This window comes from Lachnospiraceae bacterium GAM79, from assembly GCA_020735665.1.
In the GTDB taxonomy this organism is placed as follows: Bacteria; Bacillota; Clostridia; order Lachnospirales; family Lachnospiraceae; genus Coprococcus.
The window spans coordinates 1,722,501-1,780,171 of the sequence record CP085928.1; the positions used below are offsets into that span (position 1 = coordinate 1,722,501).

A 57,671-nucleotide genomic window follows, 5' to 3' on the forward strand; every position below is an offset into this window, starting at 1 on the left:
GCCGCAAGATAATCCGGTACTGTTGTTCCATCCACCTTTACATAACTGGTAAATAACTTCTGCCCATCGTCCGATACGGCAATATCAAGCGGATAACCACTATTTTCTATAGATGTCTTCATCTCGTAGATCTCTTTACTGTCTTTATCATATGCATTGATATAATTCTCATTTTCGCCTGACAGGATCACAACATATACTCCCTGTGAGGCAATATCAATATTTGTAATATCATAATTCAGTGTCTGATTACTGACCTTTCCTGATTTATTAAATACATATACATCTCGTCCGTTCATATCGGCCACAGCCGCATAATCTCCATTTACAACAGCTTGAGGCATCTTCATTGCATAGCTACAGTCCCAGACGGTATTTCCGGTGGCATCAATATATGCCACACCATCTTTGGTCACTTTTAATACATTATCACTGAACATGATGTAATCTGCAATATTATCTCCATTCGTTTCTACAGACGACACTACATTATATCCCTGATATTCTCTTGTGTTAATATATCTTCTCACAGATACAATCACAACCGCTGCAATTAAGATCACCAATATCACAATAAGGACTTTTACCCTTGCGGAAATTCCCGGTGTTACCTCTATTACATTGCTGTTCTCATCATCTATCTGTTCTCTCTTCGCCGTCCGTTTTGTCTTTACATGTGCGAAAAACTTTCTGCGGTTCTTTTTTTCTTCTATTTCCTTTGCCATATGTTACCTCTGTCACTTTATGGAATTTTCTTTCGTGGATAGTATAACATCTTTAGTTTACAGATGGAATAGCTATTTTTTCTCCCGGATAGATAGTATCTCCTTCTTTTATTCCGTTGGCATTCATCAATGCATCTACATAATTGGGAGACTTGTACATTTTTAATGATATACTCATAAGCGTATCTCCTTCTTCAATTGTATAATACTCAACGGCTTCATTGGACATTGTTTCCTGTGTAGATACCTCTTCTGTTCCTGCACTCGTGGTTTCTACGGTATTCTGCCCCATTTCCTCATTCTTCGTTCCACTACTGTCTTTTTCTGTATTTTCATCTTTTGTCTCGATTTCAGAAGATACTGTCGAAGCAGCTTCTCTTCCATCTTCGGCATTCTCCTGCCCGACATCTTTTGTATAGACTGTCTGTTCCGTATTGCTGTTTGAAAATACCTGTACATCTGAATCATCATTTTGCAATTCCATCTTTCGTATCGTTGACTCTATATCTTTCATCTTATCATAGTTCCCCGATACAACAACTCCCATCGATAATGCAAATACAGCTGCAAAAGACGCAACTGCATATTTTACATAAGACTTACTTTTCTGATTTTTTTCTTTCTTTTGGGATTCGCCTCGCATTGTCTGAAAATTCTTTACAAGCTCTGCATCTTTTCGCAGTGTCGCCTGATCCTTGTCCTCCGTCGTCATGTTTTTGCGGCTGATAATATAATTCTGCATAGCTTCATTTCGAACATAATATATATAATATCCCCGTTGCCGCATCAAGTGATTTTTCTCACACACATAAAAAGCATCATCACATTCTAAGGAATCCATGACAAACAACACCTTATCCCTTCCCCTGAAATTCTCCAGATGCAGTCTTGTGATTTTTTCATTGATATCTGTGGAAAATCCCATGCGCGAAAGAAACCATCCGACAACTGACAGATTTTCAAAATATTTGTTGATCTCCGCATAAAGCCCGCTCCAAATATGATCATCAAATTTGATCTGATCCACATCAAATTCCAGATTCTGTGCCTCTACCGCTCCACTGATAAATAACGTCTCCGTATCACCATCTTTAAAGTACTCTCCAAGCAGGATAGCTCCCCGAGAGGTCGTATTACCCGGCTCTGCGATCTTACGCAGGAATGTCATTACATAATCTTCTATGTATATTTTCTTCTTATCCGGAGCATTTCCTATCTGTCTGATATTTTTCGGCATTTTGTAATGTATTTCATTTTTTCCGTTTTTCTCCGCTGTAGTCTTGTCATACACGATCTCTATCATGATTACACTCCCCCATAATTATTATTGGCTCCGGCCCATTCCGAAAGCACTCTTTTTAGATTTGTTCTGATAATAGCATTTGGGAAAGTCTGTACTTATCAAATTTTGTCAACATATATGGCAATCTATATTTTTTCTTTTTGAGTATTTCGACATTTTATTTTTCGGTTTTGTGTAAACTTTATCAATCCGGGTAATACTTTATAGTAAGATATACTTTTGGGAAGGTGTTTATGAATATCAGTAAGAAAGTAAAAAAACGGAAAACCGAATACTTCAATCCGGCCCGAAGCCATACCTGTCACGAGCTAGGTAACCGGATCGTAGAATTAATCCATGATATGGAAGGTTATGGCAAGGATATAATCGTAATCTGCATCGGAACAGACCGCGCTACCGGAGATGCACTCGGTCCTCTGGTCGGCGACTACATCCTTGCGCACGATACCGCCTATCAGGTTGCGGGAACACTGGAATATCCGGTTCATGCACTTAATATCCGTGATACGATCGACCATATCTACGAAGATTTTGACGATCCTTTTGTAATCGCCGTAGATGCATCTCTTGGCATGTCCAAAGATATGGGAATGGTTACGATCACGAACTCCCACCTGTTTCCGGGAAAAGGTGTAAACAAAAAACTTCCGGCAATAGGCGATATGTCTATTACCGGAATCGTTAATCTCTCCGGGAATGCCGGAGCAAGTCTACTCCAGAATACCCGATTATATACAGTTAAACAGATGGCCGAATACATTGGAAGAGCACTCGTCTATGCCGATCATCATCTGTCATCTCCTTTATAAACTTTGATAGCCTCAGCTACTGTACTTGCTGATCCTTCTTCCATGATTGAGATCAGATCAGATAATTTTTCTTCTGTACAAAAGTCCTTTCCGAGATATGTTTCATATTTGTTCGTGATCATAAGCTCATATTCGGATATCTTCTTCTGCGTATCACCGAAATCATTTTCCAGTGTATCACGTTCGGATTTCAATCGATCCATTTTCTCTTTTCTGCGTCCGGTGATCTCATCCGTAATCAATTGTTTGGTTTCTTTCTCGAAGGTACGAAGCGCATCCAGTTTTTCATCACTGATCACTCCACCCGCATCTTCTAACTCCTGAATCTTTTTATCATATTTACCCAGTCTGTAAATGCTCTCATCCTTATCCTTTGCAATTGAATTCTTGATTGCTTTTACAGCCTTCTCATTGGCTATGATCTTATCGCGGGTTCTTCTTCCCTCCCGGATCAAATCTCTATGTTTCACCTTTGTCAGGTTAAATACAATGAAATAAATAATAAACTCAGTAATTATGATCAGTGCTGCAATCAGCACGCACATTGCAGTATGGTTTCCTGTCTTGAACTTTGTATTCATTAAAATCGCAATCACTGCCGCCGGAATTCCTCCGCATGCAACCAAAAGGATTACAAGCAACTCAAGAAATTCACTCATGCCTTTGGGGGAAAACAGGCAATAATACATCTTCGTATTACAAAAGGCCGGAACATGATTCTTTTTGAATAAAGTCTTGATAGCCGCATTCAGCTGACGATTCTCCTCCCGGATATCTGCCGTCTCCTTATTGATCCGATCTTCCATTCTCTGGCTTTTCTTTTTATCCTTCTTCGTCTGCACCTGACGGATCTTAGAATTATTTACATCGATCTGTCTGTCATAGCTTGCAGCGATCTGTTCTTTTCTTTTTTTTAATGTGGCACTGATCTCATCACCGGTTGCCCGTTCTTCCCGGACGATAGCCCGTTTATTCTTCTTCTGGAGCAGCTTGATCTCCTCCAGCTTATCTTTTAAATCTTCTAATTCGGAGATTGTATCACGCGCTTCGATCAGGTATTCCTGGTCTTCATCATATACGTTATCCGCAGCCATAGCTTTCCTCCTGTCTGTAAATGTGCGCACAAAAGCCTACACTTATATTTATTTTAACAAATAACACCTTATTAAACAACCCGAAGTTTTTTTCTATGTTTTTTCTGAAATCTGTCACACTTTTTTCAAACAAAATTAAGAGAATGTAAATTGCAAACCCTGTCGACATCTTCTATAATAGATACAGGCACGAATAATAAACCATTGCCGCTGATCACCAATAATACAAAGTTATATTTTACATAAAGGAGGATTTTCCCTGACCTATGAATATTTTATTTTTTCTGACTCCTAAGAGCGAGGTTGCATTTATAGAAAGCACATTTACTTTAAGACAGATTCTTGAAAAGATGGAGATCCATCGATATTCAGCAATCCCGATTCTGTCGGGTAACGGCGAATATGTCGGAACAATCACCGAGGGTGATATCCTCTGGTTCTGCAAGAAAAACGGATTGAACCATCTGTCCGAATCCGAAGATATCCGTTTGTCCGACATTCCGAAAAAATTCGAATATGCTTCCGTATCAATCAACTCAAATATGGAAGATCTGATCGCCCGTGCGATGGCACAGAACTTCGTTCCTGTAGTAGACGACCACAACAAATTCATCGGTATCGTAACCCGAAAAGATATCATCGGCTACTGCTATAAAAAGCTGAGCCAAACTTCATAATTTTTTCAAAAGCACTAAAATAAAAAGCCATCCAACCGATACTATTATTGTACCGGCTGAATGGCTTTTTATTTATTATAACACGCCTGTTCTGTTGATTGCTGAGATTAAAGCATATACAGATGCATCAATAATATCATCCTTAATGCCTGCACCCCAGGTAACTGTTCCGTCTTTTCCTTCCAGACCTACATAAGCGACTGCCTGTGAGTTAGAGCCTACCTGTAATGCATGCTCCTCATAGCAGATGATCTTGAAGTCAATGTCAAAATGCTTCTTAATTGCATTACTGACAGCATCCAGACGACCATTTCCTTTACCATGATATACTTTCTTTTCGCCATATTTCATGATCGTGATCTCAGTTGAGATTCCATCTCCCTGAACGAAATGACACTCCAACATCCGAACAGGATTTTCTATATTGACATATGTACTCTGGAAAATATCCAAAACTTCGGTAGCGGATAATTCCTTATGTGCCTTATCAGATACATCTTTAACTGTATAACCAAGATCCTCACGGAATTTTGGTGGAAGGTCAAAACCGTACTTGGACTGGAGAATATAACCGATACCTCCCTTTCCTGACTGGCTGTTGATACGGATAACATCTCCATCATATTTTCTTCCGATATCCTCCGGATTCAGTGGAAGATATGGTACTGTCCACATACCATCTCCCTGATCCTTTCTGTACTTCATACCCTTTGCTATCGCATCCTGATGAGAACCTGAAAATGCTGCAAAGACTAATTTTCCCGTATACGGAGAACGCTCATATACATGCATATTTGTTACGCGTTCATATAATTCTGTCAGCTTTGGAATATCAGACAGATCAAGTTCAGGATCTACTCCATGTGTGAACATATTCATCGCAAGTGTGATGATATCTACATTACCGGTTCTCTCACCATTTCCAAATAAAGTTCCTTCGATTCTGTCTGCACCTGCAAGAATACCAAGCTCTGCATCTGCTACGCCACATCCACGGTCATTATGCGGATGTAAGGACAGGATAACATTTTCTCTGTCAATCAAATGTTCACTCATGTACTCAATCTGGCTTGCATACACATGCGGAAGTGACATTTCTACAGTTGCAGGAAGGTTAATAATAACCTTACGATCCGGAGTAGGCTTCCATTCTTTGATAACTGCATTACATACGTCCAATGCATAGTCAATCTCTGTTCCGGTAAAGCTCTCCGGTGAATACTCAAACGGATAATTTACTCCGTGCTCTTCTGCCATCTGGTTCAACAATTTTGCCCCATCAACCGCAAGCTGTAAGATCTCTTCTTTTGATTTCTTAAATACCTGTGTTCTCTGTGCATAGGATGTCGAATTATACAGGTGAACGATCGCATGCTTTGCGCCGTCAATTGCTTCAAATGTTTTCTTAATGATATGCGGTCTTGCCTGGGTCAGCACCTGAATGGTTACATCATCCGGTATCATATTCTTCTCAATCAAGGTACGGCAGAACTCATATTCTGTTTCCGATGCTGCAGGGAAACCAATCTCGATCTCTTTGAAACCGATCCGTACAAGTTCTTTGAAGAACTCCAGTTTCTCATCCAGATTCATTGGAACGATCAGTGCCTGATTACCATCTCTTAAATCTACACTACACCAGATCGGTGCCTTATCAATATACTCTTTTTCTACCCATTTTACAGACTTTTCCGGTGGCATATAATAGCCTCTTTTGTAATGCTCAAAATTCTTCATGTTTAACCTCCTGTTTCTGTTTTCTGTATAAGCTCCTGTAACGGCTTTTGTTCTTCTATTCATATATTACATAAAATATGGCAATAAAAAAACCTACATCTCATCACCTATAGAGACGTAAGTTATACGCGATACCACTCTATTTCATACATGTTGTATGCTCTCGTTACAGATACAGATATGAATCTCTTATATCCTCCTGCTATAATGGTCAGGCTCCATCCCATCCTACTTCCTTTCAGCGGGCTACTCTGAGGCGAGTTCAAATCTGTTCCACTGCTGTCTTACACCAACCGACAACTCTCTGAATGCTTCATAGATTCTACTATTCCTCTTCATCGTATTATCTGTATCGACTTTAACACAGTGTCTCGCTGTCTGTCAACCCCATTTTTGCAGAAAAAATATGCACGCGGTAACTGTTCTTCCTGTACCCGCGTGCAAAGGATTGTCATTCCTACCATACAATATGACGTTTGTTCTTCAAGAGACAACCGCCCGATGCGATCATCAATATACCGGATGCAAGTCCAAGCACCAGAACGACTACGCCTAATGCAATATTTATTGCGCCTGAAGTTTTCATTGTCTTATATGCTTTCTCCATTTTCAGCACCCCTTCTGCAAAAATTTCATTTGAAAAGATGATACCACAAAGTCTCTCACCTGACAATGTTTCAGAGTAAAATTACGCCTTAAAATTTACATTAAATATTGTTTATGTTACACTGTTTTTAAACGAACACATAGGACGCTCTTTTCATTTTCAAAATGCACCATGTCGTCCCGAAATGAAAAACGTATCCTTTACACTATAGATAAGGAGTCTGAATTATGCCAGCTATTTCAAATGACTGGGCTCCGGAACTGAAGCCCGAATATAAAAAAGAATATTATAAAGAACTGTTTAATTTTGTCGGACATGAATATGCCACAAGAGAAATCTTTCCACCTGCCGATGATATATTCAATGCATTTCATCTGACGCCATTGTCAAAAGTCAAATGTGTCATTATCGGTCAGGATCCCTACCATAATGTAGGTCAGGCGCATGGCCTGAGCTTCAGTGTAAAGCCGGGAGTCGATATCCCGCCTTCTCTTGCCAATATTTATCAGGAGCTTCACGATGACCTTGGCTGCTATATTCCAAATAATGGTTATCTCGTTAAATGGGCGGAGCAGGGTGTCCTTATGTTAAATGCTGTTCTGACCGTACGGGCACATCAGGCGAATTCTCATCAAGGACATGGCTGGGAACAATTTACAGACGCCTGCATGGAGATCTTAAACCGTCAGGATCGCCCGATCGTATTCATCTTGTGGGGCTCGTATGCGCAAAGAAAAGCTTCGATGTTAAACAATCCGAACCATCTGATCTTAAAGGCTCCGCATCCAAGTCCGTTATCGGTCTATCGTGGATTCTGGGGAAGCAAGCCCTTCAGCAAAACAAACGACTTCCTGATCGAGCACGGTGTTGAACCGATCGACTGGCAGATTGAAAACATATGACAATAAATCTGCCAAGCAAATAAGCAACGTGTCTGTATAAAGACAACGTTGCTTATTTATTTGGCAGATAAACAGATATGAGTAAGAAGGTCGAATAGCCCGGAGTGCGAATAGCTGTACGATTTCGAAAGTCCGACGGACGGAAAAATCGGTATTATTGAATTGTCTCCCGCTTCTTATCCAGTTCTGCCTGAACAACAGCAAGCTGTTCGATAATTTTATCTTTTAACATAGATATCTCGGTAGCATAGTCCTCTCCGAGATTGTCTTTTACCTGCTCTAACCGGTCAAGGATATCGGTATAAGTCTGATTTACTTTTCTCTGGATCCATTTGCGATTGGATACAAAAAGGATAGTTCTTAGATTATGCAGTCTGTCTGCAAGCTTGATCATGACCACCTGTGCCGGAGCGTGGTCAAATAGACGTTTTGAATAGTCGGAGAAGGTCTCTCCTTCGAGTTTACTTAATAAATATACATGATCCCTGATATCCGTACCAAAGATCTGTTCAATATCTTCAAATGTACAGTCCGTATCTTCTACCGTATCATGCAGTAATGCAGCTACAAGTACAGTTTCATCCTCTACATGACATTCGTCTCTTAATATATGATAAACGCCAAGAATATGTTCATCATAATACGGCACTTTGCCATCTCTGCCAAGGCGCGTCTGTCCCTGATGACATCGCTTCGCAAATGCCATCGCAGTCTCAACACGATCTGCCTGACAACTGCCATCTTCTATATAAGAAACTGTTTCATCTCTGTCTGCTGTATTTGTAAAACCCTGCATGTTCTGCTCCATTCCATACCCTCGGGGCATTTTTTAGATATAACCGGACATGTACACCCGCACCTTGTGTCTGTTTCAGTATAACACAGCCGCACATATCTTTCCAGCGAATCTGTCATTTTATAGATACTTCATTTTTACATCTGCTGCGTTTTTCTGTTTTGTACTTTTCCATAATTTGTCTGTCTCCATGCTTGAATCCTACCAAAATTTCGCATATACTAGATTCTGCTTTACCGTAATATGCAACTATACAATGTTCCAACCTGTCTGTACAGGTTGCAGCAAGCGGACTCGAACGCACAATATATGTCATTGCACTATATTCGGTTGTTCTCGTATCACCAGATTCGCATCAGAACACACATTATATACATGGCATTGCCTGTTACGGTGAATGATACAAATTAAGAAAGAGGTTTCACGATTATGGATATTATTTTGAAGATCAGTCAGGAACTTATGTGCCGGCAGGAGCAGGTAGCCGCTGCCGTTAAACTGATAGATGAGGGAAACACTATCCCTTTTATTGCACGATACAGAAAAGAAGCTACCGGTTCTTTAAACGATGAGCAGCTTCGTACTCTGGATGAACGTCTTACTTATCTCAGAGGACTGGAAGAACGAAAAGAAAAGGTCATTGCTACGATTGAAGAACAAGGCATGCTGACCGACGAACTGAAGCAGTCCATTCTGGCTGCCGAAACTCTGGTAGCTGTCGAGGATCTGTACCGCCCATATAAGCCAAAGAGAAAAACTCGTGCCACGATCGCACAGAGCAAGGGACTTACAGGGCTTGCAAATATCATCTCCCTGCAAATGACAAATAAGCCGATCACGGAAGAAGCCCTCGCCTATGTATCAGAAGAAAAAGAAGTTCACTCCCCTGAAGAAGCAATTGCAGGAGCTATGGACATTATCGCAGAATCCATTTCGGATAATGCAGAATATCGAACCGAGATACGAAACCGAACAATGGATAAGGGAGTTCTTATAACTACCGCAAAAGATCCGGAAGCAGAATCCGTATATGAAATGTATTATGATTTCAGCACTCCCGTCCGCAAGATGACCGGATATCGTACACTCGCCATTAATCGTGGTGAAAAGGAAAAATTTCTCTCCGTTAAGATCGACGCACCGGTCGACGAGATCATCGGTTATCTGATCCGTGAAGTGGTTGTACGGGATAATCCGAATACAAATGACATCTTAAAAGACGCGATTGCCGACAGCTACGAACGTCTGATCGCTCCATCCATTGAACGTGATATCCGAAGCAGTCTGACCGAAGCTGCCGAAGATGGTGCGATCAAAGTATTCGGCAGTAATTTAAAACAGCTCTTAATGCAGCCACCGATCAACGGCCATGTCGTACTTGGCTGGGATCCTGCATTCCGTACCGGATGTAAGCTGGCAGTCGTTGATGCAACGGGAAAGGTACTCACTACGAAAGTCATCTACCCGACTGCTCCTCAGAATAAGGTGGAAGAATCAAAGAAGATCTTAAAGGATCTGATCAAAAAATATAACATCTCACTGATCTCTGTCGGGAACGGAACCGCTTCCCGTGAGTCCGAGGCGATCATTGCCGATCTTATCCATGAGCTGGATACAAAGGTTCAGTATGTAATCGTAAATGAAGCCGGAGCATCCGTCTACTCGGCAAGCAAGCTTGCAACAGAAGAATTTCCAAGCTTTGATGTCGGTCAGCGTAGCGCCGCTTCAATCGCAAGAAGACTTCAGGATCCGCTTGCCGAGCTGGTCAAGATCGATCCGAAAGCGATCGGTGTCGGTCAGTACCAGCACGATATGAACCAGAAGAAGCTGACAGAAGCGTTAGACGCTGTTGTCGAAGATTCTGTAAACCAGGTCGGCGTTGATTTAAACACAGCTTCTGCCCCTCTGATGGAGCATATCTCGGGTATTACAAAAACACTGGCAAAGAATATCATAGAATACCGTGAAGCAAACGGTCGCTTTACAAATAGAAAAGAACTGTTAAAGGTTGCAAAGCTTGGTCCGAAAGCCTTTGAACAGTGTGCCGGATTTATGAGGATCTCAGGTGGTACAAATCCGCTTGATGCTACCTCTGTCCATCCGGAAAGCTACGAGATTGCCGAAACACTGATCCGGCATCTCGGATATTCCATGGATGATCTTGCATCCGGTCAGTTAAAGGGTATCACAAAAGCCGCAGGCGATATCAAAGCACTCGCAAAAGAACTGGGCGTCGGAACCGTAACAGTTACCGACCTTGTAAAAGAGCTGGAAAAACCTGCAAGAGATCCTCGAAGTGAAATGCCACAGCCGATCCTGCGTGGGGACATCCTTGAAATGAAGGACTTAAAGGAAGGCATGATCTTAAAGGGCACAGTCCGTAATGTAATCGACTTCGGTGCATTTGTAGATATCGGTGTTCATCAGGACGGTCTGGTTCATATCTCTCAGATGTCGGATAAATTCATCAAGCACCCATTGGATGTTGTAAGTGTCGGTGATATCGTAACAGTTAAGGTTATGGGCGTGGATCTTGCAAAGAAACGAATCCAGCTCACTATGAAAGGGATTGAAGGGTAAGTCGTTTTATCAAACAGCAACTCTCTCTGAATGAATTTTTATATCTTTAACAATTCTATTTTTATATCAACATGCCGCAATTCATCAGCAAGCTTCATCATAGAATCTTGCCGGAATATGCGGCATGTTTAATGCATCCGCATTACGTATAATCCCTTAGGTTTTTCGTCATTTTGACGATAATCTTTCAGTACCGAAACAGCATATGTATATGGTATAATTTATATAAGCACATCAAGCGAATGATGTGTCGGAATTTAGGGTTATGGAGACCGTGTATACAGGTATAAAGTTTATCTTTTATATTCAGCCTTTAACCGGTGGACTACATCTTGTAAATGACACACTTCATTTTCTATTCGATGCATATGTCTTTTTCGTAAATACTCCTGTGCCAACTCGCCTTCGGCTCAAACAGGCACCCGTATTTACTGACAATATGCATCTCATTACGAAAGCCTCGTGTATGTCATATTACAAGATATAGTCCACCAGTCACAGGCTGAACATAAAAATAAATCAAATATAAACTGTGTATATCGGACAAAGAAAGGAGTTGAAGGTTATGAACAAAAAGATTATCAGTCTCATACTCATGTTTGTTATGATCGGGGAGCTCATGTTTACAAGCATGCCGGCAGCAAAAGCCAGTGGCTATCTTGAAATAAAGGCAACCGCTACATCGATGACCTCGGTAAAAATAACATGGAAAGCACAAAAAGGAGTTACTCAGTATAAAATCTATCGTGCCACAGAAAACAAAAACGGAAATGTCGGCAAATATAAGGTGGTAGCAACCATATCCGGCAAGAAAAAAAGTTACACCGACAAGAAATTAAAAACAGAGAAAACTTACAGCTACATGGTTCGTGGCTATAAGAATAAAAAATGTGTAATTAAAACCGGAGTTCCGGAATCTGCCTATACCGGACTGACATGTTCATTTGACGAATACCAGTTTGCAGAAGCCCCAAGAAGCCCAAAGTCGATCACGCTGAAATTATACAGTTCAGGTGGCGTACTTCCAACCGGATATGAAATCTACCGGAAAGAAATGGGAATCTCAGGTTACAAAAAAATCGCAACAACCAAAAAAAGTGTAACCAGCCTGAGCTATAAAGACAAAACCGTAAAAGCGGGTAAGACATATCGCTACAAGGTCAGAACTTATCTTAAGGTCGGCAAGAAGAAATATTACAGTGCTTTTACGGACTACGAACAGATATCTGCAACAAACCGAAGTGGTAAATATACGTTCAAATTTGACAACAGTGTAAAATGTGCTGATAACGAAACAGTATATAAGATTACCAGCAAAGCCTATAATGACACATTAAAATTATATGACAATGCTGTACTGACGATTGAGTTGGACGATGGTTCGACCATTGAAACAGGTGTTGATATCATTTCCTATCGCAAGGGTGATGGCACATGGAAGAAATACAAAAGCAACCAGAGTCTGACCCTTAAGGCAAACGAAACACTCCGGCTCAAGGTTCGGGCTACACAAGATGTAAAGATTAAGAATCTCAAAAATGTAGAGTCCTATGAACTGAATATGGATGTTACTTATGGAGGAATAAGCAGCTTCCTCTGGGCTTACCCTTATGCCGGTACAGCTAAGACTGTTATGAATTCAGAAGCGATCCATTAAATAACCGCATAATATAAAGTACCTCTGCTCCATGGTGGTTATATGATACAAGACAGAATTTCTGAAATGTATTGCATATGAAACTACTATGGAGTGGAGGTGTTTTTTTGCCGACATTTATGTTGATATTTTCTTGTTCAGTTCGATAAAATTATATGCTATACTTATTTCGTTCTGGTTAAACGAGGTGATCATGAGAAATATATTTTTTGTAGATAGTGAGAATGTCGGTGATTCCTGGATACAACTATTTGATTATCTGAATGACGATGACTGTATCCTTGTATTCTACACCGATAAATCTCCTAACATGTCCTATGCAAATGTTGTCGCATTGAAACAGTCCCCTTTTGAACCTGAGTTCATCCTCTGTGAAAACGGAACTGATAATGCCTTAGATTTTCAACTTGTAACCTACCTTGGTTCGTATACAGTTAAAAATCCGGACGACAACCTCATCATTGTTTCAAAAGATAAAGGTTTTGACAGCGTGGTACATTTCTGGACGGAACGCGGATACCATGTATGTCGCAAGGCTCCCTCCATTTTCCACACACTGGCAAATGAACTATCTGTGCAAAAGCCACTTCTTCCTGCAATTCCAGCTTTTGCTGCAGTACCGGAAAGTATTGATGATTCAGTAATAAAGGCAGAAAATCTAAAGCCGGACGTGATCGTAGAAGCCACTCCCGCTGCGAATCCTGTCAAAATTGCTGTTTCTGCTAAGATTGATAAACAGGCTGCTATTCCAGAAGCTGTATCTACGCCGCTGTATGATAAGGAACAGGTCGATACATTACTTTCCTGTGTCGGGAAAAGTAATCTATCCGCCATCCACAACATACTTATATCAATCTACGGTCAGGAAAAAGGAAGTTATATTTATGGTATAGTAAAAAGTTCATCCTACGAGATACCAAAGGTCAACTGGCAAAAGAAAACAAAATACCGAAAATTCTTATCGATTGTTTACTCTAATGCCGGTATTGCTCTCATTGATGATTTCTATAAAAAACTATACCCGCATAAAGCAAACCTTCGGGAAATTCACAACCTCTTCGTGACCAAGTATGGTCAGGAAAAGGGTACCGAATACTATCGCTACTATAAATCGCATGCAGAATTTCTGCAGAAGACATTCTAGCATGTAATAAAAAGGAACCAGAACAAAGCTCTCCCCACCACAGAAGCTGAATCGCATATAGGGGATGTGGTAAGTAAGGCTGTGGTGGGGGGGAGGATGTACATGTGCCACTTTTCGGTCTCAATGTTACATTTATATTTGTATCTATATGGTCTTATTAAATTCTCATATAATTTATAACTGCATATATCTATATAGCTTACTTCTTGTTCTTTTATGGTTGTATAGCAAATCAGTCTGGGATTCTCCTTTATATAGCACTGCTTCTCAAAATCCCATTCACATATAAACACCTTTTCAAATGGTGATTTCTCTATAACCCTAAGAAAATAATCCGTAACACCGTTTCTTTCTTTTGTTTTTAACAGATGTTCCATACAATCAAATTCATCATCTAAAACAAATATAAACAAGTCCGTATCCCCTTTAGGATGTAATTTTTCCTTTTTCTTTATTCCCGCAATAATATTATCTATATCAGCTTCTATCACTGGTATATCCGATTTAAATTCTGAGGGCTGCCCATCTTTGTAATTAAAACTTTTCGCAAGAAGTCGTTTATCTTTATCGAATTGACATTTTCCTTCTTCTGTAAATGAACCATCGATATTTCTTTCATAATCCAATGCAATAAAACGCATTTGCGCTTCACTTATTTCCTGTAATTTCTCCGTTTTCTCTCTAATAGATAATCTATCAAATTGTGTTGGAGATTTTGCTATTTTATTATTATGTTGCGTATGTGTTACTTCTAAATAATTCCCTCCTTGAAATTTTAGATCAGGCATACTCTTACTTGAATTATCATCATAATATTGATTGTCAAATATATAGCCTTTTAATTGTAAAATCTCCTTCGCTTCCTGTTCTCCTTGTTTCATTTTATTTTTTCCCCTTTTATGTTAATTATATTTTCTTTGTTATCATTCCACACTATGTATCTATTAAAACTGATAATTGTTATTGTATTTACAGCTACGTTATAAATTCACATTCCACCATGTATCTATTAAAACCAGATTCGTTACCGCCCATAAATTCGTTTACAGAAAAAATTCACATTCCACCATGTATCTATTAAAACGGTATAAGTAAGAGTGCACTTAATAATATCGAAAAATTCACATTCCACCATGTATCTATTAAAACGGGAAAAGCTATCTGAAATATACAGAAATAAAGATAATTCACATTCCACCATGTATCTATTAAAACTATAAGATCGTTACAACCGTTTATAGTATCTTCAACATTCACATTCCACCATGTATCTATTAAAACGCTCACCGTTTTCATCGGTTCTGTATACCCATGTTCATTCACATTCCACCATGTATCTATTAAAACCCGAAGCAGAATACTTCAAGAACCTTCCATTCGGCATTCACATTCCACCATGTATCTATTAAAACTGTACTCTTTCACGTCTTCGCGTGCCAATAATTTGTATTCACATTCCACCATGTATCTATTAAAACCCATCGGAAAAAGCTTTACGGTTGCCAGAAACACATATTCACATTCCACCATGTATCTATTAAAACCACACCAACGCCGATCCACTAAAAAGGAGCAACGTATTCACATTCCACCATGTATCTATTAAAACTTAAGTGTATCCCGGCGGTATGTAAAAGCATTATCTAATTCACATTCCACCATGTATCTATTAAAACCAGATACAAGGTATCTGTGCGAACTGTGTGTAATATTCACATTCCACCATGTATCTATTAAAACTGCAAGACAGACGACAGTTACAGAAGTACGAATGCATTCACATTCCACCATGTATCTATTAAAACTTTTTATTCGATATAATCATAGATAAATAAACGAAATTCACATTCCACCATGTATCTATTAAAACCAGTGCTTTCCACCTGTCCGGTATTCGCAAGCGCATATTCACATTCCACCATGTATCTATTAAAACCCGACACTTTGAATTGAATCGAACATATAATGCAGCAATTCACATTCCACCATGTATCTATTAAAACCATATGGATAGATGTATGACATGTATATATATCTTATTCACATTCCACCATGTATCTATTAAAACAAGTTTTCTACCTGACAAGTCAATTTTAAATTCACATTCACATTCCACCATGTATCTATTAAAACCATAAACTCACTTGCCGTCTGTCCGATCAATGCCTTATTCACATTCCACCATGTATCTATTAAAACAAAGAGATCACCGGCGACAGAAATTTCATAATCTTGATTCACATTCCACCATGTATCTATTAAAACAAAAATGAGTGCATAGATGTAATGCTTGCAATGTTATTCACATTCCACCATGTATCTATTAAAACGGGATGAAAGAAAATATAGATAAATATAATTAAAAATTCACATTCCACCATGTATCTATTAAAACGGCTGTTCTACATTCATAAGCTGACGAGACGTCACAAAATTCACATTCCACCATGTATCTATTAAAACAATCGTTGCATTGATAACGTCAGGGATAACGCTGGTATTCACATTCCACCATGTATCTATTAAAACTCAAACGCTTCTTTTCTACACACTAATCGGTCATAATTCACATTCCACCATGTATCTATTAAAACAATTACTGTCTTTGCAAGTACTGTCAATTCATTGTAAATTCACATTCCACCATGTATCTATTAAAACGAATTACAACCGACGAAGAAGCCGGAGATTATTTGAATTCACATTCCACCATGTATCTATTAAAACCAATTCATTTAAGGTTTTGAATCCGCTGTCTTTTAAATTCACATTCCACCATGTATCTATTAAAACTATTGTCAACAAACGCTAAATAATAGGAGGTGCACAAATTCACATTCCACCATGTATCTATTAAAACGTTTCGCTCCGTTCCGCTTTAGTTGAATAACTGGAAACATTCACATTCCACCATGTATCTATTAAAACTGGAAAGCTGGGAACTGGTAACTGATTTACTGAAAGATTCACATTCCACCATGTATCTATTAAAACTGAACAGCTTCAGGAATGCGGCTATATCTGTAGCCTTATTCACATTCCACCATGTATCTATTAAAACTAAAATTCGGTGATTTTGTGTTAGATAATTTTGTTATTCACATTCCACCATGTATCTATTAAAACGCTAATTTCTGCATCGTGTCGGTGAGAATAAGAGTGATTCACATTCCACCATGTATCTATTAAAACGGGGTATGGCTTGGATCAACTTATCAATGATTCAGAAATTCACATTCCACCATGTATCTATTAAAACAAATATTTGTTATCCATGTTTCCCCCTTTACTTGAAATTCACATTCCACCATGTATCTATTAAAACGCTGTAGGCTTATTTTTCACATTTAAAAATCCTTAATTCACATTCCACCATGTATCTATTAAAACAGGTCAGAATTTTATGTGATTTTATTGCTAGTATTTTATTCACATTCCACCATGTATCTATTAAAACCCAATCTTGTATATACATAACATCATTATCACAATACATTCACATTCCACCATGTATCTATTAAAACAATGTCTGTGTAATCTCATAGTTTACTTTCTTTGTAATTCACATTCCACCATGTATCTATTAAAACACCATCGGCTGTTCCGGATCTAATTGAATCATATTATTCACATTCCACCATGTATCTATTAAAACGAGTTTAAACTTTATCCCGCCGCGTTAAAAATTCAATTCACATTCCACCATGTATCTATTAAAACCGGTCGCCGATTCACTTTCCGAACCTGTTCGCGTGTATTCACATTCCACCATGTATCTATTAAAACGACATCAAACGTATAGTATCTGACCGGTTTTGAAAATTCACATTCCACCATGTATCTATTAAAACTTGACTTGAAACAGTGCTGGGGGCTTGCCTTTGCGCATTCACATTCCACCATGTATCTATTAAAACGCGGATATTCATTAAATACCCAGTCAGTTCCATCAAATTCACATTCCACCATGTATCTATTAAAACCAAAATCTCCGATAACTGCTGAGCGGTTAGAATTGATTCACATTCCACCATGTATCTATTAAAACACTATCCGATGTGTGACTTGTACCAAATCCGCCATTATTCACATTCCACCATGTATCTATTAAAACCGTGTGTTTGTTCGACGAATGTTAGAATCATAATTGATTCACATTCCACCATGTATCTATTAAAACTCTGATCAAAGCGGATTTATTAGAAAAACAATAACGGATTCACATTCCACCATGTATCTATTAAAACATACTACAAAGATAAACGCTGCACAACAATAAATTATTCACATTCCACCATGTATCTATTAAAACCGGTGAATAACTACAACACAGCGCCAGAGGTAACAGCATTCACATTCCACCATGTATCTATTAAAACCGCACTATAAAAAAGCAATATTTTACAATGCTTTCACATCCTCTTTTTGTCGACCTTGCTTCAATAATCGGACTACACATTCTATTTTTAAATAGTATATTCCTTTTTTCTATATTTTTTCCCATTGTCGACCGGCGGCAGATTTTACAATATTTATGGTCGACAATTTCAAATAAAGAAACTGGCTTTGTCATCTTCCTTACCCCAGAACTCTTTATTCAACCATTTTTCCTGCCTGCTTTTAAATATAATAACGGAATCCAATTCATGATCAATATATTCATCCAGCTCCTGTTTCAGCTTCACAAGTTGTACTTTTGTGATATCTCCCTCAAAAACAGAATTTTGTATATGGGATAAATACCTTTTACAAATCTTAAAAATATGATTCCATCGTTTTTGTCCATTATTTTCTTTATTTATGTCATATACTAATACTACATACATATTTCACCACCATATTCTGAATCCTTCATATTCTTTTTCCCCAATCAGATGCTTGATCAGCTTGTATAACTCTAAACGCATCAGATACTGATATGTAACGGGGCGACCTAAATCTTTATGCATAATTGTCTGCTGTAATTTTTTCTCCAACTCCTGTGCAATCAATCTGGATGCATCCCTATTCAAGTGCAAATAATTCAGCTCCTTCGTAAAACTTTTTTCGGTTATCTGATTACGGTTTAATAATGAAAAAAGAAGTCGATCTCCTATCAACGGTTTGAAAATTTCTGCCACATCCAGACATAGAGAAAATCTTCTAACACCAGGTTCATGGAGATAACTTATCGTAGGATTCAATTGTGTATGATATACCTCACTAAGAACCTTTGAATAAATCAACGAATTAACAAAAGAAATCAACGAATTAATCATGTTATCAGGCGGATGCATAACTCTTTTATCAAACTCTATTTCCTGATCAATGATAACATTCCATGTAGCATAATAATGCCTTCTTATATTTCCCTCTATTCCCATTAGCTCTTGGATCGTTGATGTTTTTGGTAATTCTTTTCTCAACGAATCAATTTCTGACATATAGAAAGATACATCCTTGCCTCGTCCGTTATAATACCGGAGATTTCGGTAAATATTATCGGCAGCCGCTTCTATAAATTTTTTTGCAATGGTCAATCTCTTTCCATAATCTGTATAATGTTCAACCTGTTTTACCAATAATTGACCTGCCAGCAGCTTTTCTTTTGGATAAAAGCTACCTGTATAAAAATTATAATAATTGAAGAAATGTATCGGGATTCCATATTGAGAAATGTAACTCAAAAATGTTGTATTAAATGACATCTCTGACATGACATAAATATCATCAATTCGTTCAATCGGAATATCTCTTTTTTCTCCACCTGAAGATATAAATTGAAGTGTATTATCTTTTCTTTTTAAATCTCCACTATTGTAAATATAAAAACTTTGTCCCATTATCCCTCCATGTTAGATAAAACACAAATCATGATATGCGCACTTCCCACATATTTTTTGTTTTTCAAATGCTGGTGGTTGTTCCTGCATTTTTAACTTTTCTATATCTGCAATTATCTTCTGCAACTGTACTTCATCATCCTCTGACAGTTCTACAACAATATTTTTTTTGATCATAGGATAATCAATCTTTGCCGTTAAGCCCTTAACTCCACGTTGTTTCAAATAATATAGATAATATTTTACCTGCCAGATTCCTGCCTCTTCTATTGCTTTACTCTTTTTTATCTCATGTAATTCCTGATGCTCTTTTATAAAATCAATATTTATTACATTATCGATATTAATGTGTTTATCATCACGCCGGTAACTGTTCTCATCAAGTAGTTTACCCAACATAACATTTTCATTATCGGATTCCATGTTTATTTCATTTATGAAATACCATAATTTTCTTTTACACACAAAATAATAATAAATCATTACACCAGTAACTCGATTTTCCACAATTCCTCCTTATATAAAATTCCACTCATCATCATACTTCGTTAACGATAAGCCCATACCCCGTCCTGTCATTTCATCAAAATCATATAATAAGCATGTCCTGTGAATATCTAATCTGTCATTTATACAATTCAAATCCACACCATCTAATTTTCTCCGATCCGAATACAGATTCAGATTAAGAGTTATATCTGCCAGTTTTGCTTTCAATATCCTTCGTATATTACTGTCAACATATGGTGTATCTAAAACACTCGTTATTGCCTCTATCAGATACTGATTTTCCTGATATATTCTATCTGGAATTACTGTAATACTTTTTATTCCACGAAAATCCTCATCGATATCTTTCTTAGATGTATAATCTAACGGCTGCAACGATTTAAATTTAGCCAGATTTCTTTTTATCATTTGGAAGTATGCCGTATTCTTTAATGCGTCTACATCATAAACTTCATTCATATACTGAACTTTATCTTTTTCGGAAAAAAGCTTTCCATTATATGCCTCTAATAATTGTACAGATCTATCATATATATCACTGTCATATATTCCTTTTCCATTCTTCATACATCCTGAATAATTAACATAAATTAATACATTTGCATCGGTTATATCCTTTTTCCCTGCTCTATTACACCGTCCCATTCTTTGCAATAAGCTATCAGCCGTACACATCTCCGTATAAAGAACATCAAAATCAATATCAAGACTTGCTTCTACGATCTGTGTTGTTACCCATATACCTGTCATCTCATCATTACTGGAAAAATCCATTATCATCTTTTCCAACTGATCCCGATGTTTTCGAATATATCTGGAATGAAGCAGGAATACCTCATCTGTTCTTTGGGATAATTCTTCATATACCTTCTGTGCCTTTGATACTGTATTGCATATAACGAGAACTTTTTTCTTGTATCCATCTTCCGCAATTCTGTCAAAATCAAATTCTTCATGAAATAATGCGATCTTATGTCTGTCTGTTCCCATTGTAGCGGAAAAATCTATAAAAATATAATCTCTATCCTTTATCAACCGATATTTTCGCATAAAAAATTCTAAAACCGGCGGAAATGTTGCTGTTATGATTGCGAATTTTCCTTCCATTTGTTTTAGTTCTGACAAGCCGTAAATTAATGCTGCTACTATCTTAGGAGAATATGACTGAATCTCATCTATAATTAATTTTGAATATTTCAGTGTCGCTGCAAAAATCTCAGTGCCCGGGGCTTTATAAACAAATTTAAATAATTGATCTACCGTGCAGACAGTAAGCGGATACGAGAACAATTTTGCCTGCTCATATCTGGTATTCCCATCTGTAAATTGCCCATCTGTTCCATCAAAATAACTGCTTAGGCTATCAGAATGAAGCAATGCTACATCCTTATACATATACCTGTCCTTTATTCTGCTATATATGGCATTAGAAGAAACTTTTAACGGTAATGTATAAAAACCTTTCTCGCCATTTGCCCATAATAAAGCTGCCTCTGTTTTTCCTGATCCAGTAGGTGCTATAACTACAACATTATCATCACTATGTTCCTGCATAAAAACCTGCAACTCACGCAATGAATTTGAAAAGTAATCGCGAATCGTGCTGCATAATTTTTTCTCAGCAATGTCACTGTGTAATTCTGCTTCTTCATATCCTGCACTTACCGTCCAGTCAAACTTATTCAACAAGCCCTTTATCAACATATATTCACACCATGTTTGCTCATCTACACTTCTCAATTTCATTGTAGGATTATTCGAATACAACAGTTGATTACGATTTGCGGCAGAAAATTTCACATCTTCCTTTCCCAAATATTCCTGCAAATATTTTTTATACCATTTATCGTAATAGTCATAAAAATCCTTATCAGAAAAACTATCCTTCCGATCATGATGATAATAGACTGCTGTCAATAACACAGAAAAGTCATCGCCTGTACATTCTGGTATTTCCTGCTTAACCTGTTTCTCTGATAAACTAAGTGCACTAAGAAAACCATGTGGTATCTGCCTTTCAGCCATCCTTGTAAGTTGAGGATTGACAATTGTCTGGAAAATATAATTAGCTTTTCCAAGGTCATGCACTCGGCATGCCTCTAAAACCAGATTCTTTTCCTTTTCTGTAAAATACATATCAAAAATCTCAAAGAATTTTCCTGCACAGTTAACAATATCCTTCTCATGTTCTCTTAAAGTTTTTTGCTCCTGAACAGTTTGCTGTTTCAAAGAATCCAAGTAAGAAATGATCATCTTCGACTCATTTTCATTCAATTTATCCATCTGGCTGCCCAAAAGATAAATCAATATGTTTCTGATGTCATTTACATTTTTAACTTCCTTCTTGGTGTCATTTGACTTTGCATAATATTCCATATCGTATTGTCAATCCCTCTCTTATCTTGTTATGCGAACGCAACAACATCCCCATAGGTATCGATATATGCATTCACTACTGAAGTATCCTTCGGCATATAATACGCTTTTACCTTTCCACCATCCGGTTTCCATCTGCGATATCCCTGCGGTGTTATCTCGTATTCCTTTGTTAACATGTAAGTCGTGCTTGTACGTCGTCCAATATCCAGTTCTGATTGAAATGGAATATAGATATTATTTCGAATCGTTGCTGATTCAACTTTCTGTAATTCAACAATTTCTACATTTTGAATATCCAGCAAATCTTCATACCGCCCTAATGATGGATAAATAATCGGACACTTCAGTGCCTGATAAATCTTATCAAAATCTTCCTCCTCAGGTATAATATGTAAAACCATCCGATTATCACAGATCAGTTCTACATGTGCAATCCCCTTAAACACACCATAATCTTTGTCTTCACCTTTGATACAGAGCTGATGTCTGCCTTCTTCATACTTTGTATCGAATTTGAATGAATATCTTGTATACAATTCTGATACAGAACCTGCGTTTTCTCCCTGGATACTTACCTGCATCTTGTGATAACTGTCAAATCCACTAATTGCGTGAATCATACCAATAACAGTTGAATATGGTGGCAACGGATAAGATTCTTTTATAATGAAACTACTTGGTTTTCTGTAGTTCGCAAGGTTTTGAAAACAATCAATTCTAATTGCTCGCTCCATAATATTCATCAACTTCCTTTTTCAACTGTTTAAATACATCTGCAACTGTCTTTGTGTTCAATGTATCTTTTAATTCTGCATCATTCTGGAAAATACCTGTCACAACTCCAACACTGGTATTGTTCTTTATATCCTCATCACTTTCAATAATCTCTCCAAGCATCTTCGTGTTTATGGCTCCATTTTCCAAAGATACTCTATTTTCAAAGAACGGATTTTTTCTTATATATCGACCACCGATTGCAAATACAGGACTAAGGTTCTCTCTTCTTCCCTTTATATCACGATATAAATACTGGATCGTATCAAGAAATTTTTTTACTCGATCTGCTTTTTCTTCTGCAGATATCTCAAGATCTCCATCCACACCAATACGATCAAGATCTATAGTGATCGTATATGAGTAGAATGACTTCTGTATCTCACTCTGTGCGATCGCATTATCAAGATCCTGGCGTCTTGCCAATCCAATATTGGTTAAAAATTCCAAATCGCTCTGATAAGGCTCTAATGATACCGCATTACTCAGTCGAACAACTGCACTTCTGGTATCAGCTCCGCCTTTTTTATCCTCTCCTTTTGCACTGGTCTTCATATAACCAAAAAAGTCAATTTCCGGATAATCTTTTATATTAGCAGTTGGTGCAAACTGAACGACTCCACTCTTTCCATCAACAGGTGTTGTATCCCATCCTAACTGCTGAATAATATTGTATCTCAATGCCTGTCTTGATATATAAGAATATTGCTCATATGTTCCTCGTGATAATTTTTTGAGTGTAGTAATATTACCTACGCCCTCTCCATAATTTGCACTTTCTGCAAGAAATACCATTGTAAGTGTTAAACCATTCCTAATCATTAACCTTTTCCTCCTTTTTTTCATAATGACTTCCTTCTAATCCCATAAGGAATGCATATCCATACTCTCTAAACTTCTCCCGATTATCCAGACACTCTATGAATGCATCCGGAACTGTCAGATTTACAGAACAATAGATACGCATTATAATTTCCATAAAATGGGAAACATCTCCAACTGCAACTGCATTCAGTAATCGATATACCGTACCTCTGATTCTTGAATCATCACTTGTGCCTTTCGCTGCTAACAGTTTATTTCTTAATTCATATCCACACTCTCTAACTTTGTATCGATTCACTATTGCACCTCCTATCTTATTCTTATCTTCATTATCTTTCTTCAATAAACTTACACGAATCTGAATATCATATACCCAATAAGCATCTACCAAATATGTCTTTACATCCATAGACTGCCTTAACAAGATATTTAATAATGGATATTGATTTCTATACCGAAGAATATTCAATATAACTGTTTCATGTATATTTATGTATTCAGTCCCCTTTTTTATATATGGGTATTTACTTAATACATCAAGTCCAGCCCTTACTTTCTCATCATTTAATATTGCAAGGATATTTTTATTGATAATATCAAATGTATAACGTTCGCTTTCATCCCTGCCTCTGGTTATGATCTGAATATTACCTAGTTCTTCCGTCTTCATCTTCAATAACAGATTCAATGTTCTGGAAATCCATGAAGTATATCGTTCTCCATCTTCTCTTTCCACATCCTGCATAATGCCATCCTTACGATTTACCTCTAATAATTCCTGAATGTTCTGATCCGTATTAATAAACAGGAATCGATTTCCCATCAGATAAAAACCAAGAGGAGATAATGCATATACAAATGCACACACCGGACATAAGAAAGCATCTACTTTACAATTCCAGAAAGCTGATTGTTTTCTTGCCAGATCATCTGCCTGATCCTTCATAAATGCAAGTGATACTTTCGTCTTCGAATCAATCATTGCACTACAATCAATGCATATCTCCTTTGCCTTCTTTTGATCAATTGCTATATAAGTCCGAAATGGTTCTGAAAAATCATTTTCAAAAACCTCTCGCATATTTTTCGCTGCATTTGCACGTAATAGAAAACATTTTCCATCCCAGAAACGATTGATGTAATTATATATGGCACTCTTCATGATCAAGGTTTCTGCACAAATGGGCTGAATAAGAAATTCATGTAACTGAACCAATCGATCCCGCAACAGTTCCGGTTCCATAGATTCTTTCAGTTTTACCGCCTTAAGCATCTCATATGCTTCTGTGGTATCAACCTCATCCTTTATACTGGCAATGCCCGATTTATAACTGTTAGACAAAAGTTTATCGTTAATGAATTTGATATCATCTTTCCACTTTTTACCATCCCATTCCGGCAAATCCAGTACAGCTAACAAATTCTTAATCTTATCCAATATTGTTTGATATACACTATGTGACCTGTAATATGTCGTGATCCCACGAAAGTATAAATCCGTCCAGTCCGTTTCCTGACAGAAATCTGTATCAAGCCATAATTGCTGATTATCTTCCGTATAGCCATAATCCAAATCTTCCGATGCAGCAGCAATTTCGTCCAGTATATAATGCATACCTACGATTCCCGCATTTTTCAGAAAATCACCCATTGGTATATAGATTCTACCCAACTTATAATCCTCCTTTCTTCTAACCTAATACTTCAAACTTTCCATTTCCTGTCGACCTGCGTACTCCAATTCCGGATCTCTGCAGAACATTTAATAAAGCAACAGAGCCTTTTAATTTGAAAATACCAAGCGAAGCATCTGTATTTCTTCCAAACACTGGTATTATAACCTTTTTCCCTTTGATCGCCTGAATAGAAAAATCATCTGTCTCAACCGGAATATTCATTCTTTGAATAAAGATCTTAACATTCTCTTTCACAACGTCTGAAAACTCATCCTTATCAAACGTATAATAACTGTCTGAATTGGTATCATTATCATGGTATCTTGCCAGTAATGGGCTCTGCATTTTTATGATGATTTCATCATCTATGATATCATTTATATTCTGAATATACACAGATATTAATTGCATGGAATTCTTGTTCATCGAATAATGCCGAAATTTCATAGTCTGAAACGCATTAAACAAATATAAAAATTCCTTATCATCAGCATCTGTAAAAAACACCATGAATTCGTTCTTATCAAGAAGTATCTTATCGTCTGTAAACTTAGCACCGGGAAGATAATACGAATATGTAAACGCCTTCATGATTGATCTGCTCTTATCATATAAACGCTGATACAAATCTTCGGAAATATTCTTCGTCGCAGCCTTTAAAAAACTTGTAAACAAACGATCCATCTCCTTCGGAAGAAAAGGAAATTCCAATTTAAAACGCAGTTTAATCTGATACATTTTTTCACCTCCTTCATAATTTATTTGACTTTGTATTATCAAAATAGCATTTCTTTTATAATAAGTCAATATCATTTTACAATAAAAGTTTAATTGGTGAATTTTTGAATTATTATTATATTGTAATTTTTTTTTGTTCCATATATAATTTTAATACATTGTGGAATGTAAATATTAATCTTTTATTGAAAAATCTATTAATTGCCACATATTGGAATGTACTTTATATTCCACAATGTATTTTTTGTTGCACTTCTTAAAACCTTCTTAAAATATAATAATCTATACAATGTACAAAAAATCGTCCATCGTATCAATTTCACTTCATAATTATAGGGATTTCATATTAGGAAATGTAGAAAACTAAAAAGCCTCTACCTCAGACCCGCCCCCTTTTATTATGGAAATATTATACCTTTATTTAACAAAATGCGCAATAATATACGCATATTTTGTCAATTTAAAGAAAATATTTTTTTCTTATCTTATCCCATCATTGCTAATAGTTACTTTTATAAATATGTTACAAACGCACAAACGCCCCCGCTTATACAAGCGAGGGCGTTTGTCAAACCATGTAATACATTTAAAACTTCACAACTTCCGGTTCGTGTGTAAATGATGAAAAAGTTGCTGTTGCATTCTTAAAATAAAATACCTCGGTGTTACCATCATCTGCGGAATACATCTTCTGTAATGAAGGGTATGCATCCAGCATAGACTGTCTTGCTTCTCTGCGGTCATCTTCCACCAGTTCTCCTGCTACACGAAGCCATTCTCCATTCATAAAAGCACAGATCTCAACCTTCGGATTTACATGGATCTGCTTTGATACTTCTTTTACTTTGCCTGTCTGTATGTATAACTTGCCTTCAAAAATATGGGCAGTTCCAAATGGTCTGACTCTTGGCTGGTCACCCTCTACAGTTGCTAAATAATAAGTTTCTGCGTCCTTTAAAAATTTTGCTACTCGTTCCATAGCATTGTCCTCCTGTTTATAAGCTTTTTAATAGCTTACGCCTCATACACCGGCTCAAAATCCTCTACTCCATGTCCACATATCGGGCAGGTGAAATCTGCCGGCAGCTCGCTTCCTTCATATACATAATTACAGATACGACAGCGCCAGCCTACGATCTTCTTGTCCTGGGCTTTCGGTTCTGCTTTTGGTTTTACCTTTGTCTGATAATCCGCATAAGTCAGCGGTGCATTTTCATTGATCAGCTTGGCATCTACGACTTCTGCGATAAATAACGTATGTGTGCCAAGGTCGTGCTGTTCTACTACTTTTCCGCTGATCACGGCACAGGCATTCCATCCCATATACGGTATGTCATTGCAGTCCTTTGGCATTTGCAGATCTGCGAATTTATCCACATCTCTGCCGGACTGGAACCCGAAATGTTTTATCGTCGCAAATGAGCAGGTCTGATCCAGAATACTCAAAGCAAATATCCCACTCTCTTTCAACAGGTCGCATGTATAATTCGTGTTTAATACAGATATCGCAACCCGAACCGGATTGCCTGCTACCTGCATACATGTATTTGTGATGCAGCCGTTTACCTTCTCCCCCGATCTGGTGGATAACATGAATACACCATAGGATAAATTATAGATTGCTTTTTTGTCCATATGCTTGTACCTCCCTTTTACAAAATACGATTTGTTTTTTCATCCTTGCAAGCAAGTGATTTTATACTCATTATACCACAAACCGAATAAATTTATAATTCTTTTCAAGAATTATTCTCAATAATATACATTGTGAAAAAATCAGGCAGCTTGATATCCCCGATTCAGGATTGCTGCCTGATTTTTCTGCTTCTGTCACTACTATATAATAATAAACAACCGGTAGCGACTATCTCTTACTTCCCACATTTCTCCACGCATGGAGCACTTGTATCAAATGCTGAGTTAAATGCATAGAAGTTCTTTGTATCCATCTTTTCGCGGACAATGCCAAGGCTTTCACCGAAGCGCTGGAAATGTGCGACCTCACGTTCGCGAAGGAATTTGATCGGCTCATATACATCCGGATAGTCTTTGCAGAGACGCAGGATATTGTCATAAGTCGACCGGGCTTTCTGCTCTGCTGCCATATCTTCGAAAAGATCCGTGATCGGATCACCCTTGCTCTGGAATTCGCAGGCGTTAAATGGAATGCCGCCTGCTGCCTGCGGCCAGATTCCTAAGGTGTGATCGATGTAATATTTGTCAAATCCCGATGCCTTAATCTCCTCGATCGATAACCGGCAGGTAAGCTGGTAAATGATCGTGGCAACGATCTCCAGATGTCCCAGCTCCTCTGTACCGATATCGGTAAGAATTGCTTTCACCTTATTGTCCGGCATCGCATAACGCTGGGACAGGTATCGCATAGATGCACCCATTTCACCATCCGGTCCGCCGTATTGTGAGATTATCGCCTGCGCAAGCTGCGCATTTGTCTCTTTGATATTTACCGGAAACTGTAATCTTTTTTCATAGATCCACATTTAACAACCACACTCCCTTTCCCATGGCCAAGGTTTGTCAACCCAGTCAAAATAATTGTCGTCATTTACCTGATATCGGTTCAATGGACCATAGGCGGTCGTGTATTCGCGGACTGCCTGCTGCCGCATTGCTTTATAATTGCTGTATGCTGCCAGTGCCTTCGGACATTCCGGGTGAGTGTCCAGATACAGGGAAATGTCATCCAACGCGAAGGACACTTCTGTTATAAAGGCAAAGAGCTGCTGTTTGTTCATATTATTCATTGCCTATTTCCCCCTTACACCACAAAAGATCAGATTCAGATCTGGGAACATGGTTCCTTCGCGCAGACCCTTTTTCGCATCATAGAGTTCCCCAAATTCCTGACTTGGCACATACGCCATACCAATCGGATGCGGACTGAATCTGCCACAGGTCTCTACATCCTTTCTTGTTGTTTCGCAATGATCCTGTCTGAAAGAACAGCCGCCTGTGCCCTGACGGTTTCCATTGCAGGAAGAGGCATTGCGGTTATTTGCATATTGCATCATGAGATTTGGCTGAGCAGGATATCTGCCGCCATTTCTGTTGCAGTTTCTATACTGTTCCAAATGAATATACCTCCTGAATTTGCATATTATTCATCTCTCTATACTTTATGGGGGAAATGTGAAAATGTGACATATTACAGGATGATTGAGACGAATACATATAAAAAGAGCAGTAAATCTGATAATTTTACTGCTCTTTTTATATGTATTAATTTAACAAATTTTCTATATTTCTTGCACCATACAATAACCGTCGTACTTCCATAACATCATCAATTACCACATAATAAATCACATAATTTCTTATATAGATCCGGCAATATGGATATTCACGTTTTTTTCTGGAATGATATGGTTCAAACGCTACCGGATTGTTTAATCTGGCTAATATTGCTGTTTCAACATCATTTATCAGTCGCATTGCCGCTTCTTCATTTTTTAAAACCTTCGAAATATAAGTCACTGTATCCAGCAAATCCTGTTCAAAAAGTGGCAAATATCTTAACTTGTAGATTTTATCTTGCATTCATCACACTCCTTGCTTTGCTAAATACTTCTTCATGTGAAAGTCTTTTATCTGTCGCTTTTGCCTGTCTGTCAGCTTCATCAAGTTTCATTTCAACATTCTCTGTAAGATTCGCATACTCTTCCATACTTAAAACAACCATCGCCCCATATCCATTTTTCGTTAAATATACAGGCTTTCCACTATTCACAATTGTTTCAATTTCAGGGAACTTATTTCTAAGATCTGAAACCGGTCTAATCTGTATCATTTTATCACTCCTTTTTATTTCATGCTTCTTGTCGTTAATATATTATCATTATTTTATCGTTATTCTGATATTATTGCAATATAGAATATATAAAATTCATATCATATGAATTATTAAACTGATAATACTATAGCATACTTCCCCTATTCCTCTGCATATATTCATTATGTAAAAGCAAAATCAAAGGGGATTCTATGATTAATCTGATCTGGGCTGCCATGATCTTAGTCGGTATTATCACCGCACTTCTGACCGGGCATATGGAAGATGTGAATACCGGTATCATTGATGCCGGGAGTGACGCCGTTTCACTCTGTATCACCATGCTAGGAATTGTTACGATGTGGTGTGGGATTATGAAGATCGCAGAACGCACCGGTCTGATGAAAAAATGGTCATCGAAAATGTCCCCTGTCATGAGATTCTTGTTTCCGAGACTTTCCCCGGAGCATCCGGCATATGAATATATGTGTACGAACATCATTGCAAATATTGTAGGGCTTGGGTGGGCTGCAACACCGCCGGCACTAAAGGCGATGCAGGAGCTGGCTAAGGACAACAAGGGAAGTAAATCTGCCAGTCGAGAAATGTGCGTCTTCCTGATCCTGAATATTTCTTCGCTGCAACTGATCCCGGTAAATATCATTGCCTATCGTGCAACCTACGGTTCTGAACATCCTACCGCCATTATCCTGCCCGGCATCATCGCAACCGTCTGCTCCACCGCCGTCGCCGTCCTGCTGGCCGTCATTATAAACAAACGAGGGAAATGAAGCGGCGAGTTCACTTAGAAATCTTTAATAAGCAGCGCAGTTGACTTTCATAATACAGAATATATCTGTGTATATATTTCGGTTTGGCAGGTTATTTATCGCAGATGTATGTCTGCTAAATAACCTGCCAAAACGAAATAAACATACACAGAATCTTAATGGAGGCTTGTCATGCTGACAACAATCTCAAACAGTATCATCCCACTGGTCATATTTGCTGTTGTGTTATATGGCTGTATCAAAAAGACGAATGTCTATGAAGATTTTATTGACGGGGCATTTGACGGAATGAAGATAGTAGTCGAATTGGTTCCAACATTGATCGGTCTATTTGTGGCTGTACGAATCCTGAATGATTCCGGTGCGCTTGACCTGATCACAAAGGTTCTGAAACCGATTGCCTCTCTCATACATACCCCAGATTGTGTGATCCCCGTCATCATAACGAAGCTGTTCTCCTCCGGGTCTGCCACCAGTCTGATGCTTAACATTTTTAATGACTATGGACCTGATTCCAGAGAAGGACTCACCGCTGCCATTATCCTTAGCTGTACGGAGTCTTTATTCTATACGATGTCTGTATATCTGATGGCTGCCAAAGTCCGCAAATCCCGATATATCATCCCATGTGCCCTGTTATCTCTCGGTGCAGGGATCGTTGTAAGTATCCTGCTGGCAAATATGTTAGTGTCCTAGGGCACCTGTTTTTCAAGTGCCCTTTTTCTTTTTATTCTAACGTCCGCATCGCTTCTTCCATCACCTGAAGCTTATAGATCGTCTGCGCCACAAGATCTTCTCTGGCATTCACATCCGACTGGATCTCCCGCCGCTTTGTATCCTGTAACTGATATCCGGTTCTGACTTCATGAAGCTGCTCGCCTTTTGCAGCCAGCTCGCGTTCAAGCCGTTCTGCATCTGCACGTTCTTTTCGTATTCCGTCTGCCTTGTTCTGATCGATCAGCCTTGCAAATACATAACCGATCACAAAGCAGAGCACGATCGCAAGTATTGATGTGACCAGAAAACGAACCACATCTGTACCATTCATACGCTCTGACATTTGAATGTACGCCCGTGGCATCAGGAATAATGCCATAATACAGAATATGACAAATGGAACAATCGCGGCACGGATACCGGTTCGTATCCATTTGCTTCTGTGTCTTGGTACGATCTGCGCCTGATTGTTCCGGGCAGTCAGAAGCTCCAGTTTGTTCTTCCGTTCCATTGCCCATGCTTCATTTAAGCGTTCCAGTACATCCGGACTTTCTGCCAGCCGTTCCTTTGCCTGTTCATATGCCTGAATATCCTTTGAGGTACGGAGTTTATCCATATCCTGTTTCAGATTCTCAATCACTACCCGGATCGTTTCCTCATAAAGCCGGTCATTCATTTTCCGGCTGCTTCTGGTGTATATCTTTGATCGTTCTATAACGAGGTCAACTGCCAGCTTCGCCCCATCCTCCCGGATTGGAGAGTCGGCATCCAGTTTATCAAGCAATCGTCCAAATGCATTTCCTCGGTTTGCTTTTCTGTATTCATCATAATCCTCACGCTGATACACTTCTCCGCTCAGCGCGGCAATCCGGTAAGTGGCCAGTGCCTCCTGCAAATGAAAGGACTTCTCACATTTTTCCGGTCGTACCAGGTAGATCGAATAAATGTTTTTTTCTCCTTCTCTTGCAATGATACGATGCAATTCATCTGCCAGTTCTTCATCTGACATATAATTACTGACCGGATAGCGTATCGTCTTATATTCCTTTTGTGATGCAGGCACAAGCCGTACCGATACCACGCCATCTGATAACTTTCCCTGCACATAGCCATGCGGTCCGGTCTCCCTGTTATTGTCCGGTTCCAATACACCCGGATAACAAATCCTGCCATTGTACATATTCTTATAGGAAGCTTCATGTCCTAATCCGATATAATCAAATCCTGCTTTCCGGATCGTCGGATAATCGATCGGTATCGCGCCATGATTTCCGGCATGAGCCAGCAGGATATTTGTCATCTCATCATCCGCCGGTGTCAGTTCATCTAAAACTGCCATCTGCGCTCCGGCACTATAATAGCCGGCACAATAAAGTACCGCATTTTTTTTCGGGAACCGAATAACATCGATCATGGCAGTTGCGTTTTCATGCTTTACTCCATATATTGCAGAGCCTGCCGGAACCGGATTCCGATACTCGCTGCAGCCTGCCACATAAATATTTGACCGGAAAGAATAGTTTGCAAGCACCCCATCTGATTTCATGTAATCATGATCTCCCTGACAATAAATGACCGCCGTCTTATCAAGCGGCAGAAATATCTCATCAATCCACGCAAGATCTTCTTCTGTTGCCGGATGGTCAAAGAGATCCCCTGTGATAAATACAAAATCAGCCTGTAATTTTCCTGCATCAGAAACAACCTGTTTCAAGGTCGTTATCCCGTCCTTTTCACAGGTCTGTCCGAACAGTAATTTGTCTGCTTTTCGTCCGATATTCACATCACTGATATGGATAAACTGAATTGCTCCCATCGAGATCTCCCGTCTTCTCACTTCATTTTCCTGTCAAATGTATATTTTTCGCTTTATTTTCTAAAGTTTATGAATATTTTTCCATAATTTTATTAAGTTTGACTTCTTATATACTATCATACCATATTTTTATGCCGGATACATCCTGTTTTTCGATACGGCTGATTGACTTTTGAAAAATGCTCTCGTATAATAATGAGTGTTTTTTTAATGAGAGCGTATGTCTATGCGTTTTTAGAATATATCAGGAGGAAATTATTATGCCTATTAAGTACGTGTTTGTCACAGGCGGTGTCGTATCCGGTCTTGGTAAAGGTATCACTGCTGCCTCCCTTGGTCGTCTGCTCAAAATGAGAGGCTACAAGGTTACCAGCCAGAAATTCGATCCATACATCAACATGGATCCGGGTACTATGAACCCGATCCAGCATGGTGAAGTATTCGTAACCGATGATGGTGCGGAGACTGATCTGGATCTTGGTCATTATGAGCGTTTTATCGATGAAAGTCTGAATAAGAATTCGAATGTTACGACCGGTAAGATCTACTGGAGTATCTTACAGAAAGAACGCCACGGCGACTTCGGCGGACATACCGTACAGGTAGTTCCACATATAACAAATGAAATTAAAGATCGCTTCTATCGGAATCCGGATGCAAAGGATACCGAAGTAGCGATCATCGAAATTGGCGGTACAGTCGGCGATATCGAGAGCCAGCCTTTCTTAGAGGCGATCCGTCAGTTCACACATGACGTCGGACATGAGAATTGCATTATGATCCATGTTACTCTGATTCCTTATCTGAAAGCTTCCGGCGAATTAAAGACAAAGCCGACTCAGGCGAGTGTTAAGAACCTGCAGGGAATGGGTATCCAGCCGGATATTCTGGTCTGCCGTTCTGATTATCCACTGGATCAGGGCTTAAAGGATAAGATCGCATTATTCTGTAATGTACCTAGCCAGAATGTTATCCAGAATCTGGATGTTGATGTATTATACGAAGTTCCTCTCGCTATGGAGAAAGAGCATCTCGCTGATGTTGTGTGCAAATGTTTACACATGGATTGTCCTGCTCCGGAACCACATGCATGGAAGGAATGGAATGATATGATCACTGCATGGAAGAATCCGAAAAAAAAGGTTCGTGTTGCTCTCGTCGGCAAATATGTCTCACTGCATGATGCATACATTTCCGTTGTTGAATCCTTAAAGCATGCCGGTGTTGCAAACGATGCCGAGGTCGAGATCAAATGGGTAGATTCCGAACTTGTAACTCCTGAAAATGTGGAAGAAACACTGGGTGACGTCGATGGAATCCTCGTTCCGGGCGGTTTTGGTGACAGAGGTATCGAAGGCATGATCACCGCAATCCAGTATGCAAGAGAGAAAAAGGTTCCTTACCTTGGTCTGTGTCTCGGTATGCAGCTCACGATTGTTGAATTTGCAAGACATGTCCTTGGTTATGCAGATGCACACAGCTCAGAATTCAATCCAAACTCTTTCCATCAGGTTATTCATATCATGCCGAATCAGCATGATGTAACAGACCTCGGCGGAACATTAAGACTTGGTTCTTACCCATGTGTACTCAGCAAAGATTCCAAATCCTATGAGCTCTATGGCACAGAATACATCCACGAGCGTCACAGACATAGATATGAAGTCAACAATGACTACCGTAAGGCTTTAACAGATAATGGCATGGAACTGGTTGGTCTCTCTCCTGACGGTCACATCGTTGAGATGATCGAGATTCCGAATCATCCTTGGTTCATCGGAACTCAGGCACATCCGGAATTCAAGTCCAGACCAAATAAAGCACATCCGCTTTTCAAAGGCTTTGTTGCTGCGGCACTCGCTCACGAAGAAGCCTAAACATATCCAGTATAATAAAAATGCAGGGTATGGTGGTCTGTATATCTTTATTACGCAAGACGTTTTCACTCTATTCCAACGCAACGGTGCTAAGTTCTTCGCCTGCGGCGACTCACTAAGAACCGGCGTTGGAACAGGCTTGCTTCATAAAATATACAGACCGCCATACCCTGCATTTTTATATGTCCTATTCGAAGTAAAAAGGGCGCGTAGAGATATATAGCCTCCGCCATACAGATTACCCTGCCATAATGACTTGTTGCGATTTCTGTTCGTTACACATGTCTGATTCGCTTATGCTCCTGCGCAAACTCGTCCTACGGACTCAAACATGCGCCCGCATTCGCTGACAATGTGTAACTCGCGACGAAATTCTCACAATGTCATTATGGCAGGGTAATCTGTATGGCGGAGGCTATATATCTCTACGCACCCATATCTTTTTACATCATGGCTTCAGCGCGCGGGTTGCGTTGATGATCGCGAGGAAGGCAACACCGACATCGGCGAATACCGCTGCCCACATATTTGCAAAACCAAGGGCACCGAGTACCATAACAATGATCTTGACAGCAAGTGCAAACACAATGTTCTGCTGCACGATATGAACCGTCTTTCTGGCAATTGCATATGCTACGGCAATCTTGCCCGGATCATCATCGATCAGAACGATGTCTGCTGCTTCGATCGCAGCATCCTGACCCATAGCTCCCATTGCGATACCGACATCGGCACGCATTAAAACAGGCGCATCATTTATTCCGTCACCGGTGAAGATCAATGTACTGTCTTCATCCTTCTCGCGGAGAAGCTGTTCTACTTTATCTACCTTATCACCCGGCATCAGTTCTGCACATACAGTATCAATGCCAAGCTCTTTTGCTACACTGTCAGCAACCTCTTTCTTATCACCCGTCAGCATAACAACATTATCAATCCCACATTTCTTGATTGATGCAATCGCATCCTTAACACCATCCTTGATCTCATCAGCGATCGTGATACATCCCTTATATGCACCATTTTCCGCTACGAAAAGGACTGTTCCAACCTTGGATGGCTGTTTTGCGCCTGCTATGGATATCTTTCTGGAATCCAAAAGCTTTTTATTTCCGACTAACACTTCTTTTCCATCTTTTAAAACCTTGATACCCATTCCGGAGATTTCCTCATATCCATCGAGGTGGTCGATCTGTACCGTTCCCTTATATGCAGCCTTGATTGATGCTGCGATCGGATGGTTGGAGTAATACTCGCCATATGCTGCAAGCTCCAGAAGATCATCTTCACTGATTCCATTTGCGCATGTCTCTACAACCTTGAATACACCCTTTGTCAGAGTTCCGGTCTTATCAAATACGGCAATCTTTGCTTTACCCAGAAGCTCCAGATAGTTACTTCCTTTTACAAGGATACCTGCCTTGGATGCTCCGCCGATTCCACTGAAGAAACTAAGTGGAATAGAGATGACCAATGCACATGGACAGGATACTACCAGAAAGATCAATGCACGGTGGAACCATTTGCCAAATTCACCTACAAAGATCGGCGGAATGATCGCTACTGCAAGTGCAAGGAAACACACGATCGGTGTATAGTATTTTGCAAATCTGGTAATGAACTGCTCGTACTGTGCTTTTCTCGTACTTGCATTTTCCACCAGTTCCAAAATCTTCGATACGGTCGAATCGTCAAATTCCTTTGATACCTTGACACGGATCACACCATTCTGGTTAATCACGCCACTTAACACTTCGTCACCAACAGACAGCTTTCTAGGTACGGATTCACCGGTAAGCGCTGCTGTATCTACAAATGTTTCCCCTTCGATGACAGTACCATCGAGAGGAACTTTTTCACCCGGCTGCACGATGATGATATCACCGATCGCAACTGTCTCCGGTTCTACCTGAACGATCTGTCCATCTTTTTCAATATTTGCATATTCCGGCATAATGTTCATCAAATCTGTGATACTGGCTCTTGATCTGTTGACTGCATATTTCTGGAACCATTCTCCGACCTGATAGAACAGCATAACGGCTGCCGCCTCGCCAAATTCTCCGGTTCCGTATGCGCCTACAGTTGCAACTGCCATCAGGAAGTTTTCGTCAAATACATGACCCTTGCTGATATTCTTGATTGCCTTTAAAAGGACATCATATCCTGCCATCAGATATGGTACTGCGAACATCGCAGCCTTTACAACTGTATCCCACACTCCATTCAAATGGATGAGCTTCTCTGCAATCTCGCATGCGATAAATACCACCAGTGCAACGATGATTCGAATTAACATCTTTTTCTGCTTCTTACTCATAATCCATCACCTTTTTTCTGCTATCTGCGATAATTTTCTTATTTTATCTTCTCTTTCAGCTTATGTAAATCTGTAACGTCTTAATATTCAGATCTGCATTATTTCTAATATTCGATCGCAGCTTCCTCATCAATGCTCTTGATGATCTTTTCTGCCTGCTTTAAGATCTCGTCTAATTTGTCTTCATCTGCGTCTAATGTAAGTTTCTGTGCCATGAAGCTGATAGATGCGCTGTTAACTCCCGGTAACTTGCTGATCTGCTCCTCCATCTTTGCTGCACAATTTGCACAATCTACATCACTTAAATTATATCTCTTCTTCATAATATCCACCTTTAACCTTTCTTATTATTCAAATATATGCTCAAGTCCCATTCGCATGATCACTGCTACATGGTCATCGGCAAGCTCATAAAACATATTCTTTCCGGCTCTGCGGTTCTTGATCAGCTTCGCCTGTTTTAACACTCTTAATTGATGAGAAATGGCAGATGCATTCATTCCAAGCTCTTCTGCAATGTCACCAACACTTTTTTCGTGATCCAGCAGTGTGTATAAGATCTGGATTCTGGTAGAATCGCCAAATACTTTAAACAACTCGGCCAGATCATACAGATTCTCTTCGTCCGGCATCATCTCATTAATCTCAGCGGTGATCTCAGCAATATCGTTCTCTTTGCATTCACATGCTTCCCTGCTGTCCGTATTCATTCTGTTCCTCCTCTCGCTGTTTTTATTGAACATTTGAATATCTGTTCATATGTTGTTTTTAATATAACATTATGTTTGCACCCTGTCAACTGATTTTTATATTTGCTTCAAATAAATTTCTGCCGCCAGATCCACTATATTATATTTTTCATTTTATACCTTCATCCTGTTTATACATTTTTCCTTATAATGGCAGTATATTTTTTCCATGTTCGCACAAACTAGAGATATGGAACCATTAATTTTGCGACACCTTGCCAAAAACTAATGTCCAAATAACTAGAAATCAGAGAGGAATGCCATGAAAGTATTTAATGTTATTTGTCTTACTCTTGTGATCGTTGGGGCGATCGTTTGGGGTATCATCGGAATCTTTAATTTTAATCTTGTAGATGCTTTATTCGGAACCGGCTCCGCCTTTTCCAGAATCATCTACACACTCGTTGGTATCGCCGGACTGTACCTGATCTCCTTCTACGGTCTGATCTGCAACGAGGACTAGCCGAACACGCAAAAAATCCCCCTTATGGTTGTGTGCCCTCTTCATATGCTGGTTCTTCCACTAACAATGACCTGCTGCGTTTTCTGTATGTTGCACATGCCTGATCCGTAAATACTCCTGTGCCAACTCGCCTTCGGCTCAGACAGGCACCCGTATTTACTGGCAATGTGCACCATACAACGAAAGCCTCGCATATGTCATATTTTAGTGAAAGAACCAGCATACAAAGAGGGATTTACGATCCACAATGGGAGATTTTTTCTGCTATTGATATTTCCACTATGATAAACTCGCGAATGTTTTTTCATAGTGAAAACACCAACACTCGAAACTGGATAAATCCCTGTATATCGAATGGTGTATTTTTCTGTTTATCTTTTTATTACTCATTTACATATAGCAACAAAACGCCCACCAAACAAATCTGATCTGGTACCTGCTCTATTATAATATGACATTAGCGAGGATTTCTTGATGAATTGCACATTGTCAGCGAATGCGGGTGCTTGTCTGAGTCCGAAGGACGAGTTAGCACAAGAGCATGAGCGGATAAGACATGTGCAATGAATAGAAACCGCAGCAAGTCATTTATAATAGGGTAGGTACCAGATCAGATTCATTTGGTTGGCATTTTGCCATCGTTAAAATAAAAATTCTTCGACAACGCAGCGGATCAGGCAGTAGATGATGACCACGATCATAAGCGGGGTAAGCAGGCGAAGCTTTTTGCCATTTTCATCGTACCGATTAAAAGGTTCCGTGAATACAGAGGTGAAACTCTCCATTCTGCCATTTATAGTCGCAAGCAGATAAATAATTCCTACTGATATTACAGTGCCAACCAGCGCCATAGGTATATATGCCCGGATGGTGCTGAGCAGCATCGTCTGTGTTACTTCTGTATTTTCCGCCTGATCTTTTAACATCGGAATGATATTTGCAATATGCTTTATAACAACAGAAAAACCATTGATCAGAAAATGCATGATCATTGTTGGAATAATGCTTCCGGTTGCTTCTACGACAAAACCGAAGACCAAACCGATCATGATCGCATATGCCATCTGATTAAAATTCATATGCATCAGTCCAAATAAAAAGCCTGACATCAATATTGCCTTTAATCTGCCGGCTTCATGAAAGCTTCCGAACATGACACCACGATACGCCAGTTCCTCTATCACACACGGCAAAAATGCCATGAAAAAAAGCGAAGTTCCAAGTGTATTATGATCAACCAGTGCTGAAGCTGCATGGCTGATCTCATTTCGCACAAATAACATTGAGATTGCATTTAACAATGTAATAAGTGGCTCCATAAACAGAACCAACGGTGGAAGCAGCAGGAGTGTCAACGGATGAAATCTCCGAAACCAGATGATATCCTTTACGTGCTTTCTCATGATGAACAAATATAACACTGTTGGTACAAATATCAAACTCTGACTGAATAATATGTTTTGTTTTATCGTAATGCCGGAAAACAGATCTGTAAATAACGCCAGCACCGTTACGATCTCATACACTACGATCAATGCTGTAAACAAACATTCAGCTCCAAAAATTTTCTTTCTTGTCTCCATATACCCTCTTATAATAATGCGGCAGATATCATTCATATATCTGCCACACCATCATTTTAAAATCTTTATTTATACAACTGCTACTGCTTCGATCTCAATCAGTACGTCTTTTGGAAGTCTTGCAACTTCTACACAGGAACGTGCAGGGAAATCTTTGTTGAAATATTCTTTGTAAATATCGTTGATAATTGAGAACTGGTTCATATCCTTAATAAATACTGTAGTCTTTACAACCTTGTCACAGGATGAACCGGATGCCTCGATCAGATTCTTCAGATTTGAGATTGCCTGTTTTGCCTGAACTGTGATATCTCCTTCTACTAACTGATTCGTTGCAGGATCGATTGGAACCATTCCTGACGTAAATAAAAATCCGTTAGCAACGATTGCCTGTGAATATGGTCCGATTGCCTGCGGTGCTTTCTCTGTGCTGATTATCTTCTTATCCATTTTTATATCCTCCTGAAATCTTATATATTGAATATTTTATCGTGTAATTCTACTTCGCATATTCTATGAATTGTGAAAAATCATCCCTTGTAAGCAAATGCCTACATCTCCATAATGATCTCTCTTGCCAGACTCTCCGGTATGGCTTTTGCGTACTGGTCACCATCAAATACCTCGATCGCGCCGATTCCATGCTGTAAAACGAAACGCAAATGTCCGTCTCTGACCTTCTTATCGGTATACAGCTTCTTAACCAGAGCTTCACGGTCTATATAATCCGGAATCTCCGTTGGAAGATCTGCCTGCTTCAACATGGCAACCATAGCTGCTTCATCCTCTGCTGTACAGTAGCCAAAATGTTCTGCCATCTTCACCTCTGCAACCAGACCGATCGCAACGGCCTCTCCATGCAACAGCTTATAATCACTGACTGTCTCGATGGCTCTTCCAACCGTATGTCCAAGGTTCAAGACCTCACGCAAGCCGCTTTCCCGCTCGTCCTTCATAACGACCTGATATTTGATCTCGCAGTTCTTCTCTGCGATATGTCTGCATACCTCATCCTTTACTGCAAGCACATCTTCGATATGCTCTGACAGATAATCGAAGAATTCCCTGTCTGCAAGGCAGGCATGCTTGATCGTCTCTGCAAGACCTGAAGATAACTGCCGTTGTGGAAGTGTCTTCCATGTTGCGATATCCAGATATACCTTCTGCGGCTGATTAAACAGTCCGATCAGATTGGTTGCAAGCGGTGTATCGACCGCTGTCTTTCCTCCCACAGATGCATCCGCTGCCGCAAGTAATGTCGTTGCATAATTGATAAATGGAATTCCTCTGCCATAGGTTCCGGCTACAAATCCTGCAAGGTCTGTCACCACGCCACCGCCAACGGCGATAATGCAGCAATCTCTCCGATATCCCTTTGCAAGCATGGTATCTTCTACATACTCCTTTGTCGCTCTGGTCTTACTCAGTTCTCCTGCCGGAAAACTGATAAGATCTGTCTTGTATCCTGCTTCTTCAAGCATCTTATAAATCTTGTCCGCATATAGCTCTTTTACATTACTGTCTGTGACTACTACGAATTTGGATATTTTTCCAACCAGACCAGCCTTCAGATCATCGATCAGCTTCTGTTCCAACTCATATCCGATCTCGATCTCATAGCTGTCGTCTACTACTTTTTTTAATTCAACCTTGAAATTACTCATATTCATCCTTTCATTTCCTGGTACTTTCCAGCCATATAACACGCATAGCTGTCTTTTTGTTTCTGCTGAACATTCCTGCTCATTTATGAATCCGTTATTTGATGATAATGTTTTTCTCTGTGATCCGGATCTTACCCTCTTTTAACAAATGTCCGACCGCACGCTTAAATGCATTCTTGCTGAGTCCGAACTCTTTCTCGATCACTTCTTTATCTGCCTTGTCATTAAATGGTAAAGTTCCTCCATAGCTTTCGATGATATTGTATACCATCTCGCTGTCATTGTTGATCTGCTCACGGATCGGCTTCTGTAAACTCAGATTGAGTTTGCCGTCTTCTCTGACATTTGCCACACGGGCTTCTACCGTCTCACCCACATTGATCCGGGAATGGATCTCCTTCATCGGGATCAGGGCTGAATAGCGATTATCAACCGCAACAAATGCTCCAAGATTCTGATTAAATTCAAATACCGTTCCGCTTACCGCATCTCCTGCCTTATATGGGGACTGTGTCTCCAGATAGGCATATACTTTCATGCTGACGCACAAACGCTTGGAACGATCCTCATACATCCGGACCAGATACGACTGACCTTCCCTTACCTTGCTTGTCTGCTCTTTAAAAGGAAGCAGGATATCTTTTTCCAGTCCCCAGTCCATAAATGCACCGATGCCTGTCACATTGACACATTTTAATACTGCTAGTTCTCCCATCGTTATGATCGGATGATTTGTTGTTGCGATCAGACGATCTGCGGAATCACGATAAATAAATACATCTAACTGATCTCCCATTCTTGTTCCCGCAGGTACCTGTTTCTTCGGAAGCAGAACTTCCTCGTCATCGTATTTTTTCTCGGCAAGGTAAATGCCGAAATCTTTCTCTTTTACAACCTCTAAATGGTTCCATTCGCCAATCTTGATCATGCTGTCTGTCTCCCCGTTCTCTTTGTTTTAAATTCTACTATACATCTGGTCTGATCTTCCTCATCTGCAAATACAAACTGTATCAGATCATCTCTTTCTGCTTTCTTTATTACGATACATTCATCTTTTACAAACTGCCGCTTATACTCGCTTCTGATCTGACAGATCATGTCATCCGAATCGATATATTCCAACGCCAGCGCAATATATGCTTCATTATTCATGTGGTTATTCGAATCAATCTGATAAGGCAGAACAACCCTTCTGTCTGTCTCTTCCATGCCTTCGATCAGCCGGATCTTTCTCGGAGCATATTCCATCGGAAGCTTTTCTGCAAGAGGATATGCTTCTCCTACTTCAGGCTCAATTCTTACAGGACGAAGCGTATCAGTATCAATATAACTCCACTGGGAAGCTGCCTGTACAATATTCGCTCCATTCTCATCCCGAATAACTATATTACGATATCCCATGGAACCCTTAAAATCATATGCCCAGGTTCCAACCCTGATCTTCTCCTGTAATACCGGATACCGCTCCACATCGATCTGCCATGAGATCAGAAACCATGCCCGGTTATGGTCCTTCAGATATTCAATTCCAATTCCTGCCTGTTCTGAATCGAAGATCGCACAATCCTGAAAGTAATTTGCTATCGTTGCCGCATTTGCTTCCGGTCTTCCATGCGTTTCGCTGTATCTTACGATCGCATCAAAACTGTACATATGTATTCTCCATTTCCTATTATAATGTCATCTCCACAAGTGTTCCCATTATACAACAGCCGGGCTATTATTTCTACCTGGATTTTCTATTTCCATTGATTTTTATTCTCAATTTTTTCGTGTTCATTGCGTATAAATAACTTTTTGTAATTTTTTTAAAAAAATGCTTGCTTTTTTCAAACTGTTATAATATAATATCATCTGTTGACAGCAATGGGCTATCGCCAAATGGTAAGGCACTGGACTCTGACTCCAGCATTTTCAAGGTTCGAATCCTTGTAGCCCAGCTCTTAAGAACCAGATGTGATCTGGTTCTTTTTCTTTGTGCAAAAATAATACTAAAGGGAAAGGGGAAAGGGACCGCCGTCTTACAGGCAGTCCCTTGTATTTATGAATATTTTTTTGTGAAAAAAACAACAACTTAAATTTCGGATGTCTTAGGAGCTATCTTCTCTCCCTTTCTTATTGTAACAAAATTGTAACATATTTTTAATTTTTGTGCAATGTCTATTTTTACTAATTTATCGGGAATTTATTTTACTTTTATGTATGAATCCTCTAATGCTTTCAAATATATTGTATATTTCATTTTATATTTTCTATTCTGCATCCGGCAGTCCCAAAAGCTGCAATGCATTTTCTCCAAGGATCTTTTTCTTGTCTTCATCTGATAACGGAAGTGCCTGTATGTCCTTTATGGCTCGCTTCTGATCTGTCCACGGACTGTCTGTTCCAAATACGATCCGGTCTGCTCCATGTGCTCTGATCAGTTTCAGGAACATCTCCTCCGATGCCAGCTTCCAACGATGTTCAGCACCCGAAAGCCATGCAATCTCTCCATAAGAAAATGCTGTATCCATATATACATTTCTTCCGCACAGCTTCGCAAGTACCTCGTCCCAGAGATTCCAGCCACCCATATGTGCAAGAACGAGCCGCTCCGGCTGAACCTCATCTAATACCTCACACACCATGTCCGGTGTACAATGTGTTACAGATGGAAGTCCGATATCTACTCCGGCATGAACCACAACGACCAAACCAAGCTCTGTTGCGTAACTGATGATCCGTTTATAACGGATATCATTGAACATGGCATCCTGATAATCCGGATGCAGCTTAATTCCCTTTAATCCGGCAGACTTGATACCATTTAAAATCTCTTTATAGTTATCATTTCCGGGATGGATTCCGCCAAATGACCAGACGCCACTACCCGTAAACTGGGCTGTTACTGTCTTTGCCACGGCATTGATCCGCTCCACCTGATGTGGTGCAGTTACAACAGGAAGGACAACAGAGATATCAACACCGCTTTGCGTCATTGAATGCTGCAAGCCTGCAAGTGTACCATCTGATGCCGGCTTTGTCTTTGATCTACTTACTAACAGTTCAAGTGTCTTTGAAGCTATTTTATCCGGATATGTGTGAGTATGAAAATCTACGATCATCTTTTATTCCTTTTCTTATCTTCTCCCTGCCACCCTATATTTAGGGTAACACCCACGTTTTCATTTGACAATATTAAATTTTTCAGAAAATTATTAATTTCTTTCGCACTTTTCTATATAAAATGCCAAATTATATCGCCTGCCGGTTCCATGTTACACCGCATTTCACCGATATATGTAAATATTAAATCTTTTCTATCGTATTGAAAATCCGATCATTTTAGAGTATCTTAGTTGAGAATAAACTAGAAACAGAAAGGGCTGCTCCGGCAGTTTTATACATTATGGCTGGAAAAACAAAAAAGAAACTGACCGTTACACAGATGCGGTCTGTCATAAAATTCCTGATCGGTGTCAACATCGTCCTGCTCATCACCGTTATCGTTCTGTCCGTCCTGTTGGCGGTCAGCCGGTCAAAAAGCGGCAAGGATGCTGTCTCGATCATAAAACCGGACGGAAAATACACAGTCTGTTTGGATCCGGGACATGGCGGTTCCGACATCGGGGCAACCGGAATTAATAATATTCATGAAAAAGACGGAAACCTGAAGCTTTCCTTAAAGGTTGCAAAACTATTAAAGAAAAACGGAGTAAAAGTTGTCATGACGCGTGATGATGATTCTACCGTTTCTTCCGAAGAACGTGCTACGATTGCAAATGACTGCGACGCTGATCTCTATCTGGCACTCCACAGGAACTACGCAGCAAATCCTGAGGCCTGTGGTGTAGAAGCATGGATCTACAGCTCCGGCTCCGAAAAGAACCATGCGATCGCAGAAACCATCCTGTCCAATCTGGAAAAGGTCGGAATCTCCGATAACCGTGGTGTCCGTACCGGAACACAGTTTGACAGTGACAACGATTACATCGTTATAAAACAGACAAATATGACAAGTCTGATCATCGAGATGGGCTTTATCAGCAACGAAAAAGACGTAGAGCTTTACGATGATAACATGGACGATTACGCCGCCGCGATCGCAAACGGCATAATAGAATGGCTCAACGAATATCAATAAAACAATATGTATATAAAAGCCGGTATGAACGATCTATCAGCCGGTACTATGAAACATCCATAGAGAAGCCGACTGATTTTCATACAATTTTGTGCTATGTCGGAGCTGCAAACGACTTTATCGCAGCGGAGACATATGCATATAAAATTGTATGAAAGAAGGTAGGCAAACGTGATGTTCATAGTACCGGCAGACAGACCGTTCATACCGGCATTTTATCTATTAATTATTTTATTGTTATGGTTGTTACCGATCGAATATCAGAAACAGAACTTCCGATATAGATCGTATAACTTCCTGCTATGACCTTCCACGCATCCGTCTTCTCATCAAAATGACGGAATGCATCGGCTGTCAATTCAAATTCCGCATACTTTGTTTCTCCCGGTGCAAGTGATAACTTGCAGAAGCCCTTCAACTCCTTTACAGGATTCTCCGGACTTACTTCCGTTTCTCCGACATACAGCTCTACCGTCTCTTTTCCGGCAAGCTTTCCGGTATTTGTTACCGGGATCTGTACCTTGAATGTCTGACCATCCGACTCTTTTACCTGCATATCCCCATAGGAAAATGCCGTATAAGATAATCCATGGCCAAATGGGAACTGTACCGGGATCTGATATTTGTCATAATACCGATATCCGACAAATACACCTTCTCTGTATGTCTCCGTCAATTTCGCATTCATTCTTTCATGTTCTTCTTCCGTTAAGGTTCTTCCGGGGAAATCTCCAAAAACCATCGCCGGTATCTGATCAAGAGATTTTGGCATGGTCATCACAAGTTTACCGGATGGATTAACTTCACCAAACAGGATTTCACCGAGTGCTCTGCCACCTTCCATTCCTGCATAACTCATCCATACAATCGACTTTGCATCATCAATCCATGCACTCATATCGACCGGATTTCCCGCCATCATGACAATGACCATATTCGGATTCACTTTTAAAAGTTCCGTGATCAATTCATCCTGATGATATGGAAGCTTCAGATCCGGTCTGTCGTATCCTTCTTCATCTGTATCATGATTTAAACCGCCAACAAAGATCACATCATCATATTCAGAAGCAAGTGCAACCGCCTCTTCACGAAGTGCCTTCTGGATCTTCTTTCCTTCCGGATCATTTCCTTCATAAGCCCCCTGCTCCGATGCCAGTTCATCCAGACTTACCTCCTGCCAGTTCAGTACCTGCTGTCTGTTCTTATCCGGTACATAATAACCTTCTGCATAGGTCACTTCGCAGTTACCGCCAAGCTCCATCTTAATGCCAAGCAGTGGATTGATCTCATAAAGTGCCGCAATCTCCGCACTTCCGCCACCATTTGAATGAAGCTTTGCTGCATTATGTCCGATCACCAGAAGCCGATGTGTCTTCTCAGGTGCAAGCGGCAGTCTCTGTTCTTCATTCTTTAACAGTACAATTGATTCTCTGGCTGTCTCTAACACTGCATCCTGATGTGCTGAAGTATCATAACTTCCTTTCTTCCGGCTCCGGTCACGAACCGCATAGACAGCCGGCTTCTGTTCCGTACAGTCAGCGGATATAGCCGTCTGTTCATTGTCCCCACTTTCGACTTCTACAATATCTATCATCTTGACACGAAGCATGAATCGGAGAATACTCTTTACTTTTTCATCAACTCTTTCCTCTTCGATCTCACCATTTCTTACCGCATTTAACAATGGATCTGCCATGCAGTATTCATCGAAGTTTGCATAGATTGACATCTCTACATCGATCGGGCTTTCTGCTGCGGCCTTTGTATCGTGGATGCCACCCCAATCCGAAACGATCAGGCCGTCATAATTCCATTCTTTCCGCAGTATCTCACCGAGCAGTTCATTATTTTCACAGCAATGAACCCCACGGAACAGATTATAAGCACCCATAATAGATCTTACCTTTGCTTTCTTTACTGCTGCTTCAAATGCAGGCAAGTATATCTCACGGAGCGTTCGTTCATCGATCTCGACATTCACCCAGTTCCGCTCTGTTTCCTGATTATTAACAGCAAAATGTTTCACACAGGCCCCCACATCAGAACTCTCGATCCCTTCGATCACCTGAACCGCCATCTCTGATATCAGATATGGATCTTCACTGAAATACTCAAAATTTCTTCCGCAAAGCGGCGTCCGCATGACATTGACACCCGGCGCAAGTATGATATCCTTGCCACGTCCTCTGGCTTCCTCTCCAAGTACCGTTCCTGATTTTCCTGCCAGTTCCCGGTTCCAGGTTGCGGCGATCGCACTGTTACTCGGACAATATGTAACTCCATCATCATTATGTCCGGCTCTGCCCCAGTTATCATTAAAGAATTCGAACCGCACCCCTGTCGGGCCGTCCGACATCACGATTGGGGGGATTCCAAGTCTTTCTACTGCCCCGGTGCGGAACAGACCCGCACCATGGATCATCTTTATTTTCTCTTCTAATGTCAGTTCATTTACTAACTGATCGATCTTTCTTTCATAATCTTTGTGAAGCATCGTATTTTTCCTTTCTGTCCAGATATTTACAACCCTTATCTGCAAACGATACGGTTGCTGCAGGCTGTAAGAACCGTTGTGCCGGCTTTCACTTCAAGTTTCGTCCCCTGTGCTCCTCTAAATTCTACTTTTTATCCTCTATTCCCTGCTCCACACATAGCAGTATGCCTGTGTTCTCGCTGCAAATTTCGCTTTCTTAAGAAGTTCTCTGACTTCTGCCTTTGTATACCAGCCGGCTTCAATCTCTTCTAATGTAGAGGTACTCTTATGGAACTCTCCCCGTGCCTTTCCAACAACGCAGACATTTGTTTCATTTGAAAAACCAACCGCACTGTAGCTGGTTCCGATGAAATCATCGATCTCATATAATTCCAGCCCTGTCTCCTCACGAAGCTCACGCTTCGCACTCTCCTGCGGTGTCTCACCCGGATCGATCAGACCTGCCGGGAAGTTATATACCCATTCTCCCGGAGCAAGACGGAATTCCTTATCGATCAGTATCTTCTCGCCGGTCTCATCCGTAGCAATGATCACAACTGCATCTGCCATTTTGCCATGCAGTCCTTCAAAATCCGTAATGTCACCATTCCGGCTGATCATCTCATATACCTTCTTCTGATGATCCACTGTCTCATATGTTATATCATAGCGGGTAATAAATTTACCTTCGCATTTCTTTTCTACTTTTTTGAATTGCATTTTCAAATAACACCTTTCAAGTACTAATATTATAAACCGAAGCCGGCATAACAAGATCCATATGATCCGTAACAGAAGCGCTTATGTCTTTCCTTTAAGGAACCTCAACATCAAATCGGAATTTTGTATAAGCAGGATTCAGATAACTCATGGTAAACTCTACAATATTATAATCTGCATCCGCACCCTGATAATCGATCTTATAAATCGCAGTTCCACGTTCCACCTGCAGCAGCTCTGCGAGCCGTTCATTTGCCTCACATATGACCAGCTTCTGTCCAAAATGGCATGGCATATGTCCTTTTGCTTCCATATAATCATATAAAGATACTTTGGCGAAATCAAATTCATCCAGATCATCAAAATATTTTTTCGGTACATATGTATACTCCACTGCAAATGGTATATCACCCTCTGATCGTACCCGGTAAATTCCATATATCATCTCATCATCCGAAATTCCAAGCTTATATCCCAGATATTTACTTCCTGTGATCTCACCGGTCCCGAGAAGGCGGTTTTTTACCTCCATTCCACCCTTACGGAGCGTCGCTGTGATGCCGGTATTTCCTGCTTCATTTGAATTATCCAGATCGATCTTTTTCTTATCTCTTTGTGCAACATACGTTCCGGAACCCGGTTTACAAACCAGATATCCTTCTTCTACAAGCTTACTGATCGCACGTTTTACGGTCATACGGTTCACACCATAGGCTTCCGCCATTTTTCTCTCACTTGGTATTGCTTCACCCGGCAGATATTTTTTTTCATCTATTTTCTTGATAATAGAATCCTGTAATTGAATATATAATGGCATTCTATAATCCATGGAGCACCTCCTCCATCTTTTGCTTAATGACAGGATCTTCTTTTTCAAATGCGACCCATTCTTTATTGATCACCGATTGCAGATATTCCAGAACCTCACCTTTCTCGTCATATGTGATTCCCTCTTTTTTTACAAGAGCAGTCAGCTTGTCAACATTCAAGGCTTTGGCTTCATTTTCATCAGCATATACAATTCCGACTGTTAATTCCTGTTTTTTGGGAATATGATGATATTCCTGAATCAAAATATCAAATAACGAATTATCTTCCAGATCAAACCGCATCAGCTTAGGAGCCTTGCTTTCCGGTATATATGAATATTCTATGGTGATCGGAACAGCCCTGTCTTCTTCTACGACCATACGGATACGGGTAATTTTGAATAACGGAGTTCCTAACGGAAGCTTAATACTTTTATTCAGTTCCTTATCTACTTCCACACGCTCAAACGCCAACAGTCTGCTTCTTGTTTGTGCCCCCATCTTTTCCAGCTTTTCACTGAATGATCGAATTCGGTCAAGATTGGATATCATTCTTCTGTGGGCTATGTAGTTGCCGCTCCGTTCCCTGCATTCTATGATCCCTTCATCCTCTAATAATTTATATGCAGATCTGACGGTAGCTCTCTGTACCCCAAACTGTTCAGCCAGATCCCGTTCAGATGGGAGTTTTTCTCCTTCTTTCAGTTTATTTTTCATAAAGTAAAATTTTAATTCATACGCAATAAACTCATCTTTATTCATCAATTTCATGGCAAACTCCCTCCTGTACTCTATTAAGTATAGCAACTTTTCCAAACGCAAACAAGCAGGAAATGTCAGTTTATAAGACCAAAAACAGACCCGTACATGTGCGGATCTGTCTCTGTATACTTTTTATAACTCTCTTATTTTTTTCCTTAACGGAAGTATCATACCCGGTGCAACTGATAACTCATCAATGTTCATCTGTAAAAACCTTTCTGTCAGACTTAGATCGGCTGCAAGTTCACCGCATATTCCAATCCACTTTCCTTCTGCATGAGCATTCTCTGCTGCCATTTGGATCATAGATAACACCGCCGGATGGTGTGAATCATAGAAGGAATCCAGATTCCGGTTCTGGCGATCAATTGCCAGAGTGTACTGCGTCAGATCATTTGTTCCGACACTAAAGAAATCCACTTCCTTTGCCAACTCTCTGCTGATCATAACCGCAGCCGGAGTCTCAATCATTATACCGGTTTCAATCTGATCGGAAAATGCTATTCCATCTGCACGAAGTCCGGTCTTCACCTCGTCCATTATCTCTTTAATACGACGAACCTCTGATACCGAAATGATCATCGGAAACATGATTGCAATCTGGCCATACGCGGATGCTCTGAAAATAGCTCTAAGCTGGGTCTTAAATAATTCGGGTCTGGTCAGACATATCCTGATCGCACGGAACCCCATTGCCGGATTATCCTCTTTTTCCAGATTAAAATATCCAACCTGTTTATCTGCTCCGATATCCAACGTACGGATGATCACCCTTTTTCCGGCCATCATTTCCGCTACCTGTCTATAAGCTGCAAACTGCTGTTCCTCTGTTGGATAAGTTTCATTTTCCAGATATAAGAATTCGCTTCTGAATAACCCGATACCACCGGCATCATTTCGGAGTGCCGCTCCTACATCTGATACATTGGCAATATTGGCATAAAGGTTAATCTTCTGCCCGGATCTGGTTACATTTTCTTTGCCCTTCAATGTCTCCAGAAGCTCACGCTGTTCCTGTTCGACAGCTTGTTTTTTTCTCATGGCAACAAGGATTTCTTCATCCGGATCAATATAGATCTTTCCTTCCTGACCGTCTACGATTGCAAGTCTTCCGTCATATTTCGGTGTTAATGTATCACCGATTCCTATAACAGCCGGAATATTCATGGTTCTGGCAAGAATCGCTGTATGGGAATTTGCCGAGCCTTCCACTGTAATAAATGCCAGCACCTTATCTTTATCAAGCTGAACAGTCTCGCTTGGTGCCAGATCATCTGCCGCGATGATTACCTGCTCCGTCATTTCAAATGAAGCATTCTGTTTTTTTGCAAACTGGGAAAGGAGCCTGTTCGATACATCCTTTACATCTGCTGCCCTTCCCTGCATATAGGCATCATCCATCGCTTCAAAGATTGCTGCATAATTATCAGATGTGACACCTATTGCATATTCAGCATTTACCTTTTGTGTATTTATAATATTCTCTACAGAATCATTATAATCCGGATCCTCAAGCATTAACTGATGTGCTTCAAAGATCATGGCATTTGCTTCTCCCACATCAGTAAGTGCCTTGTCATATAACTGCTGCAATTCAGAAAGTGCTTTTTCCTTTGCAGTCCGGAAGCGGCGTATTTCCGCCTCCGGATCATCGACATGACGTCGTTTTATCTGGATTTCGTCCCTTTTAAAGAATTGTATCTTCCCGATAGCAACTCCGCCAAATACACTTTTACCCTGTAATATTACCATATTGTCACCTCTTTAAAATCCGATCTTTTTACAGATTTTCCTGAACGAACGCTTTCAGGTTTGCTGCATCTTCTGCCTCGTTTTCACCTTCTACTTTTATCAGGATCTCCTGACCTTTTTTTGCTCCCAGACTCATAACTGCCATAACTCCTTTTGCGTTTACGGTTCTGGATCCAAATGTTACGGATACTGTGCTCTTACATTTTGCAGCAGCCATAACAAACTGTGAAGCCGGTCTGGCATGAAGTCCCTGCTCATCTGTAATTACATATGTGAATTCAACCATAATAACCGCCTGACCTTTTTAATATTCAAACTGACGATAGTAACGTCTGAATTCCAGACTATGTCCTGTATTCTGCTCATAATGAATAGCAAGTCGTTCTGTTAATATCGCGGTAATGATCATCGGAGAGCAGATTACACGGAACTCATCATCGATACCATCCAGAATGTAATCCTTGGTATCAATAATAACAGCTTTCTTTGTATGTTCTTTTACAAATCGTTCTACTCTTTCATCTAATGGTCGATATTCGTCCTCACCTTTTATTACAAATACCGGAACTCTGTCATCAACTAACTCCAATGGTCCATGGAAGAAATCAGCAGATGAAACAGTCTTTGTACGAACCCACTGCATCTCCTCTAAGATACACATTGTAAAGAGATAGGTCTCACCCCAAAGGACACCGGAGCCTGTAAACATTGTATATGGTTCATGTGCATATGTCTTTGCGATCTCGATCGCTCTTGGCTCAAATTTTTCTCTTACCGCAAGGAGATCCTTAAACAGATTTTCCATCTGATCTGCCCATCTGTCATAATGTGGAAATTCTCCTCTGTTCTTTAAGATACGGAGCATTACAAAATAGTATAATAAGTAAGAATGCTCACAGTCACCACATGCATTATAAATCGGGTCTGTCAGCAGATTTGCTAAAGGAGTTGTCTCATCCTTTGTAAATCCATATACATTGATTCCCTGATCCTTACAATATTTTACTGCCTTCAAGATCTCCATAGTATTGCCTGATGCAGAAGAGGTAAATACAAGAGTCTTATCTGTAATATGTTTTTTATTTTTTACCAGAAATTCACCTGCATTTTCAAGATAGATTGGAAGATCTGTATATTTCTTGGCTACTTCTACAACCGGATACCATTCTGCCCATGTTCCACCGATACCAATCATACATACGCTGTCATATTCCTTTGCCGTGATCCGGTCAATCAATGCCTCAACCTCTCCTCTTAATGAGTATGTCTTTGCTCCGTCCTTTAAATATTTCTCTGCGTCAAATTTTTTTAATGCCATAGTTCTTTCCTCCTGTTATTTTTTATTCCCCTATAATAGTTATATAAATTGTTCTATATTGCGGTCCATCATATTCACACAGATATATGTCCTGTGCACTTCCACTTTTCAGCTTTCCATCTATAACCGGGAATACACAATGATTTCCGGTCAGATGGGCTTTTAAATGTCCGGTCGGATTGCCTGCCATCGCACCGTAGGTATCTAACAGCCTTCCATGGGCATATTCTCCATCCTCAGGAACAAGTCTTTCCATCAGATGCCCAATATCATATTCCAGGCACTCCAATCCTTCATTAACTGCAATTCCTGTTGTCGTATGTGCTGTTATAACATATACAACACCATTTCTGATTTTGCTTTTTTCTACAACCTGCCTGATATCATCTGTAATTTTCACCAGACAGTTATATTCTTTTGTCAGCACCTCTATACTGCCATGTGTTACCATCATACCTCCAATCCCAGAAACTCAATCGCGTTCTGTCCAAATATCAGATCCTTGGTAGATTCTCTTATATCCATAGCTTCTATAGCCTTTTTCATTCTCCGCATCTCTAACCGCGGATCATCAGAGCCAAACATGATCTGATGTCTGAAGCTTCGATCGATCCAGTGCGGTCCCATATCCACTTCGAATACCTTGTGATAAAACTCCGGGGCTGTATCAAAATACAGGAATGCTGTATCCGCATAAACATTTCTGTATTTGAGCATCAGCATACAAGTTTCCTGCACCCATGGCCATCCGCAATGTGCAAGACAGATTCGAAGCTTTGGATGTCTGTATGCTGTTTTTTCAAACTCAACCGGCCTCGCATATTTAGATAAGGTATCCGGCTCTACCGACATTCCGCAATGAAACACGATCGGTTTATTATACTTCTCGCATATCTGATATATCGGCTCCATGTATTCGTCTCCCGGATAGAACTTCTGCTTTGACGGATGCAGCTTCAGACCTGCCAGATGATACTCTGCAAATGCTGTTTCAAGTATCTCTGTCGCATCCGGCCTGTGAGGATCTACACTGGCAAATCCGATAAAACGATCCGGATATGTTGCTGTCAATTCCTTTATCTGGTCATTTGTTCCTAGTATGCCTCCATATTCCGTAGTCAGATCCAGTGGAAGCAAAACCGCTTTATCCACTCCGGAACAATCCATCAAGGTTAACAGTGCATCAACCGGGATCTGATCCGTCTTGTATAAGCCATACATCTTTTTTGCAAATTCATTCTGATATTCCGTTTTGCATACCGGCTCTAAAAATGCAGGATGTACATGCATATCAATTACTATTTTTTTCACCTTACTACTACCTCCTTTTTAACCAAGGAAGCCAAAGAATGCTCCTGCTATTCCAAGTACAAGCATGATCAACATAATAAGCAACGGATTAACCTTCTTCTTCAATAACCAGTAAGTAACTCCAAATAGCAACAGCACCGGAAGGCCCGGGACAATGCCATTTAACAGATCCTGAATTGTACTTGCTTCTTCGCCGCTTCCAATCTGCGTTACAAAATTAATCGACGTCATATCCATCGTCATGCCGCCAACTACCATGATACCCATGATAGAGGCTACTTCCATAACTACCTTCATCAAACCGGATTCAACAATCTTTGCCATGGATTCACGACCCATTTTATATCCAAGGAATACTCCAAACCATCTGCAGAGATATGCCGGAATGTTAAAGATCAAAAGGAAGAGAATAGGTCCGAGAATGTTCCCCTGCAAGGCAAGTGAACATCCGATTCCTGTTGCGATTACCTTGATCGTGCCCCAGAACAGAGAATCGCCGATTCCTGCTATAGGTCCCATTAATGCTGTTTTTACTGCGCCAATCGAATCTGTATCAAAATCTGCATCCTGTGCATTTTCCTCTTCCATTGCGGCTGTGATACCCATCTGAAATGTTGCAAGATAATGGCTGGTCTGATATAACGTCAGATGACGCTTCATAGCAGCTGCCAGATCCTTCTTATCCGGATACAGTTTCTTTAAAACCGGATACATGGAAAAACAAAATCCTACATTTCCCATTCGTTCATAATTCCATGTATGTTCATATGTGATCTCTCTTAAAAACACCTTTGTGAGATCTTTTTTCGTAACTACCTTATCGTAGTCTGCATGTATCTTAGAACTCATCAAAATCACCTCCGTTATCTGCGTTTTCAACTACCGGTACTTCCCCCTGTTGCTTGTCTCCGAATATGCCGAATGTTACTCCGATTATCACAATAAGTACGGCAAAAATCGCAACTCCTGTTGTGGATATTCCAAGGTATGATACCAGGAAAAAGCCAAGGAAGAAAAATGGTGCAACCTTGCGATTCATCATCTGCTGTGCAAGCATTGCAAAACCAAGTGCAGGAAGCAGTGCTGCTGTTATATCCATACCGGACTGAACAAATTCAGGTATTTTACCAAGAAGTGCTGTTACTGCATCACTGCCAAAATAAAATGCAAGTGGGATGCAGACAATACCAAAAAGATTCTGAAGATATCCTGCGATCAGATAATCTCTGTTAAATGCCCGTATATTACCTTTTTCAGCATCACGGTCACATTTGTGGATCATAACAAGCATCAACGGCTGGCAGATACCGGTATTTGCCGCAAGCATTACGGTTGCGATCGGAATACCAAGTACTAAAGCTGTTTCCGCTCCGGCTCCTGACTGAATCGCAAGTGAAACACCGAGCACAGTGCCTGCGATCAGATCCGGCGGATTATATGCACCGATCGATACGGCTCCTACAAGTGCAAGTTCCATAGTTGCACCCATAATAATACCGGCCGGAAGGTTTCCCATTACCAGACCTACTAACGGTCCAAGAACGATCGGTCGCTGCAGGCAGCTTGTACCAAGCAGCCATTCTGAATAACCAAGCAGGCCGATCAGAAAAATAAGTATTGTTTTTAATATCATAATCTGTCCCTCCATTCATCCGTTAAAACAGCGATTTGCATTTAATTACTTTATCAGCCGGGATCATCTGAATAAATACATCAACGCCATCATCAACCATCTCTTTTACCAGAGCCAGCTCGGCTGCATCCATATATGCGCTTCTACCATATAATTTTGCATTTTCATGGTATGCAATGTTGCCGATATTTAATGTCTTTTCTCCTGTAGCTTCAATGATTGCTTTGGCTATTTCTACCGTT

At 40.0% G+C, this 57,671-nt stretch carries 55 protein-coding genes, 1 tRNA gene, 1 CRISPR repeat array and 1 other annotated feature (2 of these 58 cut by a window edge); of the genes, 12 read left to right on the top strand and 44 right to left on the bottom strand.

The features are described from left to right. Positions 1 to 725, bottom strand: partial view of a DUF5711 family protein gene (locus tag LK416_07700; GenBank protein UEA73581.1) — the 5' portion only. It extends 553 nt beyond the left edge of the window; the window shows 725 of its 1,278 coding nt (coding positions 1–725); the start codon lies at positions 723 to 725; its stop codon lies off the left edge, out of view. Between the two features lie 52 nt (positions 726 to 777). Then, positions 778 to 2,028, bottom strand: coding sequence for a LysM peptidoglycan-binding domain-containing protein (locus LK416_07705; protein UEA73582.1), 1,251 nt, complete (start codon positions 2,026 to 2,028; stop codon positions 778 to 780). A 233-nt stretch (positions 2,029 to 2,261) separates the two neighbouring features. Between LK416_07705 and yyaC the strand changes: the two genes are divergently transcribed. Next, the gene (yyaC, locus tag LK416_07710) at positions 2,262 to 2,837 is read left to right on the top strand and encodes a spore protease YyaC (GenBank protein UEA73583.1); all 576 of its coding nucleotides are present in this window, start codon (positions 2,262 to 2,264) and stop codon (positions 2,835 to 2,837) included. Here the strand turns inward: yyaC and LK416_07715 are convergent. Beyond that, on the bottom strand, positions 2,816 to 3,931 hold the full coding sequence (locus LK416_07715) for a hypothetical protein (GenBank protein ID UEA73584.1): 1,116 nt from the start codon (positions 3,929 to 3,931) through the stop codon (positions 2,816 to 2,818). The genes yyaC and LK416_07715 overlap by 22 nt on opposite strands. A gap of 266 nt (positions 3,932 to 4,197) precedes the next feature. Here LK416_07715 and LK416_07720 point away from each other — a divergent pair, with 266 nt between their 5' ends. Beyond that, the gene (locus LK416_07720) at positions 4,198 to 4,608 is read left to right on the top strand and encodes a CBS domain-containing protein (GenBank protein ID UEA73585.1); all 411 of its coding nucleotides are present in this window, start codon (positions 4,198 to 4,200) and stop codon (positions 4,606 to 4,608) included. A gap of 75 nt (positions 4,609 to 4,683) precedes the next feature. Here LK416_07720 and LK416_07725 read toward each other — a convergent pair whose 3' ends face one another. Together LK416_07725 and LK416_07730 are read right to left on the bottom strand one after the other, a co-directional pair. Further along, positions 4,684 to 6,345 carry a 2-isopropylmalate synthase gene (locus tag LK416_07725; protein UEA73586.1) on the bottom strand — a complete coding sequence of 554 codons (1,662 nt, stop codon included), beginning with the start codon at positions 6,343 to 6,345 and terminating at the stop codon, positions 4,684 to 4,686. Positions 6,346 to 6,453: 108 nt separating this feature from the next. Beyond that, positions 6,454 to 6,693, bottom strand: a binding site (T-box leader). A gap of 109 nt (positions 6,694 to 6,802) precedes the next feature. Beyond that, positions 6,803 to 6,952, bottom strand: coding sequence for a hypothetical protein (locus LK416_07730; protein UEA73587.1), 150 nt, complete (start codon positions 6,950 to 6,952; stop codon positions 6,803 to 6,805). A 227-nt stretch (positions 6,953 to 7,179) separates the two neighbouring features. Here LK416_07730 and LK416_07735 point away from each other — a divergent pair, with 227 nt between their 5' ends. Further along, entirely contained in the window at positions 7,180 to 7,854 is a 675-nt protein-coding gene (locus LK416_07735) for a uracil-DNA glycosylase (protein ID UEA73588.1), read from the top strand. Positions 7,855 to 8,008: 154 nt separating this feature from the next. On the opposite strand, the gene LK416_07740 is transcribed toward LK416_07735, so the two are convergent. Beyond that, positions 8,009 to 8,662 (bottom strand): HD domain-containing protein, encoded by a 654-nt coding sequence (locus LK416_07740; GenBank protein UEA73589.1) that lies wholly within the window; start codon positions 8,660 to 8,662, stop codon positions 8,009 to 8,011. Between the two features lie 417 nt (positions 8,663 to 9,079). Here LK416_07740 and LK416_07745 point away from each other — a divergent pair, with 417 nt between their 5' ends. From LK416_07745 to LK416_07755, 3 genes are all read left to right on the top strand, one after another. Continuing rightward, a complete protein-coding gene (locus LK416_07745; protein ID UEA73590.1) occupies positions 9,080 to 11,230 on the top strand; it encodes an RNA-binding transcriptional accessory protein in 2,151 nt (716 codons plus the stop codon). A gap of 565 nt (positions 11,231 to 11,795) precedes the next feature. Beyond that, complete coding sequence (locus LK416_07750; protein UEA73591.1) at positions 11,796 to 12,887, top strand: fibronectin type III domain-containing protein; 1,092 nt, start codon at positions 11,796 to 11,798, stop codon at positions 12,885 to 12,887. Between the two features lie 193 nt (positions 12,888 to 13,080). Beyond that, entirely contained in the window at positions 13,081 to 14,031 is a 951-nt protein-coding gene (locus tag LK416_07755) for a PIN domain-containing protein (protein UEA73592.1), read from the top strand. Here LK416_07755 and LK416_07760 read toward each other — a convergent pair. The 16 genes from LK416_07760 to LK416_07835 form a co-directional block, all read right to left on the bottom strand. Next, positions 14,028 to 14,912, bottom strand: a complete 885-nt coding sequence (locus LK416_07760) for a hypothetical protein (GenBank protein ID UEA73593.1) — start codon at positions 14,910 to 14,912, stop codon at positions 14,028 to 14,030. The genes LK416_07755 and LK416_07760 overlap by 4 nt on opposite strands. A gap of 40 nt (positions 14,913 to 14,952) precedes the next feature. Continuing rightward, a CRISPR array of direct repeats spans positions 14,953 to 18,410; the repeat unit is 30 nt; unit sequence ATTCACATTCCACCATGTATCTATTAAAAC. Positions 18,411 to 18,578: 168 nt separating this feature from the next. After that, the gene (gene cas2, locus LK416_07765) at positions 18,579 to 18,857 is read right to left on the bottom strand and encodes a CRISPR-associated endonuclease Cas2 (protein ID UEA73594.1); all 279 of its coding nucleotides are present in this window, start codon (positions 18,855 to 18,857) and stop codon (positions 18,579 to 18,581) included. Between the two features lie 3 nt (positions 18,858 to 18,860). Continuing rightward, the gene (gene cas1b, locus LK416_07770; GenBank protein UEA73595.1) at positions 18,861 to 19,853 is read right to left on the bottom strand and encodes a type I-B CRISPR-associated endonuclease Cas1b; all 993 of its coding nucleotides are present in this window, start codon (positions 19,851 to 19,853) and stop codon (positions 18,861 to 18,863) included. Between the two features lie 12 nt (positions 19,854 to 19,865). Beyond that, positions 19,866 to 20,360 carry a CRISPR-associated protein Cas4 gene (locus LK416_07775; GenBank protein UEA73596.1) on the bottom strand — a complete coding sequence of 165 codons (495 nt, stop codon included), beginning with the start codon at positions 20,358 to 20,360 and terminating at the stop codon, positions 19,866 to 19,868. Between the two features lie 9 nt (positions 20,361 to 20,369). Continuing rightward, complete coding sequence (locus tag LK416_07780; GenBank protein ID UEA73597.1) at positions 20,370 to 22,739, bottom strand: CRISPR-associated helicase/endonuclease Cas3; 2,370 nt, start codon at positions 22,737 to 22,739, stop codon at positions 20,370 to 20,372. 29 nt (positions 22,740 to 22,768) lie between these two features. Further along, positions 22,769 to 23,476, bottom strand: a complete 708-nt coding sequence (cas5b, locus tag LK416_07785) for a type I-B CRISPR-associated protein Cas5b (protein ID UEA73598.1) — start codon at positions 23,474 to 23,476, stop codon at positions 22,769 to 22,771. Continuing rightward, positions 23,460 to 24,338 carry a type I-B CRISPR-associated protein Cas7/Cst2/DevR gene (gene cas7i / locus LK416_07790; protein UEA73599.1) on the bottom strand — a complete coding sequence of 293 codons (879 nt, stop codon included), beginning with the start codon at positions 24,336 to 24,338 and terminating at the stop codon, positions 23,460 to 23,462. Before cas7i ends, cas5b begins: the two co-directional genes overlap by 17 nt. Continuing rightward, positions 24,331 to 26,013 carry a type I-B CRISPR-associated protein Cas8b1/Cst1 gene (gene cas8a1 / locus LK416_07795; protein ID UEA73600.1) on the bottom strand — a complete coding sequence of 561 codons (1,683 nt, stop codon included), beginning with the start codon at positions 26,011 to 26,013 and terminating at the stop codon, positions 24,331 to 24,333. Before cas8a1 ends, cas7i begins: the two co-directional genes overlap by 8 nt. Positions 26,014 to 26,032: 19 nt before the next feature. Next, positions 26,033 to 26,755 (bottom strand): CRISPR-associated endoribonuclease Cas6, encoded by a 723-nt coding sequence (cas6, locus tag LK416_07800; GenBank protein UEA73601.1) that lies wholly within the window; start codon positions 26,753 to 26,755, stop codon positions 26,033 to 26,035. Between the two features lie 586 nt (positions 26,756 to 27,341). Further along, a complete protein-coding gene (locus tag LK416_07805) occupies positions 27,342 to 27,734 on the bottom strand; it encodes a pyridoxamine 5'-phosphate oxidase family protein (protein ID UEA73602.1) in 393 nt (130 codons plus the stop codon). Between the two features lie 35 nt (positions 27,735 to 27,769). After that, positions 27,770 to 28,390 (bottom strand): flavin reductase, encoded by a 621-nt coding sequence (locus LK416_07810; protein UEA73603.1) that lies wholly within the window; start codon positions 28,388 to 28,390, stop codon positions 27,770 to 27,772. A gap of 236 nt (positions 28,391 to 28,626) precedes the next feature. Then, entirely contained in the window at positions 28,627 to 29,256 is a 630-nt protein-coding gene (locus LK416_07815) for a manganese catalase family protein (protein ID UEA73604.1), read from the bottom strand. Beyond that, positions 29,257 to 29,520, bottom strand: a complete 264-nt coding sequence (locus LK416_07820) for a spore coat protein CotJB (GenBank protein UEA73605.1) — start codon at positions 29,518 to 29,520, stop codon at positions 29,257 to 29,259. Positions 29,521 to 29,523: 3 nt separating this feature from the next. Beyond that, positions 29,524 to 29,847: a spore coat associated protein CotJA gene (locus LK416_07825; protein ID UEA73606.1), complete on the bottom strand. Its 324-nt coding sequence runs from the start codon at positions 29,845 to 29,847 to the stop codon at positions 29,524 to 29,526. 148 nt (positions 29,848 to 29,995) lie between these two features. Beyond that, on the bottom strand, positions 29,996 to 30,313 hold the full coding sequence (locus LK416_07830; GenBank protein UEA73607.1) for a type II toxin-antitoxin system RelE/ParE family toxin: 318 nt from the start codon (positions 30,311 to 30,313) through the stop codon (positions 29,996 to 29,998). Further along, positions 30,303 to 30,563 (bottom strand): type II toxin-antitoxin system prevent-host-death family antitoxin, encoded by a 261-nt coding sequence (locus LK416_07835; protein UEA73608.1) that lies wholly within the window; start codon positions 30,561 to 30,563, stop codon positions 30,303 to 30,305. The genes LK416_07830 and LK416_07835 overlap by 11 nt, the downstream gene beginning before the upstream one ends. Before the next feature lie 194 nt (positions 30,564 to 30,757). Between LK416_07835 and LK416_07840 the strand changes: the two genes are divergently transcribed. Both LK416_07840 and LK416_07845 read left to right on the top strand, forming a co-directional pair. Next, positions 30,758 to 31,336 carry a nucleoside recognition protein gene (locus LK416_07840; GenBank protein UEA73609.1) on the top strand — a complete coding sequence of 193 codons (579 nt, stop codon included), beginning with the start codon at positions 30,758 to 30,760 and terminating at the stop codon, positions 31,334 to 31,336. Positions 31,337 to 31,507: 171 nt separating this feature from the next. After that, a complete protein-coding gene (locus LK416_07845) occupies positions 31,508 to 32,032 on the top strand; it encodes a spore maturation protein (protein ID UEA73610.1) in 525 nt (174 codons plus the stop codon). A 31-nt stretch (positions 32,033 to 32,063) separates the two neighbouring features. Here LK416_07845 and LK416_07850 read toward each other — a convergent pair whose 3' ends face one another. Next, positions 32,064 to 33,869, bottom strand: a complete 1,806-nt coding sequence (locus tag LK416_07850; GenBank protein ID UEA73611.1) for a metallophosphoesterase — start codon at positions 33,867 to 33,869, stop codon at positions 32,064 to 32,066. A gap of 260 nt (positions 33,870 to 34,129) precedes the next feature. Between LK416_07850 and LK416_07855 the strand changes: the two genes are divergently transcribed. Beyond that, positions 34,130 to 35,746: a CTP synthase gene (locus LK416_07855; GenBank protein ID UEA73612.1), complete on the top strand. Its 1,617-nt coding sequence runs from the start codon at positions 34,130 to 34,132 to the stop codon at positions 35,744 to 35,746. A gap of 448 nt (positions 35,747 to 36,194) precedes the next feature. Here the strand turns inward: LK416_07855 and cadA are convergent, their stop codons facing one another. The 3 genes from cadA to LK416_07870 form a co-directional block, all read right to left on the bottom strand. Next, positions 36,195 to 38,066: a cadmium-translocating P-type ATPase gene (gene cadA, locus LK416_07860; protein ID UEA73613.1), complete on the bottom strand. Its 1,872-nt coding sequence runs from the start codon at positions 38,064 to 38,066 to the stop codon at positions 36,195 to 36,197. Between the two features lie 104 nt (positions 38,067 to 38,170). Further along, complete coding sequence (locus tag LK416_07865; protein UEA73614.1) at positions 38,171 to 38,389, bottom strand: heavy-metal-associated domain-containing protein; 219 nt, start codon at positions 38,387 to 38,389, stop codon at positions 38,171 to 38,173. A 24-nt stretch (positions 38,390 to 38,413) separates the two neighbouring features. Continuing rightward, a complete protein-coding gene (locus LK416_07870; protein ID UEA75884.1) occupies positions 38,414 to 38,701 on the bottom strand; it encodes a metalloregulator ArsR/SmtB family transcription factor in 288 nt (95 codons plus the stop codon). A 376-nt stretch (positions 38,702 to 39,077) separates the two neighbouring features. On the opposite strand from LK416_07870, the gene LK416_07875 reads away from it, so the two are divergent. Continuing rightward, positions 39,078 to 39,278, top strand: coding sequence for a DUF378 domain-containing protein (locus LK416_07875; protein ID UEA73615.1), 201 nt, complete (start codon positions 39,078 to 39,080; stop codon positions 39,276 to 39,278). 641 nt (positions 39,279 to 39,919) lie between these two features. Here LK416_07875 and LK416_07880 read toward each other — a convergent pair. The 5 genes from LK416_07880 to LK416_07900 form a co-directional block, all read right to left on the bottom strand. After that, positions 39,920 to 40,861 carry a CPBP family intramembrane metalloprotease gene (locus LK416_07880; protein ID UEA73616.1) on the bottom strand — a complete coding sequence of 314 codons (942 nt, stop codon included), beginning with the start codon at positions 40,859 to 40,861 and terminating at the stop codon, positions 39,920 to 39,922. A gap of 69 nt (positions 40,862 to 40,930) precedes the next feature. Beyond that, complete coding sequence (locus tag LK416_07885) at positions 40,931 to 41,311, bottom strand: RidA family protein (protein UEA73617.1); 381 nt, start codon at positions 41,309 to 41,311, stop codon at positions 40,931 to 40,933. 101 nt (positions 41,312 to 41,412) lie between these two features. Then, the gene (gene aroB / locus LK416_07890; GenBank protein UEA75885.1) at positions 41,413 to 42,525 is read right to left on the bottom strand and encodes a 3-dehydroquinate synthase; all 1,113 of its coding nucleotides are present in this window, start codon (positions 42,523 to 42,525) and stop codon (positions 41,413 to 41,415) included. A 94-nt stretch (positions 42,526 to 42,619) separates the two neighbouring features. Continuing rightward, on the bottom strand, positions 42,620 to 43,453 hold the full coding sequence (locus tag LK416_07895; protein UEA73618.1) for a S1 RNA-binding domain-containing protein: 834 nt from the start codon (positions 43,451 to 43,453) through the stop codon (positions 42,620 to 42,622). Beyond that, positions 43,450 to 44,178 carry an acyl-ACP thioesterase gene (locus LK416_07900; GenBank protein UEA73619.1) on the bottom strand — a complete coding sequence of 243 codons (729 nt, stop codon included), beginning with the start codon at positions 44,176 to 44,178 and terminating at the stop codon, positions 43,450 to 43,452. The genes LK416_07895 and LK416_07900 overlap by 4 nt, the downstream gene beginning before the upstream one ends. 214 nt (positions 44,179 to 44,392) lie before the next feature. On the opposite strand from LK416_07900, the gene LK416_07905 reads away from it, so the two are divergent. Then, positions 44,393 to 44,465, top strand: a tRNA-Gln gene (locus LK416_07905). Positions 44,466 to 44,777: 312 nt separating this feature from the next. Here LK416_07905 and LK416_07910 read toward each other — a convergent pair. After that, positions 44,778 to 45,629 (bottom strand): amidohydrolase, encoded by an 852-nt coding sequence (locus LK416_07910; GenBank protein UEA73620.1) that lies wholly within the window; start codon positions 45,627 to 45,629, stop codon positions 44,778 to 44,780. Between the two features lie 284 nt (positions 45,630 to 45,913). On the opposite strand from LK416_07910, the gene LK416_07915 reads away from it, so the two are divergent. Continuing rightward, positions 45,914 to 46,648, top strand: a complete 735-nt coding sequence (locus tag LK416_07915; GenBank protein UEA73621.1) for an N-acetylmuramoyl-L-alanine amidase — start codon at positions 45,914 to 45,916, stop codon at positions 46,646 to 46,648. 226 nt (positions 46,649 to 46,874) lie between these two features. On the opposite strand, the gene LK416_07920 is transcribed toward LK416_07915, so the two are convergent. The 12 genes from LK416_07920 to LK416_07975 form a co-directional block, all read right to left on the bottom strand. Next, positions 46,875 to 49,145, bottom strand: coding sequence for a glycoside hydrolase family 3 C-terminal domain-containing protein (locus LK416_07920; GenBank protein UEA73622.1), 2,271 nt, complete (start codon positions 49,143 to 49,145; stop codon positions 46,875 to 46,877). Between the two features lie 138 nt (positions 49,146 to 49,283). Further along, positions 49,284 to 49,844, bottom strand: a complete 561-nt coding sequence (locus tag LK416_07925) for an NUDIX hydrolase (GenBank protein ID UEA73623.1) — start codon at positions 49,842 to 49,844, stop codon at positions 49,284 to 49,286. A 94-nt stretch (positions 49,845 to 49,938) separates the two neighbouring features. Next, positions 49,939 to 50,673 carry a GntR family transcriptional regulator gene (locus LK416_07930; GenBank protein UEA73624.1) on the bottom strand — a complete coding sequence of 245 codons (735 nt, stop codon included), beginning with the start codon at positions 50,671 to 50,673 and terminating at the stop codon, positions 49,939 to 49,941. Further along, the gene (locus LK416_07935) at positions 50,663 to 51,424 is read right to left on the bottom strand and encodes a GntR family transcriptional regulator (GenBank protein UEA73625.1); all 762 of its coding nucleotides are present in this window, start codon (positions 51,422 to 51,424) and stop codon (positions 50,663 to 50,665) included. Before LK416_07935 ends, LK416_07930 begins: the two co-directional genes overlap by 11 nt. A gap of 123 nt (positions 51,425 to 51,547) precedes the next feature. Further along, entirely contained in the window at positions 51,548 to 53,167 is a 1,620-nt protein-coding gene (ptsP, locus tag LK416_07940; protein UEA73626.1) for a phosphoenolpyruvate--protein phosphotransferase, read from the bottom strand. A 28-nt stretch (positions 53,168 to 53,195) separates the two neighbouring features. After that, the gene (locus LK416_07945) at positions 53,196 to 53,453 is read right to left on the bottom strand and encodes an HPr family phosphocarrier protein (GenBank protein UEA73627.1); all 258 of its coding nucleotides are present in this window, start codon (positions 53,451 to 53,453) and stop codon (positions 53,196 to 53,198) included. 18 nt (positions 53,454 to 53,471) lie between these two features. Next, positions 53,472 to 54,485 (bottom strand): SIS domain-containing protein, encoded by a 1,014-nt coding sequence (locus tag LK416_07950; protein ID UEA73628.1) that lies wholly within the window; start codon positions 54,483 to 54,485, stop codon positions 53,472 to 53,474. Between the two features lie 22 nt (positions 54,486 to 54,507). Further along, positions 54,508 to 54,936, bottom strand: a complete 429-nt coding sequence (locus tag LK416_07955; GenBank protein UEA75886.1) for a secondary thiamine-phosphate synthase enzyme YjbQ — start codon at positions 54,934 to 54,936, stop codon at positions 54,508 to 54,510. Next, positions 54,936 to 55,787: an amidohydrolase family protein gene (locus tag LK416_07960; GenBank protein UEA75887.1), complete on the bottom strand. Its 852-nt coding sequence runs from the start codon at positions 55,785 to 55,787 to the stop codon at positions 54,936 to 54,938. Before LK416_07960 ends, LK416_07955 begins: the two co-directional genes overlap by 1 nt. A 27-nt stretch (positions 55,788 to 55,814) precedes the next feature. Beyond that, entirely contained in the window at positions 55,815 to 56,645 is an 831-nt protein-coding gene (locus LK416_07965; GenBank protein ID UEA73629.1) for a PTS system mannose/fructose/sorbose family transporter subunit IID, read from the bottom strand. Further along, the gene (locus LK416_07970; protein ID UEA73630.1) at positions 56,635 to 57,429 is read right to left on the bottom strand and encodes a PTS sugar transporter subunit IIC; all 795 of its coding nucleotides are present in this window, start codon (positions 57,427 to 57,429) and stop codon (positions 56,635 to 56,637) included. Before LK416_07970 ends, LK416_07965 begins: the two co-directional genes overlap by 11 nt. A 22-nt stretch (positions 57,430 to 57,451) precedes the next feature. Continuing rightward, positions 57,452 to 57,671 carry the final stretch of a PTS sugar transporter subunit IIB gene (locus LK416_07975; protein UEA73631.1) on the bottom strand. The gene runs 248 nt beyond the window's last position, so the window shows 220 of its 468 coding nt (coding positions 249–468); its start codon lies off the right edge, out of view; its stop codon occupies positions 57,452 to 57,454.

Excerpts from the sequence above, each read along its gene's own strand:
- ptsP (UEA73626.1), bottom strand. The coding sequence starts at position 53,167 with ATGGTAATATTACAGGGTAAAAGTGTATTTGGCGGAGTTGCTATCGGG.
- LK416_07820 (UEA73605.1), bottom strand. The coding sequence starts at position 29,520 with ATGAATAATATGAACAAACAGCAGCTCTTTGCCTTTATAACAGAAGTG.
- LK416_07855 (UEA73612.1), top strand. The coding sequence starts at position 34,130 with ATGCCTATTAAGTACGTGTTTGTCACAGGCGGTGTCGTATCCGGTCTT.
- LK416_07970 (UEA73630.1), bottom strand. The coding sequence starts at position 57,429 with ATGATATTAAAAACAATACTTATTTTTCTGATCGGCCTGCTTGGTTAT.
- LK416_07965 (UEA73629.1), bottom strand. The coding sequence starts at position 56,645 with ATGAGTTCTAAGATACATGCAGACTACGATAAGGTAGTTACGAAAAAA.
- LK416_07750 (UEA73591.1), top strand. The coding sequence starts at position 11,796 with ATGAACAAAAAGATTATCAGTCTCATACTCATGTTTGTTATGATCGGG.
- cas1b (UEA73595.1), bottom strand. The coding sequence starts at position 19,853 with ATGGGACAAAGTTTTTATATTTACAATAGTGGAGATTTAAAAAGAAAA.
- aroB (UEA75885.1), bottom strand. The coding sequence starts at position 42,525 with ATGAGTAATTTCAAGGTTGAATTAAAAAAAGTAGTAGACGACAGCTAT.
- LK416_07840 (UEA73609.1), top strand. The coding sequence starts at position 30,758 with ATGATTAATCTGATCTGGGCTGCCATGATCTTAGTCGGTATTATCACC.
- cas5b (UEA73598.1), bottom strand. The coding sequence starts at position 23,476 with ATGGAGCGAGCAATTAGAATTGATTGTTTTCAAAACCTTGCGAACTAC.
- LK416_07880 (UEA73616.1), bottom strand. The coding sequence starts at position 40,861 with ATGGAGACAAGAAAGAAAATTTTTGGAGCTGAATGTTTGTTTACAGCA.
- LK416_07745 (UEA73590.1), top strand. The coding sequence starts at position 9,080 with ATGGATATTATTTTGAAGATCAGTCAGGAACTTATGTGCCGGCAGGAG.
- cas7i (UEA73599.1), bottom strand. The coding sequence starts at position 24,338 with ATGATTAGGAATGGTTTAACACTTACAATGGTATTTCTTGCAGAAAGT.
- LK416_07870 (UEA75884.1), bottom strand. The coding sequence starts at position 38,701 with ATGATGCCGGACGAAGAGAATCTGTATGATCTGGCCGAGTTGTTTAAA.
- LK416_07925 (UEA73623.1), bottom strand. The coding sequence starts at position 49,844 with ATGCAATTCAAAAAAGTAGAAAAGAAATGCGAAGGTAAATTTATTACC.
- LK416_07760 (UEA73593.1), bottom strand. The coding sequence starts at position 14,912 with ATGAAACAAGGAGAACAGGAAGCGAAGGAGATTTTACAATTAAAAGGC.
- LK416_07845 (UEA73610.1), top strand. The coding sequence starts at position 31,508 with ATGCTGACAACAATCTCAAACAGTATCATCCCACTGGTCATATTTGCT.
- LK416_07950 (UEA73628.1), bottom strand. The coding sequence starts at position 54,485 with ATGGCATTAAAAAAATTTGACGCAGAGAAATATTTAAAGGACGGAGCA.
- LK416_07805 (UEA73602.1), bottom strand. The coding sequence starts at position 27,734 with ATGGAACGAGTAGCAAAATTTTTAAAGGACGCAGAAACTTATTATTTA.
- LK416_07705 (UEA73582.1), bottom strand. The coding sequence starts at position 2,028 with ATGATAGAGATCGTGTATGACAAGACTACAGCGGAGAAAAACGGAAAA.
- LK416_07735 (UEA73588.1), top strand. The coding sequence starts at position 7,180 with ATGCCAGCTATTTCAAATGACTGGGCTCCGGAACTGAAGCCCGAATAT.
- cas2 (UEA73594.1), bottom strand. The coding sequence starts at position 18,857 with ATGTATGTAGTATTAGTATATGACATAAATAAAGAAAATAATGGACAA.
- LK416_07910 (UEA73620.1), bottom strand. The coding sequence starts at position 45,629 with ATGATCGTAGATTTTCATACTCACACATATCCGGATAAAATAGCTTCA.
- LK416_07930 (UEA73624.1), bottom strand. The coding sequence starts at position 50,673 with ATGGATTATAGAATGCCATTATATATTCAATTACAGGATTCTATTATC.
- LK416_07900 (UEA73619.1), bottom strand. The coding sequence starts at position 44,178 with ATGTACAGTTTTGATGCGATCGTAAGATACAGCGAAACGCATGGAAGA.
- LK416_07730 (UEA73587.1), bottom strand. The coding sequence starts at position 6,952 with ATGGAGAAAGCATATAAGACAATGAAAACTTCAGGCGCAATAAATATT.
- LK416_07850 (UEA73611.1), bottom strand. The coding sequence starts at position 33,869 with ATGGGAGCAATTCAGTTTATCCATATCAGTGATGTGAATATCGGACGA.
- LK416_07835 (UEA73608.1), bottom strand. The coding sequence starts at position 30,563 with ATGATACAGATTAGACCGGTTTCAGATCTTAGAAATAAGTTCCCTGAA.
- LK416_07895 (UEA73618.1), bottom strand. The coding sequence starts at position 43,453 with ATGATCAAGATTGGCGAATGGAACCATTTAGAGGTTGTAAAAGAGAAA.
- LK416_07720 (UEA73585.1), top strand. The coding sequence starts at position 4,198 with ATGAATATTTTATTTTTTCTGACTCCTAAGAGCGAGGTTGCATTTATA.
- LK416_07865 (UEA73614.1), bottom strand. The coding sequence starts at position 38,389 with ATGAAGAAGAGATATAATTTAAGTGATGTAGATTGTGCAAATTGTGCA.
- LK416_07715 (UEA73584.1), bottom strand. The coding sequence starts at position 3,931 with ATGGCTGCGGATAACGTATATGATGAAGACCAGGAATACCTGATCGAA.
- LK416_07810 (UEA73603.1), bottom strand. The coding sequence starts at position 28,390 with ATGGACAAAAAAGCAATCTATAATTTATCCTATGGTGTATTCATGTTA.
- cadA (UEA73613.1), bottom strand. The coding sequence starts at position 38,066 with ATGAGTAAGAAGCAGAAAAAGATGTTAATTCGAATCATCGTTGCACTG.
- LK416_07955 (UEA75886.1), bottom strand. The coding sequence starts at position 54,936 with ATGGTAACACATGGCAGTATAGAGGTGCTGACAAAAGAATATAACTGT.
- LK416_07945 (UEA73627.1), bottom strand. The coding sequence starts at position 53,453 with ATGGTTGAATTCACATATGTAATTACAGATGAGCAGGGACTTCATGCC.
- LK416_07780 (UEA73597.1), bottom strand. The coding sequence starts at position 22,739 with ATGGAATATTATGCAAAGTCAAATGACACCAAGAAGGAAGTTAAAAAT.
- LK416_07830 (UEA73607.1), bottom strand. The coding sequence starts at position 30,313 with ATGCAAGATAAAATCTACAAGTTAAGATATTTGCCACTTTTTGAACAG.
- LK416_07740 (UEA73589.1), bottom strand. The coding sequence starts at position 8,662 with ATGGAGCAGAACATGCAGGGTTTTACAAATACAGCAGACAGAGATGAA.
- cas6 (UEA73601.1), bottom strand. The coding sequence starts at position 26,755 with ATGTATCAGATTAAACTGCGTTTTAAATTGGAATTTCCTTTTCTTCCG.
- LK416_07725 (UEA73586.1), bottom strand. The coding sequence starts at position 6,345 with ATGAAGAATTTTGAGCATTACAAAAGAGGCTATTATATGCCACCGGAA.
- LK416_07915 (UEA73621.1), top strand. The coding sequence starts at position 45,914 with ATGGCTGGAAAAACAAAAAAGAAACTGACCGTTACACAGATGCGGTCT.
- LK416_07875 (UEA73615.1), top strand. The coding sequence starts at position 39,078 with ATGAAAGTATTTAATGTTATTTGTCTTACTCTTGTGATCGTTGGGGCG.
- LK416_07755 (UEA73592.1), top strand. The coding sequence starts at position 13,081 with ATGAGAAATATATTTTTTGTAGATAGTGAGAATGTCGGTGATTCCTGG.
- yyaC (UEA73583.1), top strand. The coding sequence starts at position 2,262 with ATGAATATCAGTAAGAAAGTAAAAAAACGGAAAACCGAATACTTCAAT.
- LK416_07920 (UEA73622.1), bottom strand. The coding sequence starts at position 49,145 with ATGCTTCACAAAGATTATGAAAGAAAGATCGATCAGTTAGTAAATGAA.
- LK416_07935 (UEA73625.1), bottom strand. The coding sequence starts at position 51,424 with ATGAAATTGATGAATAAAGATGAGTTTATTGCGTATGAATTAAAATTT.
- LK416_07815 (UEA73604.1), bottom strand. The coding sequence starts at position 29,256 with ATGTGGATCTATGAAAAAAGATTACAGTTTCCGGTAAATATCAAAGAG.
- LK416_07885 (UEA73617.1), bottom strand. The coding sequence starts at position 41,311 with ATGGATAAGAAGATAATCAGCACAGAGAAAGCACCGCAGGCAATCGGA.